Origin of the sequence: Microcystis sp. M_QC_C_20170808_M9Col, from assembly GCF_007095495.1 — a bacterium.
Taxonomy (GTDB): Bacteria; Cyanobacteriota; Cyanobacteriia; order Cyanobacteriales; family Microcystaceae; genus Microcystis; species Microcystis aeruginosa.
This window is the reverse complement of sequence record NZ_SFBZ01000062.1, coordinates 1-57,671: the sequence shown is the minus strand read 5'-3', so window position 1 is coordinate 57,671 and position 57,671 is coordinate 1. Positions and strand designations below refer to the sequence as shown.

Here is a 57,671-nt window from a genome sequence, read left to right as displayed (position 1 = left end):
ATAACAAGTAACGAAGAGCCGCTTTTTCTCCAGATAATCAATGAGATTTTTAGGCATATTTTGGCTTATGTCAGGTGTCAGGTTAATATTGTGATTATACACACTAACCTCTTTTTTACAAGCCCTCTATCGAACTTGAAATAGCCCTACCCTGTTTAACGGGGAATTTAGGGGGAGCAAACTTTTTCAGCCAACCCTATTTAAACCGCTTATCGCTCTTCTGGGACTTTAGGTGAGATAGGATAGAAAAAAAGCCCTGAAATCAAGAGGTGGTATATGGTTAAGCCACGTCGCACCCAACCAACCGTGAAATTTATTGATGACTACTGCGAAGCTTATCGAGACTTATTTCCAGAAGTCAGAACCTTTGAATATTTTAAGTATCTGCATCTGGGGATGATTTCAGATATAAAAAGAAAAACTTTACCAGTGATCGCTAAAGTAGTAGGATTAGAAGATGCCGAAGGCTTAGATCATTTTTTAACTGAGTCGCCCTGGTCAGTAGAAAAATTAAAAGAGCGGAGATTAAAAATAATTTTAAACCTGTTAAATGGAGAAGAAATTATTGTTATTTTCGACGAAACAGGAGACAAAAAGAAAGGGAGGAAACCCGATTATGTCAAAAGACAATACATTGGTAATCTCGGAAAAATAGAGAACGGAATTGTCGCTGTAACAGCCTGGGGATTATTTCGAGGAATGACATTCCCTTTAATAGCTAAGGTCTATAAGCCGCAAGAAAGATTAAAAGAAGGAGATGAATACAAAAGTAAGCCAAAAATTGGAGGAGAAATCATTCAAAAACTGAAAGAGATGGGGTTTAAAATTAAGCTATTATTAGCAGATAGTGAGTCCAGTGAAAGTGAGGAAAATTTTGTTAGTATTTTAAATGAAGAAAAACTAGACTTTGTTCTGGCGATTCGCAGCAATCACGGAGTATGGTTGCCATCAGGGCAAAGGGTAAGATGTAATAAATGGCGAGATTTCGAGAGAGTATTTTCAACAGGCAAGACAGAAGAAAGATACATAAGGGAGATTATTTTCGGAAAGAAAAAAGAAATTAGATATTGGGAAGTGACCGATAACAAAGAAACATTGCCCAAGAACTCAACTTGGTATATTATGACCAAAATACCAAAGATAAATTACAAGGAAGTCGGCAACTTATACGGGTTAAGAAACTGGGTAGAGTACGGATTAAAGCAAAGCAAAAACGAATTAGGCTGGGCAGATTTTCGAGTAACTGACTATAGTCGAATTGAGAAATGGTGGGAAATAGTCATGAGTGCTTACTTAATGGTAAGCCTACAGTCAGAAGAATTAAAGGAATCGAGAGAAGCTAGTTTAGATTTAGCTAAACCCGCTCAAGAAGAAATAAAAAAACATCCTAGTTGGGATAAGGGAAAAGGCTGGAAAAATATTCTAAATAATTTACGATTATTTATTCAACCTTTGTGCTATTTCAATCTCTTAAAGCCTTGATTAGTCGTTGTCTTTAAACCTCAAATAATTAGCTTGTTTTGTCGGTTGTTTTTCCAGCTTAATCAGTTGATAAATTCTCTTTTAGAGAAGATTTTTCCGCACAATTCCTATTTCTCTTCCGCCTAGAGTCCCAGAAGAGCGATATACTAAATCCGTTGAGTATAGGCTACTTATAGAGGAGAGGCACTCATGCAACAGGCAAGAGGCAAAAGGGGGAATAAATAATCAGTTTTTAATAACCAGATTTAGTATCAGTTCCTCTGAACTTAGATGTTCGGCTAAGTAAGCTTTCTTGGGCATTTTATCTCCCTGTCTTTACTCGTTTTATTATAACAGGATTTGGTATTAGAAGACAAAACAGGATAGACTTTTCTCTAGTCCGATCAATTTTGGGGACAATGAAGGATTTATTGGCGATTTTTAGCAAGGAATTAAGCTCTTGGTTTCGGCGCTGTTGGTTAGCGGTACTATTAACCGGCAGGGTTTTTTACTTCCTATTCACGCGCCAACCCGATTGGCGCGTCACCCAAGAACAAATGGTAGCAGCCGGGCCTGCCTCGCTGATTATCGCCATGATCACGGCCGCGGTGATCGGGATGATCTTTACGATCCAAGTGGCCCGGGAGTTCCAAGCCTTGGGCGCTGGCAGTATGGTGGGGGGAATTTTGGCCCTTGCTCTCGGTCGGGAACTCTGTCCGATTATGATGGCGATCGTGGTAGCCGGTCGGGTAGGATCGGCTTTTGCGGCGGAAATCGGTACCATGAAGGTGACAGAGCAGATCGACGCACTCTATATGCTCAAAACCGATCCCGTGGAATATCTGGTGCTGCCCCGTTTAATTGCCTGTTGTCTGATGGTTCCCGCTTTGAGTGTTATGGCGTTGCTGATCGGTTTAGGTAGCGGTTTGCTAGTCGGCCAAAGTTTATACGGAATTGCCAATTCAGTTTTTCTCGACTCGGTTCGCGGTTTTCTGGGTGTGGGAGATGTGCTGAGTGGACCAGTTAAAGGGGTGGTTTTTGGGGCTTTAATTGCGATTATCGGCTGTAATTGGGGTTTAACGACCGATGGCGGTGCTAAAGGAGTCGGCCAAGCTACTACCGCGGCCGTAGTCACTATGCTCTTAGCGATTTTTGTATCTAATCTGCTGATGACCTGGATCTTGTTCCAAGGATCTGGCAATAGTTCGGTTTTATTTGGACAGTAATTTCAGTTCCAAACGCTCATTTTCTCGCCATTGTTCTCAATCCTCTACTGATACCATTTTTCTTTATTCTTGGCAGGTATCTTACCCCCCCTTGCTACGATGTCGGGTTAGGGTTGATTCATGAATCAACCCTAACCCTGTCCCCACGAAAAACTTTTTCAGCAGACCACTAACTATAACTTAAGAGCAAAATAGCCGATTTTTTAGCTAACTTAACAATACCCAGTTCACCAAAACTACCCCTGCACCACCTGTTTAAGGGTGGTAAAGGTTTCTAGGTTGATTAACCCCCGGCGCTGGCCTTTTTGGTTGGAAATGCCCAAAAATACCGATTCTCCCTGTTTGGGATTGCGATCGAATCGGGGTGAAGAATTGATATAAACTAAAGCACTATCGGACTCCATGGCGAATTGACGACTTTCTCGATAGGATTCGGTGACAATACAATCCGCGTGACCGCTACTATACTTATTAATCCAAGCGATCGCATCAGTGAGGGTATCCACTAACCTAAAGGCCACCGTTTTTTCTAAATAGGGTCTTTGCCAATCATTATCGGTGGCAATGGTTAAATGTTCGGGAAAATCCGCCGCTAATCGGGTATCTCCCCGCAATTTAAAGCCTTTTTCCTGCAAACTTTTAAACAAACGACTTAAAGTCGAAGAATTCTGATGGGGACTAATTAAAACTTTTTCGATCGCATTAACCGGATCCGGTATGCTGCCATGACTATCGATAATTACCTGACGAGCTAACTCCAAATCGCCACTAGGAGACCAATACAAATAACAGTTTCCCATGGCCGCGCGCAAAACGGGAACCGTGGCCAATTGACTCACCTGACCGATTAAACTAGGGCGACCGTAGGGAATAATCAAATTAACATAATTTTCCTGCGTCACCAACTCCTCTAGGGAGGGACTAGAATCACAGGGTAAACCACTAACACAATCCACCGGTAAACCCACATCTTCCAATGCTTCTTGGATAATTTCCGTAATCACTCCATCGGAATGACTAGAGGCATTGGAACCGCGAATAATCAAACTATTGCCACTTTTTAGGGAAAATCCCGCCGCTACCATCGCTAATTCGGGAAAACCTTCATAGACTAAGGCAATCACTCCTAAAGGCATCCTTTGGCAATAGGTTTGGGACGGATTAAGTTGATAGGCCGCGTTAATTACCTGTTGCAGCGGATCCGATGCTTCCGCTAGTTGTTGCAATACCTCCACCGTCGTCTCTAAACGTTCGGGAGTTAACCGTAACCAGCGAATCATTTGTTCTGAGACGGCCATCTCTCGACTGACCTCTAAATCGAGGGTATTGGCTTCTAAAATGCGATCAAAGCCAGTTTTAATGCCATTAGCGATCGCGATTACCCCGCGATTTCTTTCGTTGCCATTGAATTGACCTAGATCCAGAAAAGCATTGTATGCTTGCTTAAAGATCGTCGGGGGGGTTTTGGGGGAACTTTCGATCATAGATTCTTGTCTAGCGTCGATAGGCTAACCAAAAGATGAATGCGGGCAAAATAACTAATAGCATAACTAGAATTGCCCCAAAAATCACGCTTACCCCCGGCGGTGATTTCAAGATTAACGGTAGCCAGACGACCGATAATAACAGAATTATCCCCATCATCAGGGGCAAGACTCCTTCCCCAAGGCGCTGATTCGTACTCACCCAACGAAATCCCGTCCAGCGCCAAGTGCGTTTATAGGGATAGTGGGGGGCTAATTGTTCGATAATTTGGCCGTTTTCCTGTAGCACAAATATCTGTTGACAGCGATCGCATCCAAAGGCATCGGTCAATAAAATCGGGCATAATGTCCCTTTCCGACGACAGGGACAAGGATAGTCTTGGTGTTGGTCGATTTTGGTATATTTATGCGGTCGCACAAGCTAAATTTTTGTTTATAAACGGTTGTTTTTAGTCGCTCGTGGTCAATGGCTAAGGTATTCAACGGTTGCCCAAAATCCTCAACCCTATTGGTCACGGGTAATTCCCATCTTAAGGGATATCCCCAAATTATTCATCCTGACCTTAAGGTATATTTCAAGATTTTTTCAAGCGGGCAACGCGATTCGAACGCGCGACATTCACCTTGGCAAGGTGACGCTCTACCACTGAGCTATGCCCGCAAGCTGTTTTTTTACACCTCTATAAGTGTGCCAAATCTCAGAGCATTTGTCAAGTAGTTTGGAGCATTTTTTGACAATGATTCATCTTCTGGCAAATCCCCCAAACCGGTAATAGCTTCGAGAACTACTTCTATCTTAGCCTGTAGTCGGTTGAACTGATGTGCCAAGCGATCAAAACGCTTGTCAATGGCGGCGAATTTTTCATCTATATGCCGTTCCATAGCCTCAAAAGCTGCCGTAATCCGCCCCTCTGGTTCTAAATCTAATTCCAGAGTCTTGATTCTCTCGACAGCGTTGACTAATTGCCGTCTGAGTTGGTCAATACATTTGTTCTGTTCAGCTTCGCTCATCAGTGGAACTCCGGGGGAGTGGGGACACCTAAAACCCTAAATTCTGGGGGAATTTTCTTAGCCTTCCATCAGCGCCTGTTGGGGATTATTTTCCAATAATTCTAGGGGTTTATCTCCATTCCGGGGGCGCAATTGACGCATGAGACTAGCCATTTCTAGGGCAGATAGGGCATAATTCCAGCCCAAATTACTTTTAATACCGGCCCGTTCGAGGGCCTGTTGTAGAGTATCAGTGGTGAGAATACCGAAGACAACGGGAACACCTGTCTGAAAAGCGGCCGCAGCAATGCCCTTAGCAGCCTCGGCAGCAACGTAGTCAAAATGGGGCGTTTGGCCGCGAATAATTGCCCCTAGACAAATAACGGCATCGTAACGGTGGGAAAGGGCGACTTGACGGGCTACCATTGGCACTTCAAAGCTACCCGGTACCCAGATATAATCGACTTGGGTGCCATCGGGATTGACATCAACCCCGTGACGCTTCAGACAGTCTTGACAGCCTGATAACAGTTTATCAGTGACGAGATCGTTAAAACGACCAATCACGATCGCAAAGTGCCAAGAGGATATGTCCTCGGTAAAATTTCCCTCAAAAACAGTCATAGGTAGAAGGGGATAGGAGTAGGGAGTAGGGAGTGGGGAAGTGGGGAAGTGGGGAAGTGGGGAAGTGGGGAAGTGGGGAAGTGGGGAAGTGGGGAGATGGGGAAGTGGGGTAGTGGGGAAGTGGGAAGTGGGAAGTGGGGAAGTGGGGAAGTGGGGAAGTGGGGTAGTGGGGTAGCTGTCTCATCACCCTATCACCCCAAAACCCTATCACCCTATCTCCTCCCGTCTCCCGTCTCCTGATCAAGGCTAAATCACTAAAAAGTTTAAAATAGCGACGGCAACGACTAAAATCGCCCAAATTGCCGAACCCACATAGAGAAGGGGTTTCGATTGATCCCAGTTTTGGGGGGAAGCATAGGCAACGGGGACACCAATCACCATCAGCAAGGAAAATAAAACTAAGGCAATGAGAAAAAATTGAAAAACAATAGACATGATTGGGTTCTCCTAAAGCAGTTGATATTAGATAATTCTCCCAGATTTGATACTTGTATGGAAGATACTCGCTTCCACCCAACTTAACCGGACGATCCTTCCTCTAGCTCCTCCCTGAATCGGGGGTTAAAGGATATATCCCCGTCAGACCGAATCCACGAGCATATTAATTTTACTGCTAGTGACTACCTAGCCGCAGCGGGGCTGAAAACTTTTTTCCATTGTCTATCCTTGCCAACAGCAGCAGGGCAAGGGTTAGGTGGGGAAAGGGACTCTCTGTGATCCCTTACCCAGATTAGCCTATTTTCGCGTTTTCGCCAAACCTAGCCTAGAAAGGTCTCCAGACTGCTGAACTGCTAAAAGCTAATGGTCAAGCCCCCCAAACGGATGCCAGCGCCAAAAATGACGAACAATACTGCTAGAGTGGTGACGGCGACTATGTGCAGGGCGAGGAAATTTAAGTTTTCCTCGCTCAGTTTAGGAATGAGAAAAAAGCGGGAATGAAGGGCCAAGATGAGAGTTAATAGCAGTAAAGCTAACTTAATGCCTATATAAACCGACAAAAAACTATCAAATGACCAAAAATCACGAAAACCGGGCAAATAAATCCAAGTCAGTCCTAGGCCTGTTATTACCTGCAACAATAGCGCAGATAACCCAAAACCTTCAAAATATTGCTCAAATTGACGAATTCGGTCTGGTTCTCGGTTTTTGAGGGCCTGGGGTAGAACGGTGACTGCCAACAATAAATGACCACCGGCCCAGACGGTCGCCCCTAGGGTGTGGAGAATTACTAAAATTTTGAACAACATCGGTTTCTCTCAGTCAAGATTTGCTAACTTATAGTACTTGACCCGGTTATTGCCGAGCATTTAGTAACAATAGATACAGAAAAAATCCCGATAACTTCTCCTTACTAAAAAATATGGATTTAATTTTATGTCATCAAACGGCGGATTTTGACGCTTTGGGGGCAGCGGTGGGTTTATCGTTGCTGAAAGCGGGTAGTCGCATTGTGTTAACGGGGGGAGCGCACCCGACGGTGAGGGAATTTTTGGCCCTGCATCGGGATGAATTCGCTTTAATTGAAATGCGTAGTGTCAATCCGGCCCGTATTCGCTCTTTAATTATCGTTGATAATCAGTGGCGGGAGCGTCTGGGAAAAGCTTCCCAGTGGCTCGATTTAGGGCATTTACAGGCGATCGAATTGTATGATCATCATTTGGATAGTGAAAGCGATATTCATGCCTCTAGCGTCCATTTAGAAGCGGTGGGAGCCACCACGACTTTAATTGTCGAAGCTTTACAAAAAGCCCGCATTAAACCAAACTCGATGGCAGCGACGGTAATGGCACTCGGTATTCACGTTGACACGGGTTCCCTGACTTTTGCCGGTAGTACCCCCAGGGATGCCTATGCTTTGGCTTGGTTAATGACCTGTGCTGCTAACATTAAAACGATCGCCCAATACTGTCAACCGAGTTTTTCCCCGCGCTTACAGGAGTTATTTAGCCTTGCTTGGGAAAATCTAGAGATTAAAAGGATATATGACCGTAAAATCGCTCACGTTCTCCTCCATACTGCCGATTTTATCCCCGGTTTGTCTAGTGTGGCCGAGCGCCTACTGGAATTATCCGATAGTGATGCGCTACTTTTTGCCCATAGTTATAGTAAAGGCGAGGAAGATAATTCCCGACAGCGTTTAACTGTGATTGGTCGCTCTAGAATCGATGGGGTCAATCTATATCAGCTTTTTTGCCCCTATAACGGCGGTGGTCATGCTCAGGCCGCTTCGGTGAGTTTTCGCGATGTTCAGCCAGTTCAACAGTTAAACCAACTGCTGGGGGACTTAATTGCTCAAATTCCTCCTTCTCCCACCGCTAGGGATTTAATGTCTTCCCCGGTGCGGACAATTCGTCCCGATACTTCCATATCTCAAGCCGAGCGCATCCTTTTTCGTTACGGCCATTCGGGGTTATCGGTGGTAGATGAGCAGGATCGCTTAGTTGGGGTGATTTCTCGTCGTGACCTCGATTTAGCTCTCCATCACGGCTTTTCTCGCTCTCCCGTGAAGGGATACATGACTTGTAATCCGAAAACTATTACCCCGGACACTTCCCTTCAGGAAATCGAGTCGCTGATGGTAACGTACGATTTGGGGCGTTTACCTGTACTAGAAAACGGGCAGTTAGTCGGTATCGTCACTCGTACAGATGTATTAAGACAGATTCATCAAAATGAGCGGGTGCGTTTTGAAGGGATTGCTTTGGTTTCCTGTCTTTTACCGACGATTAAAGAGCGTTTAGAGCCGATTTTATGGTCATTCCTGCAAGCTGCCGCCGCTGCCGCTCAAAAACGCGGTTGGCATCTCTATCTGGTTGGGGGTGCAGTGCGCGATTTATTGTTAGCCACAGAAAGGGATACTTTATTGTTACAGGATATCGATTTAGTGGTGGATGGCTGCCATCGTGCCGCCGGTGTGGGTGCGGGGGTAGAATTGGCTAATTGTTTACGCGAAATTTATCCGGGGGCCCGGTTATCGATTCACGGGGAATTTCAGACGGCGGCTTTGTTATGGCACAAAGATGAGCGTTTTGGCTCGTTATGGGTGGATATCGCCACGGCACGCACGGAATTCTATCCCTATCCTGCCAGTAATCCCCAAGTGGAGGCTAGTTCGATTCGACAGGATTTGTATAGAAGGGATTTTACAATTAATGCTCTGGCAATTCGCCTAACTTCGCCGAAAGAGGGGGAATTACTCGACTTTTTTGGCGGTATGTTGGATTTACGCGCTCAAGAAATCCGGGTTCTCCACGCTAATAGTTTTATTGAGGATCCGACGCGCATCTATCGAGCGGTGCGTTTTGCCACTCGGTTAGGATTTGTTATTGAACCCTTGACAGAAAGCTATATTAGGTATGCGATCGAAAGTGGAGTTTATGATCGCTCACGGCAACAAAATCAGAATGCACCCGCTTTACAGTCCCGTTTAAAAGCGGAGTTGAATTATATTTTAGAGGCGGATTACTGGGAAAGTGCCTTGGAAAAGTTGGCCGATTTGGGGGCTTTGCACTGTTTACACGGGGATTTAAGTTTAAATCGGGCTTTATGGCGACAATTGCGCTGTCTCAGTCGTTGGTTAGATTGTTTAAGTCTGGAATTGCCGGTGAATGCTTGGTTAATGCGGTTGGAATTATTAATCGCTTCTCTGGCTATGGGGGAAAGAATAGCGATCGCTAATAATTTACAATTGCCCAAAGATACTGTGGAGCGTTTACAAAAACTAGAAGTTATGGAAAGAGAGATTAGCAATAATTTTGCTTATGATCGACCCGTTAGTCAAATTGTCAGCTTTTTCAACGGTTATAAGGTTCCTAGTTTGTTACTGGTGGCGGTGAGGAGTGAGACTAGGATTCGGGCTTTAATCTGGCAATATTTAACTAAATGGTCGCAGATCGAGGCTCCTATCGACGGCAATGACCTAAAAGATTTGGGTTATCAACCGGGTCCCCAGTTTAAATCGTTACTTGCGGCAGTCTTGGGGGCAACTTTAGATGGAATAGTCAGCAATAAAAGCGAAGCTATGGCTTTTATTGCTAGATTAACTAAGTCAGCAGATTAGGTATCGGCTGCCCCTTCATTTTCCGAAGATTGTCTTTGATCGCTGGAATAACCGCCTCTACCTCCTCTGGTGGTGGTACGATTAGAGGCAGCCCGGAATTGACGAGCGTAGGCGCGGTTGCGTTCAGCTTTTTCTTTTTTCAAATTACGACGTTTAGCCACAAGAATCTCCTTGGGATATTAGATAGACAAGCGGGGAAACGAGCGATCGCTCCCCCTATTGACATTGACACTCTCCGCCCTAAAAGTGCGGAGATTCTTGGGCTGAATCCTGCCTCCACTAGCAACGCTAATTTTGGTCTTACGGTTTCATGTCTAGTCCGACTACACCGATAAGGCAAGCACTCTTATGGACTACTCCCCAAGCGTAAATTTCTGTGTGTCCCACAGTATTTAATTGTTTTGCGTTCTTACAGTTTGGACTTAATTGAACACCATTGACTGTTAGAAATTTTGAGATCACGGAGTAGGACGTTTAACCTGTTTCCTCACGTTCTCACGCTCGGAACCACCGACAAACATTCTCGCACAAAGCCGTGCTAAAAGGACGGGGTTTTCAACCCAAATTTCCGATAACCTAGAATGGTTACGATCGGGGATTAGTAGCGACGCTCCCGATTGCGATCGCCGCCAGCACCGAAGGAAGATCTGGGTTCTTTTTCGCGAGCTTGATTGACTTTTAATTCTCGTCCCATCCATTGAGCGCCGTCAAGAGCGGCAATAGCGGCCGATTCTTGCTCTGGGGTTTCCATTTCCACGAAAGCGAACCCGCGTTTTCTTTTCGTTTCCCGATCCATGGGGAGGTGAACGCGCTTAATTGCACCATATTCCTTAAAAACCTCAACTACGTCGTCTTGGTTAACCTCGAAGGGGAGATTACCAACATAAATTGACATAAAACCTATCCTTGCACAGATAAAAACAACAGATTTGTAGAGAACCAAGATTTCGGGAACTAGCTGAACCAATACTAAACAGAAACGCTTTGACCATTAATACTGACAACGAGCCGCAGTGCCGACTTTTATTCTCAATTTCCATCCTAGCACATAGCTATTAGCTTTTATCGATGCTGCCTGTCTCGCCACCCGAGCAGATAAACTAGACTAGAATGCTGCCCTATAAAATGCCCTAATTATGAGTTTATCCCCCCATCCGATCGAAACTGCCCTAAAAACCCTGGAAACTAAGGCCGAGGATTCGATTTCTGGGGTGCTTTCCCCACCTGTTGCCGAGAAACGGCAACAAGAGCCGGACTTCCTCCGGCAGTGCGTAGGATGCTCCCAAGAGGGTATCCTCGCCATACCCTCACATCTGGGTACAGTAATATATAGAACTCTATTCTTAAGGCCAGATGAGTGCTTCCTCCTTCGACTATAGAATGATCGATCCCATTTCTGGGCCGATCGATCCCAAAAAACAAGGGACGTTACGCCATTGGGGAAGTCATCCCTATTTTACCCGGCGCGCTTGGAATGTGGTACAGGAATATATTAAGCGTTTTAGTCAGGTGGGAGATGTGGTTTTAGATCCCTTTGGGGGATCGGGAGTGACTGCGGTAGAGGCTCTAGTTTTAAAGCGAAAGGCGATTTACTCGGATATTAACCCGATGGCTGGTTTTATCTGCCGCAATATCGCTGTTAGTCCCGTTAACATCGATGATTTTCGGTCTGCTTTCGATGACATCGCCAGAAATTGTCAGGAAAAGATTGAGGAAGTTTATCGAATGTCTCCAGAAGAAGCGGCGGATTTAGAGATTCCCTATTGGTATCCGCAAGGGGTTCGTTTACCGAAAAATGCGGACGCAGAATCTGTAGAAAATTTGTTTACCAAACGTCAATTATTTTCCCTTTCTCTAATTCTCAACCAGATTGAATTAATCACCGATCCGATCATTAAAGATTTAATGAGGTTTACTTTCTCGGCAACTCTCAATAAAACCAATTTAACCTTTAGTTCCACGAGAGGAAGAATAGAAAGCCGGGGAAATAGCGGAATTATGCACCGTTATCGCTATTGGATTCCTCCTCAAACTATCGATCTTAATGTCTGGGAACAATTTGAGCAGAAATTTAAGGGGACGGCAAAATTCAAGATCGAAACTAATACAGTAATCGGTGATTTTTATCAAGAAAATTTTTCAATTTTTGATTTCTCAGCGACGGACTTAACTGGCATATCGTCCGAATCCGTGGATTATATCTATACCGATCCTCCCTACGGACAACATATTGCCTATTTAGATCTCTCGACTATGTGGAATGCTTGGCTAGGATTTGAAGTGAGCGATAACGCAAGAGAATTGGAAGCGATCGAAGGAGGAGATTTAAAGAAATCGAAAGAAACTTACATCAATTTGTTATCGAATTCCATTCGAGAAATGTTTCGAGTTTTGAAATTTGATCGCTGGATGAGTATTGTTTTTGCTCACAAAGATCCCGCCTATTGGGATGCGATCGTTAAATCTGCTCAAGAAGCTGGTTTTGAGTATGTAAATTCCTCTGTACAACATTCTACTACGCCCTCATTACACAAAAAGAAAAATCCTCTGACTGTCCTATCGGGAGAGTTAGTTTTAAACTTTAGAAAAGTGAATAATCCCAAAACAATCGCCATCAGTAAAGTCGGGATCGATATCCTGCAAATTATTAAAGAAGTGGCCGAGATGACAATCGTTAAAAGTTCGGGTGCTTCCACAGAAGATATTTATAATGCGCTCATTCCTAAATTATTGGAAAATGGCTTACTAACCCAAGTCAAGAAACAAATAGATGATATTACTCCTTTGTTAAAAGAGGAATTCAACTTTTCGGAATTAGATCATCTCTGGAGAATTCGTACAAATACGAAAATCGGTTGCTTTATTCCGCTAGAAGATCGAATAAGATTTTATCTCTTGGATTTTCTAACTGCCAAAAAACGACAGGGAAAAGTAGCAACTTTTGATGAAATTATTTTTGCGGTCATGCCTAACCTGATCAACGGGACAACACCAAGCGATCAATCGATTTTAAAGGTTTTAGAAAAGTTAGCTTATTCTCCCGATGGTCGGCACTGGCAACTAGGGCAAGAAGAAGGTCTTCAGCTAACTCTCGATTTAAATATAGAGCCAATTTCTTCCGTTTTAACTGGTTTAGATTTTCCCAAACAAGCAGATAAAATTCCTCACGATCAAATTATCTACGCTCTGGCAAAAATTGCTATTGCTGTCGGATTAAAGCCTTATATTGGCAAAAAAGAACAATCTACAGGTTATTGGAATGGAGAAGCTTTTAAAGATATTTCTCTAGAAAAATTACCGATCGATAAATTAGGAAAGTGGGACAGAGATAAAATACAACAGATCGATCTCATCTGGTTTAATAACTTAGGCGATGCAGTGTTCGCTTTTGAAGTAGAAACCAGTACACCGATCACCACAGGAATCGATCGCTTTATGGAATTACTAAAAATTTATCCAGAACTGGCAGGAAAACTTGTGTTAATTGTTCCACCGAAGCGAGTCAACAAACTGAAAAAAATTCTTAAAGATTCCCACTATATTGGACATCCTCTCTATATGGAGAATAAATTAGTCTATAGTTTTTCTAATCAAATTGCCGAAGTTTACCAGAAACTCTCCTCGTCAACTAAACTAGAATTATCTGCGGTTTTTGCCTTGATCGAGTTCATTTTAAAAAAACCAGAAATCTGATGCAATCAAGAGAAGCTGGTTCCCATTGAAAGTTCTAGGTTCGACGAGGTACTCATGCAATAAGCTCTCATTTGATCAGAGGGGACAGGGAGCGATGAACATGATACAGCAAACCATCTCAGGGAATCGTCACCCCGGAAAGCAAATCGCCCCTGCAACTGTCTCCCCAAATTCCCTCTCTTGATAAACTAGACTAGAATGCTGCCCTATAAAATGCCCTAATTATGAGTTTATCCCCCCATCCGATCGAAACTGCCCTAAAAACCCTGGCAGCGAAAGCGGAAAATTCCATCGAACAAACAACAACCCTAGAAGACTTAGAACAGCTAAGGGTGAATTATCTCGGTAAGAAAGGAGAATTATCGCAGATTTTACGGGAAATGGGCAAATTAACCCCCGAAGAGAGACCGCGCCTCGGTGCGATCGCTAATGAGGTCAAAGAATTAGTACAATCGCTGCTGGAATCCCGGCGAGAAAGTCTCCAGAATGCCCAAATTAAGGCGAAATTAGCGGCGGAAACCCTCGATGTCACCCTACCTGCTCTTAGCCGTCCTTTAGGGCGAATTCACCCCTTAAATAGCACAGTTGATCGCATGATCGATATTTTCGTCGGTCTGGGTTACAGCATCGCCACCGGGCCGCAGGTAGAAACCGATTATTATAATTTTGAGGCTTTAAATATCCCTGCTGACCATCCTGCCCGGGATATGCAGGATACTTTTTTCTTGAGGGATGGTCGTTTATTGCGGACCCATACCTCCCCGGTGCAGATTCGCTACATGGAAAGTCACGAACCCCCGATTCGGATTGTGGCCCCGGGCCGGGTTTATCGTCGCGATACTGTGGATGCAACCCATTCCGCGGTTTTCCATCAAGTGGAATTATTAGCGGTGGACCGGGGATTAACCTTTACGGATTTGAAAGGAACAATTAAAGAATTTCTTAAGCAAATGTTCGGGGCCGATTTACCGGTTAAATTCCGCGCTTCCTACTTCCCTTTTACTGAACCCTCGGCCGAGGTAGATGTACAGTGGAAAGGCAAATGGTTGGAGGTGATGGGCTGTGGTATGGTGGATCCCAATGTCTTAAAAGCAGTCGGTTATGACCCCCAAATCTATACGGGTTTTGCTGCTGGTTTTGGCGTGGAAAGATTTGCTATGGTATTACATGAGATAGACGATATTCGCCGTTGTTATAATAGCGATATCCGCTTTCTCCGCCAATTTTAGGGGGATAAACCCGATGGTCATGAGTGAAGATTTAACCAAAAAAAGACTCCTATCTGTGGCTTGTCATGCTTCGATCTTTTTGAGTGCTACGCTGGTATCGGTGGGGATTCCCTTAGCTATTTATTTCATTTCTGATGATGGAACGGTGAAGGAAAACGCCAAAGAAGCTTTAAACTTTCACCTGAATATGTGGTTATACTACCTAATTGCCGGGATTCTAATTTGGGTTTTAATCGGTTATTTGCTCTTACCGATTCTTGCTGTGGTGAATATTGTTCTTCCCATTCTTGCTATCCTGCAAGTCTGGAAAGATGCCTACAAGGTTTTCCGTTATCCTTTTATTTTCAGGGTTCTGTAATTAATTATCGGGGTTGAAACCTGTTCAACCCTTTTTTAGTCCTATTCCCACTAGAAAAATAGCCTCTGGAGTTTATGACTAAAATTGTCATCATCGGTGCGGGGATAGTGGGGGCTACCATTGCCTACGAATTAAGTGCCATCAAAGGATTAGAAATTACCCTCATCGATGAAAAAAAACCAGGACAAGGAGCAACCGGGGCAGCCCTAGGGATTTTAATGGGGATTATCAGCCATAAAACTAAAGGTAGAGCCTGGAAACTGCGGCAAGAAAGTTTAAAACGTTACGAAACCCTCCTTCCTGAGCTAGAATCCCTCACCGGACTGACTATTCCCTGTAACCGTGATGGTATTGTCCTACTGCGATCGAGTGCCGAAGACGAAGAAAATTGGCGCAAGTTAGCCCAAATACGCCAAGAACAGGGATACTGTCTAGAAATCTGGGATAAAGAGACTTTAAAGCAAAAATGTCCCCAAGTGGCCAGCGATCATCTCCAGGGTGCTATCTATTCTTCCAGTGATCGTCAAATTAATCCGGCCCTGCTCACGGAGTCTCTCGTCGATGCTGCGGCAAGAAGGGGGGTAAAATGTCAATTTGGTGTAAAAGTTGAAAATTTCGGGAAGACAGAGCTTCAAGGCTCTAATTTGAGGCAATGCACCCACGTTTATAGTTCTAATGGTATAGAGGAAAGCGACTTTTTGATTCTTTGTGCGGGAATCGGTGCCACTGCTTTAACCGAAACTCTTACCCATCCAGTGGAAATCCGACCGGTTTTAGGGCAAGCTTTACAGATAAAATTGACGCAACCCTTAGAAAGTTCCGATTTTAAGCCGATTTTAACGGGAAATGACCTGCATATTCTGCCTTTGGCCGGAGCAGAATACTGGATTGGAGCAACGGTGGAATTTATGGACGAAAAGGGCGAAATTATCGCCGATACTGCCCTATTAGAACAAGTGTATCAAAAAGCGATCGCTTTTTGTCCCTCTTTGGCCGCGGGTGCGATCGTGCGTACTTGGTCCGGTAAGCGACCGCGACCGGAGAAAAAATCCGCTCCCATCATCGAATATTTGCCCGGATACGATAACGTTATTCTGGCCACGGGACACTACCGCAACGGGGTTTTATTGGCCCCTGCTACCGCTAAAATCGTCAGGGAAATGTTAAGTGATAAGTTAGCTATCGATCGCTAAATTAGTGGCTTGCCGATGTAGTCCCCTTAATCTCTCGGATTTGAGGAGCGGGTGTTTACTCATCTTGCGCTGATAGGAAATGCGATCGAGATACTGTTCGATAAGCTTGTTGAGGATGGTTCCTTAGTTGGGGGTGTTTAAGCTCCAGCAATCCCTCATCTATCATCGGGTTGACATAGTGATTACGAATAGTATCAGGTTCTCTTCCGAGCAGTTGAGCTAATGTTCCGAGGGGTAGATATTGTTGGGAGCATAGTTCAAGAATCACTTTTCGTACCGAGTCTTTACTAATGCGGCCTTTTCTGCGTATGGGTTCAGCAATTGCCTCTAACTGTTGGTAATGTTCGGAGCTTGGTGGGTAATGTTCGGAGCTTGGTGGGTAATGTTCGGAGCTTGGTGGGTAATGTTCGGAGCTTGGTGGGTAATGTTCGGAGCTTGGTAATAGAGAAAGTTGCGCTGAAGAATTCTGGTTCGGTAGGGTGTAGCGTGTTCCCCGACACTTACCTGACTGGTGTAACCAGCCATTTTGAACTAAATTACGAAGGCGTTCGCTAATATCTCTGGGATGTTCTGATCGATAACGCTGAATGTCAGTATTACTAATTTCCTCAAACTGATGCGCTAATACTAATATTATCCTATCAAGATCACCTAACTGACGGTAAGCATCCCCGATAATCCTTTTTAATTCCACTTCAACTGCTTCGGGAATAAAACTTGTCATCGGTAAATTAACAGATGTAACTTCTAGGTCAAGTTTTTCCGAAACTAGGGGACTCAACCATTGTTGTTCTTTCCAAGCACGAAGAATTTTCCCAAATCCAGAGCCAGCTTTTTCACCTAATCCGAGCATTTGAAACATTTTTTGTAGATGAGGATTACGAGGATCGCTAGTACCGCCTTCATAGAGACGCTGTAGGGGAATTCTCAGACGACCAGGATTAGAAAACAGATAGTTATCGATAGATTTTACCACCTTTATAGGCCGTGACGACTGGTGATCGGCGTGGATTAAAGTATTAACTAAAGCCTCTCTTAAAGCTTCATGAACATGGGTTTCATCTTTACGAACGGCATCTTTGTCTAATTGAAAAGGAACATCTAAATTATTAATTAATCTGCCATAAACACGATAATAAGAGTTAAGTAAATTAGCTTCCCATTTACCATCAAGAGTTAAGCGATATGTCCATCTTTTTTCAGGATCGTCAGATAATTTTTCCTGATAGTCGAGACTATAATGGGGGAAAGCATCTAAAATACTGCGTTCTCGTCCAAACATGAGTAAACCCGCTACAGTTAATCCTTCTTTGCTAGAATTTCTATCTCGTCGCCATCCTCCTAACTGATGGAGTAATTGTTGATCATTGTATGCTAACCAAGGATGATCGGGTTCGCGATTGCTGAACCGTTGGCGAAATACTTTCAGAGTATCAGGATCAATATCGTTGAGATTAAAATTATCTAAAACTTGAAAATCTTGAGGTTCATTGCTGGCATCGCGAAACATTTGCTCTATTTCCTCCTTATGACAGCGATAATCTCCCTCATAATTTCGCTTATATGTACCAGTCATTGGGTTATTGTTAATATATACAGGACGCTGAGTTCGGGTAGCTCTAGGAATATGAATAATGAGAAGCTGATATTCATTAATCTTTTTTACTTCTACGTCTGAATTAGAACAGATAGATATATTCAGTTTTTGTCGGTTGTTGTGGTTATCCCAAAACTCTTGTTGAAGATTTTTAGGGTTACGCACTCCTGTAATTTCTAATCTAGGTTTCTTTTCGCTAACACCCAAAATAATGTAACCGCCATCGGTATTAGCGAAAGCTGAAAGAGTTTCCCAAATGTCTTTTGGCAAGCCTCCCTCGGCTGATTTAAACTCATATTCTTGGTCTTCTCCAATATCAATTTGCTGCAGTATTGTGTCAATTTCCATGCTAAAATTCGGCGATAAATTTATGGATGCAGTTTTTGCGGTGAAAATGAGCAACTAGCCTGAGTTCGAGGTCGGCTAAAACTCTGAGACTATCGTCGGCTGAAAGTTCGATGTAGAAGTCATGGTAAAAGATACTTAAACAAAACTGATCTTAAATCGCCAATTCAAAAATGAAACGCACGACTCCTTAAGAGTTGACAGAGAAAGGCTCATGAGGTATTGTCCGATCAATGCAACAACAAATCCCAAAAACTAAGCCACCAACATCTTAACATAGAACAAAGAAACTTGCTCTACCAACCTAGTCAAGAGGGAAATTTATCTCAACGGCAAATGGCCGTCTTGCTCGGATGTCATCAAAGCACGACCAAAGGGATAATTAAGAAGTAATCAAAGTTGCCTCGGATGCTATCTAGCCGATGACCCTATCTGACCAAGAAAGACAACAACTCTGTGACACTGCTCGGGAAGTGGCGAAACTTTCCTATTCTCCCTATTCCCGTTTTCGGGTGGGGGCAGCGGTCTTGACAGATAAAAAGATTTATGCTGGTACTAATGTAGAGAACGCTAGTTATGGCTTGAGTTTATGCGCGGAAAGGGCAACTTTAGCGCAAATAATCGCAGCGGGCGATCGAGAAGTACGGGCGATCGCTATAGCCTGTATCGATGGGAAGGATGATATTAGTCAGTTAACTCCCTGCGGAGCCTGTCGTCAATGGATAGCCGAATTAGCGCCGCAAGCGGAGATTATTATCTGTGGAACTCAGCAAAATTATTGTTTTAATCTCTCGGATTTACTGCCTTTTTCCTTTCGTTTTTAACTGTGGGTATAAAAAGGCGACTCGGCAGCTTGATTAGTCATATTTTCTTGTACTTGTTGCCATTCCAGGGTGATTTCTTGGTCAATTTCTTCTTGATGGTCAAAATAGTAACCCATGGCTGCATGAGCTTCGGCTAGGGTTAAATAAAGGTGTTGACGACAGATTTCTTCTACCGACCAACCATAGGCGATGTAGTCCATGACAATTTGAGCAACGCGGATACGCGGTAATCTTTGTAAATGTGCGGGTTGGTCGTCACTTTTTTCTATGTGTGGATAGGTTAGAGCTAACATAGGGCCTCTAGTTAATTGACTTGACCCATTCTAACAGTTTTAGGCGTTGCTGAATCAAGATATGAATGCTAATTGTGCATCCTATCCACAACCAACGCTTAGGACTAGGTTTGAAAAATTGTCTAGGGGACAATTCATACTTAAAATCAGCAAAGCCGTTTCCCGTTCAAGAGACGCATTACACTTAGTTAATATACTACAAGCTCGGCACAGTATTAGGCATCGCCTTCGGTATTGTACTGAAAACGTCTAACTGATAACTGTTATTAGTCGGTTCACCCTCGGACACTGGACGAATCTATATCTACATACCACAAATTCTTAAGATAAGTAGGTAGGCGTTAAAAGTTGTCAGATCCCCCCGCCTATCGGCACCCCCCTTATCAAGGGGGGCAGGGGGGATCGAACCTAAAATCCATTTTTAATTTAATTATAACCAGCTACTTATTTTCCCATCGCTCTAGAGTGTATCAGATTTATCTGAAATGACTATATTCTTTGAATACCGATCAATTATCTCCTCCCGTAGCGACATTTTTAAATCTTTCTTGGGCAGCAGAAAAAGCCTCTTTCATCACCCTTTGAATCCTCTTAGGATCGGGTTTTTTACCCCCCATTAAATCGCCAAAATAGACACAAGCGCCCTCTCCTAGGGCCCAGGTATAGGCAGCGGACCAAGAAGCGGCGATCACACTGCCAAAACCGGGGATAAATTTCACCAATTCCCGACCGATGGCCTGGGCCAAAAAGCCGCCAGCGATCGCACTGACGACTCCGCCGGCTTGGGATGGGGTTAAGACTTGACCGTATAATTTGCCTAAAACCCCCACCATTGACACTTGTAGGGCGGTTAACACGGGCATAGTCGCTAAGGGTAAGGGAATCGCCGCCAAGGTCGCCGCTATGACGGAAAAGGCTAACATATAGCGTCGGGCCACGTCCCGATAGAGATGGCCTAATTTATTGCTGGTTTCCCGATCTAAAAGTTGGTGGATGGTGTTAGCCTCGGCTTTTGGCAATAAATCGGCTAAATTGTCTCTAAATGCCTCTAAACCGTAAAAAACGGGGTTGTAACCGTCTTCCTCTAGGGTGAAATCTATTAGCACAGAATTGTCGTATAAATCCTTAAAAGTTTCTTTAATTTCTTGATAGGCGCGATTGATATCCTCGCAATCGGGAGGATAAGGGGGATGATCGGCGGTATTAGGAGGATAAAGCTGATGAAGGCAGGTGACAGCCAGTAAACAGGGGATTTTAGGGTATTTTTGCCGCAGTTGCTTGGTAATTTCCAGAAGGCTATCGGTGGCAAAATCATCAATTTTTACCGTCACGATAAAAACCTGGGCGCGTCCCGTATTTTCGGCTAAATCTGCTAATAATTCCGCGATTACCTTGTCTGTGTGTTGATAGGCATCCCCTAACCCCACCGTATCGGTAAAAATCAACAGGGGTAAGTCTTCTGCGGGGTAGGTGTAGCGCTGGGTGTTTTGGGTATGGGGACGGAAACCTTGCCCGACGATTTCCGCCGAAACTCCCGTTATTCCCCGAATAATCGAACTTTTTCCCGTTTGCGGTTTGCCGATTAACAGCGCCTCGGTGGTGGGTAATTCTTGACGGACTTTTTCTAAAATTTCCGCCACTTGACTGTCACTAACACTAAACCATTGCAGGACAGTATTAGTCAACTGGTCGATGGGGAGTCTTTTCATCACTTCCCCCGTGAGACTATTCCAAGTATTGACCAAAGAATCAATGGGCAGTTTATCAGTCATGGGGATTAGAAAGGTTTATGATAACTAAAATAGAGATTTTCAGCAATAGAATCAGACGATGACAAAAGCCGCAATAACTCCGCAAGATTTATCATGGCCTTTCTGGCCAATTGTACCACTTTATCCCTACGGTCAAAGACGGACAATTCGCCAAGAAGTGGTGAAAGATACGCTCTGGACATTTGAGCAATTGCAGGGTATTTTTTATGTGGTCGTGCCGATTCGCATGACGGTAATTAAGTTAGCATCTGGGGGTTTATTTGTTTATGCACCAGTGGCCCCGACTCCTGAATGTATTCGCTTAATGCGTGAGTTGGAAAGTGAACATGGGGAAGTTAAATATATTATTTTGCCGACGATTTCTGGGATCGAACATAAGGTTTTTGTGGGTCCTTTTGCCCGTTATTTTCCTAAGGCTATAGTTTATGTTGCTCCTAATCAATGGAGTTTTCCTCTTAATTTACCTTTGAGTTGGTTGGGTTTACCGGCAAAACGAACGGAAATTTTACCTGCTGACTCGGCAACCACTCCTTTAGGAAAAGATTTTAGTTATGAAATTTTACCCGCAATTGATCTGAATGTGGGATACTTCTCGGAGGTGGCTTTTTTTCATCACTACTCTCAAACTCTGCTGCTGACTGATGGAATTATTTCTATCCCAGAAAATCCTCCCGCTATTTTAGAATTAGACCCCTATCCTCTCCTGTTTCACGCTAAAAATAGTGCTAAGGATTTGGTGGAGGATACCCCAGAAAATCGCCGTCGGGGTTGGCAGAGAATTTGTCTTTTTGCTCTTTATTTTCAACCTCCTGTTTTAGCTGTCCCCAATTGGATTAAGGTCTTTCGAGATGCTTTTACTGCTAAGGAAAAGAGTAAAAAAGCCTATTTTGGTTTATTCCCTTTTCAATGGGGGGATGATTGGCAAAGGACTTTTTTAAATTTGCGTCGAGAGGGGAGGTTAATAGTCGCGCCAATTTTGCAAACTTTGATTCTTAATCGCACTACTGACGAGGTTAGTCAATGGGTTGATAGAATTGCCCAATGGCCGATTAAACAGGTTATTCCTTGTCATTTTGCTAGTCCGATTCAAGCTGATAGTCAAGAGTTTCAGCAGGCTTTTTCTTTCTTGTCAAAAGATTCTTATTTACCTAAAGATGACTTGGAATGTTTAGAAAGTATTGATAGTTTTTTAGTGCGCTGGCGATTGACTCCTCCTCCTGATAAAAAATTGTAATTTATGGCTAAGAACTGCTATAATATAGGCGGTTGTTAGTTGATTGCTAATCAAGGTCATGCAAATTCCCGAAAATCCCAGTAATGATGACATCAGAGCGGCGTTGATTCAATTAAGTGATGAAGTTAGTGATTTGCAAGAAAAATTCAGCCAATCACAAGACGCATTCAGTAAGTGGCGAGATGAAATAGGACAAAAAATTGATCGCATAGACTATAAATTTGATGCCTATCAAAAAGGTACAGATGGTATGGTGAGAATGGCTACTACTATCATCATTGCCACCGCTTCTGTGGTAGTTTTATCTAGTCTTAGTCCTGCGGTGACAGCAATTATCACCGCTTTATATTCTGCTAATGCTCATTAATTAATTTATCACTAAATTCTGGTGCGTTACACTACCTTTTGGTGCGATTCGGTGCGTTACGCACTCGCTAACACACCCTAACTTTCCTCAATTTTTACCCGTTTGTTTAATTGATTCATAGCCAGAGAAATCACCAGATTAAAGAATAAATAGGTTGCCATAACTACTATTAACATTTCTACAGCTTTTCCTGTCTGATTAGCGATGGTACTAGAGATAGCATAAATATCATTATAACCAATAGCGATCGCTAAACTAGAGTTTTTAACCAGATTTAAACATTCATTAGTTAAAGGAGGAATAATCACTGGCAAAGCTTGGGGAAAAATTACTAATCTCATCACTAATAAAGGTTTTAATCCCAAGGCTTTAGCTGCTTCCCATTGTCCCCGATTAACCGATTGAATCCCCCCCCGTACCGTTTCCGCAATAAAGGCAGCTGTATAAACAGTTAAACCGATTAAGAGGGTGGCAAACTCGGAAGAAAGATGTAAACCAAAGTCAATATTTTGATTAAGAGGATTAACTTGGGGATTTTGCCATTGTAAACCCCAGATTAGGGGAATTATAACTAGGATTACTAGGCTAGTTAGGCATAAACTAAGTTTACTTTTTAGGTATAAAAATACTGAGATAATTATTCCTAAAGCAATGATAAATAAGGTTAACCATGTCCTGAAACTATTAGCGGGGAAAGGCAAATAGACTCCTGAGTTATTTAAAAATACCCTGCCAAAAAACTCTAAAGATTCCTCAATTTTCGGCAGTTTCAAAAATACAGCAAAATACCAGAAAAATAATTGTAATAATAAAGGAGTATTGCGAATAGTTTCTACATAAATTGTTGCTAACTGACGAATTAACCAATTATCCGACAAGCGACCTAACCCGATGACTATTCCCAGACTAATCGCCAAAAATATGCCAGTAATCATAATGCGGAGGGAATTAACTAATCCCACCAAAAGAGCGCGAAAATAGGTATCGGTGGGACTGTAGGCAATAGGAGAGTCACCAATCGCAAAAGAAGCTGGTCGGTCAGTATCAAAGAGAAAGCCAAAGCCAAAACTTAGGCGCAAACGTTGGAAATTAATCACTAAATTGCGTCCAAAAAACCAGAAAATTAGGCAGACAATTAGCAGGATAATTACCTGTAGAAAAATCTTCTGAAATCGCTCATCGTACCAAAAAGAATTTTTTTGAGGTAAAGTCATATTTATTATAAGTAAGTGGTTCTAATTAAATAGAAGATAGATTTTGCCTCTGATCCCCCCTGCCCCCCTTGATAAGGGGGGTGCCGATCCCCCCTTAGTCCCCCCTTTAATCCCCCCTTAATAAGGGGGCATCTGATAATTTTTAACACCTACCTACTTATATAGTCCAGAATTTTTAACAAAAGAAATCGGTGACTTTTGGCCACCGATTGAGAAAATCAAAACATATTTAGATAACTCCGAGACGGGAGAGACCGAGGATGACACCGGCACCGAGGACATGACCAAAACTGGTAGTACCTAGTAAAGCGCCTAATCCCATACCACCGAATAAAGCGGGGGAAGGTAAAGCAGGACCGACATTTTGTTGTTTAATAGTCGCTTTACCGAAAGCAATAGCGAGAATATTGCAGATAATCATGACAATCGCCACTTTGGGACTCCATTCGCTGGAACCTTGCACGGCGGTGGCGGCCATTAATAGGGTTGAATACATTGAAATTCTCCTGAACAGGTCGTTTTAAGTTTTTAATCTTAAAGGTAGTTTTCACCCCACATCACGCCCTGTTGCAATACTTAATAATCAAAAGCACAGGAGTCAACGATACGGCCGATTCGTCTCCACTTTTGAACTACTCGCTTAGTACAAATTCAAGTTTAAGCCTACTTCTTTAGCGAAGACGGCTAATCCTTTCTTTTCAATGGTTTTGATAGCTTTGGTGGAGATGCGTAGTTTTACCCAACGGTTGCCTTCCGACCACCAGACTCTTTTCCATTGTAGGTTAGCTTCTTGTAATTTTTTGGTGCGACGGTGGGAGTGGGACACCGCATAGGCGTTATTGGCCTTTTTCCCCGTCATAGTACAGACTCTAGACATAATTTACTCCTGTGCGATCGATGTTTGTCAATAGTCAACCTTTCTAGTTTAACTCAAATCTCGCCAGAAGTCCCCCCTTCCCCTGGGTGAAGTGAACGGAAATCAATTTAACAGCAAGTGGGGGGATTAAGAAGTTGATTGAACCGGTTCACTGCTCAGACAATTTCGACAATTGCCTCAAAGGTAATGGTGAGAAGATTGTCAACAAATTTAGCTGTAATTTTTTACTGAATAAAAAATATTTTAATAAGTTTTACATAGTTTCTATTATTCTGGTTAATTCATTTTTATTTTTCCACAATTTTACTTGAAAATCTTGGTATATTTTGGCGATAAAAGGGGCTTGATTACCTTGAGTTATTTTTTCGATTTTATCGATTGTTTCGACAAAAATATTAACCATGGTTTGACGAGGTAAGTTACCAGAAACTAGAACAAATACTTGAGCCTGATAACGGGCTATCTGTTGAACTTCTAAAATATTTCTACCAATGTTTACATCTTTAGTTAATACTATCCATCCTCTTTGACTAACAATAGGTAGCCACTCCGTATCCGGTGCATCTGGGGCAAAATGGGCATGATGAAATTCAATTTTAACCCCTATTTCTTGCAAAGCTTCACCGATAGATTTTCCTAAAGCGCGGTCGATAAAATAGGTGTATTGATAGGTCATGCCGCTTGCCAATTGCACTCGAATAAAATCGCTTTTTCAATTTGCCAAGGTTGACAATTATAATCATTGGCAATATCTTCTATAGAGTCCCCCGCATCATAAAGTTCTGTGACAACTTTAGTGGGAATTCCTGTTCCTGTGATCACGGGTTGTCCGAAGGAAATATTAGGGTCTATCTTTAGGACTTTATTGCTGAAGTCTTCCCCATTTATGTCGATAGTGGGAAAAAGCCGTGTGGCGATATCTTGTTCATCCCATTCAATACGAGTTAAGAGATTATTTAAGAATTGTTTCATCGTCAATTGTCCCGAACGGGAGGCATTAATTAAATGTTCAAATTGTTCAATAAAAAGGTCAGTTCCATCGGTACTAAATTGTTTTTGAACCAGAGGATGATCGGTGTTAAATTGTTCACTAATATAGTCTAGGGCCAGTCTAACTTTATCGAGAGGGATGTTATGAACTTTGCGAATAACTCTTAAAACGTGCGCTTCCACTAAGTTAGTAAAGGAAAGTTGCGGAATATTCGGATTAGGTCGTTGAATGAGGGGTAAAAACTCTTTTTGTCCTTTTTTAGTGGGGTAGGTGCGTCCTCGTACCCACGTTCTCAGAGTGGGCAAAGGAATATGGAGATAGCGCGCAGTATCGGCTATAGTGTAGGTGGGAACATGATAGAGATGCTCTAGAGATAAGGGAGATGATGCTTTGACCATCGTTAATATTTTGGTGAAGTTGTTGAGATGAGATTATCGCCTATCATTTCATTTTAGCTAATTTTGGTATCCTTGAGGATAGGGATAAAGCAGGATGAGGGCATCTCAGTGGACATTGGGGCTAAATGAGGTTATATTTTATCTATAGAAGAACGTTTGTATGTCGCAACGATAATGAGTAATTCACTGCCAAAATATCTAGAGGAAATCACGGGCATTTATCAACAGGGTAACGCCACAGAACACAGTTATCGTCCTGCTTTAAAAAAATTAATTGAATCCCTAAATAATAACCTACAAGCTCTCAATGAACCGAAAAGGATTGCTTGTGGCGCTCCGGATTTTGTGATTAATCAGGGTATGGTAGAAATTGGCCATCTGGAAGCAAAAGATATCGGAACTTCTCTCAAAAAGGTTGAAAATACTCCCCAAATAAAACGTTATTTACAGGCTTTAGGTAATTTAATTATCACTGATCATTTAGAATTTCGTTGGTATGTATCGGGAGAATTGCGTCTATCAGCTGCCGTGGCAACTCTTAATCAAAAAAAGCAAATTAAACCTGATTCCCAGGGTATTTTACAAGTAGAACAATTGTTCTGTCAATTTTTCCTCTCAAAAGTTATTCAGATCACAACACCGCGAGAATTGGCGAAAAAAATGGCCGCTTTAGCGCAGTTAATTCGAGATGCAATCGGCCAAGCTTTAAAAGATCAAGATTGCGGGGGAATGTTGCGGCAACAATTGCAATCTTTTCAACGAGTTTTAATTAGTGATCTCAATGAAGCGCAGTTTGCCGATATGTATGCACAAACAATCTGTTATGGTTTATTCGCAGCACGCTGTAATACGGATCAAATAAGTTCTTTTTCCAGGGAAACGGCAGCATTTCGCCTCCCAAAAACTAACCCTTTTTTGCGGGGAATTTTTCATCAAATTGCTGGTACAGAATTAGATGAGCGGATTACTTGGGCCGTGGATACTCTAGCGACTATTTTACAACAAACGGACATGGAGGGGATTCTTAGCAGCTTTGGAAAACGCACGCGCAAGCAGGATCCTGTGGTTCACTTTTATGAGACTTTTTTAGCAGAATACGATAGTAAAATGCGTGAGTCTAGGGGGGTTTATTATACCCCTGAACCCGTGGTTTCTTACATGGTTCGCAGTGTGGACTATATTCTAAAAAATAAGTTTCAGATTCCTAAAGGTTTGGCCGATGCCAAAAAAATTACGATTAAAAATCCTAATAATAGCCAAGAAACTCAGGAAGTTCACCAAGTTTTAATCCTCGATCCCGCTGTGGGAACTGGCACTTTTTTACACTCGGTTATCGACCATATCTATGATAGTTTTCGTCAACAGAAAGGGATGTGGTCTAGTTATGTCAGTAAACATTTATTACCCCGTCTCTTTGGGTTTGAATTACTGATGGCTCCCTACACCGTAGCACACATGAAGTTAGGTTTACAACTTCAGGAATTAGGCTATGATTTTAGTGCCGATGAACGCTTGGGAATCTATCTCACTAACACCCTACAGGAAGCTTTTCAAATTCCCCCTGCTGATGGTTTTTTAAATCGCATTCGCGATGAAGCAGAGTCAGCGCAAGGTGTTAAGCAAGAACATCCTGTTATGGTGATTATTGGTAATCCACCCTACTCTGGACATTCCGTAAATACAGGAGACTGGATTAAGGAATTATTGAAGGGAAAAGATATTATTTCTGGAGAAAAAACTGCTAGTTATTTTGAAGTAGATGAGCAACCTTTAGGCGAAAAAAATCCTAAATGGTTAAATGATGATTATGTCAAATTTATTCGCTTTGGTCAATGGCGCATCGAGAAAACTGGTTATGGAATTTTAGCTTTTGTTACTAATCATGGTTATCTGGATAACCCAACTTTTCGGGGAATGCGTCAAAGTTTATTAAAAACTTTTGATGACATTTATATCCTCGATTTACACGGCAACAGTAAGAAAAAAGAAATCTGTCCCGACGGTTCACCCGATCAAAATGTGTTTGATATTCAGCAAGGTGTAGCTATTGGTATTTTTATTAAATATCACAATATTTCTTCAAATTTAGCTAAAGTTTATCATGCTGATTTATGGGGCAAAAGAGAGATGATTGAGAATCAAGTTATTGTCGGTGGTAAGTATCATTGGTTAGATGAAAATGATCTTTATTCTACTTCTTGGCAAGAATTACAACCTGATTCTCCTTTTTATCTATTTAAACCTCAGAATATTAATCTGCGCTCGGAATATGATCAATTTTGGAAGATTACTGAAATTATGCCAGTTAATAGTGTTGGTATCGTCACAGCTAGAGATAGTTTAACAATTCAATGGAGTGAAAAAGAAATTTGGGATATAATCAATGATTTTGTCAATCTCAGTCCAGAAGAAGCTAGAATTAAGTATAATTTAGGTAAAGATTCTCAAGATTGGAAGATAGATTTAGCACAGAAAGATGTTAAGCAATCAAATTTATCCAAGGATAAATTAACTCCTATTTTATACAGACCTTTTGACAAAAGATATACATATTATACTGGTAATTCAAGAGGCTTTCACTGTAGAGCAAGAAGTAATGTTATGTATAATCTAAAATATCAACAAAATTATGCACTAATTACCTCTAGGATGACTAAAGGAGAAAGCTTTAATCACGTTCAAATATCAGGAAATATTGTTGAAGTGATTTGTCTCTCTCCCAAAACATCAAATAATGGCTTTGTTTTCCCCCTTTATCTTTATCCAACCAATACCCCAACCCTATTTGACACAGAAGCAACCAACTCGCCAAATGGTCGCCGTCCCAATCTAGCGCCTGAATTTATTAACAAACTTTCGGCAAAACTTGAATTAGAATTTATCAGTGATGGCAAAGGAGACAAAAAGAAAACCTTTGGACCGGAAGACATTTTTAACTATATCTATGCTGTCTTTCACTCTCCCCAATATCGCCAACGTTACGCCGAATTTTTAAAGATAGACTTTCCTCGTGTTCCTCTCACCAGTAATCAAGAATTATTCTGGGAATTAGTCAAAAAAGGTGACAGATTAGTACATTTACACCTGATGAAAGCAACGGGAAAAGAAATTAGTAGCTATCCCGTGGCGGGTTCTAATCTAGTCGAACAGGTGAAATATGACGAAAATAAACAACAAATTTCGATTAATTCTGACCAGTATTTTGCGGGGATTCCGCCTCAAATTTGGAACTTTTATATCGGCGGTTATCAAGTGTGTCAGAAGTGGCTAAAAGACCGCAAAGGTCGCCACCTTAGCTACGATGACCTAGAACATTATCAACAAATTATCTCCATTTTGGGCGAATCGATCGCAATTATGGAAACTATAGATATAATTATCAATAAATATGGTGGTTTCCCCTTTAGTTAAGCCACCGGTGAGAGAAGATTAATACTAAATCCGTTGACTATAGGCTACATATTGGGAGAGGCAAAAGGCAAAAGGCAAAAGGCAAAAGGCAAAAGGCAAAAGGCAAAAGGCAAAAGGCAAAAGGCAAAAGGCAAAAGGCAAAATATAGCTTTTTTCAGTCTGCTGAGGTACAAAAGTTATGGGTTTTAGGCAAAAGGCAAGAGGCTTCGGCCGTGAGCTTAACGTCGAACGGTAAAAGGGAAGAAAAATAGGTGTACCTCACTAGCTTAGGAAACGCTATATTTTAAGAATTTAGTTTTTTAAGAAGAGAAGAAATCATTCGGGTCTCTTCTAGGAGTAGAGAAATGATTGATTTAATATGTTTTTCCTCGCAAAGCCCTACTCTTTGACAGAGGATTAAATGTGTTTGAAGCTCATTAATTGAGCCTTGAGAGATGTTGAGAAATCTCGCATAGTCTCCTGAACTTCGCCTCCCATAACCTTCAGAAATGTTGGCGGGAATAGATGCAGATGCTTTTCTAATCTGTTGCACCATACCATAGAGTTCTTCCTTGGGAAAAGATTTAGTCAAATAATAGCATTTTTCGGCAATATCCATTCCTTTTTGCCAGATTATTAATTCTTTAAAATCTTTAATTTCAGACATTTAAAACTCCTTTGTTTTCTTAAGTAACTAAGCAAAATTAATTACACATATCTAACCACCCCTTGCCTCTTGCCTCTTGCCCCTTGCCTCTTGCCTCTTGCCTCTTGCCTTAAATCAATTACGAATTTAGCATAACAAGTTCGGAAGGTTAATTTTTGCCCACTGGCAAGAGTCCCTGTTCACCGATAAATGATTCTCCACTCCCAACGAGAGTGATACAATTGTTAACACCACAGACCAAGAGCCAATCGAAGCGAGAGAATAAAAACTGCTATGTTAAAAGCCCTACTCGGAGATCCCAACGCCCGCAAAATTAAAAAATTTCAGCCCCTCGTCACCGAAATCAACCTGCTGGAAGAAGACATTAAAAACCTGTCCGATGAGGAATTAAGGGGCAAAACTGGCGAATTTAAGGAAAGATTAGACAAAGCGAGAAATTATGAGCAAAGAGAGGATATTCTCGAGGAAATCCTCCCCGAAGCTTTCGCCATTGTCCGGGAAGCGGGAATCCGAGTCTTAGGGATGCGTCACTTTGACGTGCAGTTATTGGGGGGAATGGTACTGCACAAAGGACAAATCGCCGAGATGAAAACCGGGGAAGGAAAAACCCTAGTTGCCACTCTCCCCGCTTATTTGAATGGATTGACCGGAAAAGGGGTTCACGTCGTCACCGTTAACGATTATCTCGCCCGTCGTGATGCGGAATGGATGGGGCAGGTACACCGCTTTTTAGGGTTAAGTGTGGGACTAATTCAAGCCGGCATGAGTCCGGAAGAAAGAAAGAAAAATTATGCCTGTGACATCACCTACACCACTAACAGCGAACTCGGCTTTGATTATCTGCGCGATAACATGGCTACAGTGATGGGGGAAGTTGTCCAAAGACCCTTTAACTACTGCGTTATCGACGAAGTGGACTCCATTCTTATCGATGAGGCCAGAACCCCATTAATTATATCAGGACCGATCGATCGACCCACAGAAAAATATATTCTCGCCGCCGAAATCGCCAAGCAATTAGTGCGCCAAAAAGTAGAAGACGGACCGGGAGACTACGAAGTTAACGAAAAAGACCGTAACGTTTTAATGACCGATGAAGGCTTTAAAAGAGCGGAAGAACTATTAGAAGTTACCGATTTATACGACCAAGAAAATCCCTGGGCGCACTATATTTCTAACGCTATTCGTGCCAAAGAACTCCAGAAAAAAGACGTTAACTATATCGTCCGCAGTGGTGAAATTGTTATCGTTGATGAGTTCACGGGACGGGTATTACCGGGGCGACGTTGGGGTGATGGTTTACATCAGGCAGTGGAAGCTAAGGAAGGGGTAGAAATTCAACAGGAAACCCAAACCTTAGCCACGATTACCTATCAAAACTTTTTCCTACTCTATCCGAAATTATCTGGCATGACCGGGACGGCCAAAACCGAAGAAACGGAACTAGAAAAAGTCTATAACCTGCAAGTAACAATTATTCCCACTAACCGCGTTTCTCGTCGGCAAGATTTAGCCGATGTGGTCTATAAAAATGAACAGGCAAAATGGAACGCCGTCGCTGAAGAATGTCAACAAATGCACGAACAGGGTCGCCCGGTTTTAGTCGGTACCACCAGTGTGGAAAAATCGGAAGTGCTTTCGCTTTTATTACAGGGAAGGAATATTCCCCATAACTTACTTAATGCTCGTCCGGAAAACGTGGAAAGGGAATCGGAAATCGTCGCCCAAGCAGGCCGGGCCGGGGCCGTAACCATTGCCACGAACATGGCGGGACGGGGAACCGATATCATCCTCGGTGGTAACTCCGACTATATGGCCCGATTGAAAATTCGCGAGTATTTAATGCCGAAATTAGTTATGCCCGAAGATGACAATTTGGCCTTTAGTTTACCCAGTTTAGGAGAACGCAATCGCCCGCAAGGATTCGCCCCAGGTAAGAAGAAAAAAAACTGGCGCGCCTCGGCGGAAATTTTTCCCACCGAGTTACCGAAAGAGGTAGAAAATGCCCTGAAAGAAGCGGTTAAATTTGCCGTTGATACCCACGGAACTCAAAGTTTACCCGAATTAGAAGTAGAAGAAAAAATCGCTATCGCAGCCGAAAAAGCCCCCACGGATGACCCGGTTATTCAAAAGTTACGGGAAGTCTATAAATTAATTCGCAAAACCTATGAAGATTACACAGGCAAAGAACATGATGAGGTAGTAGAAAGAGGCGGACTGCACGTTATCGGGACGGAACGCCACGAATCCCGCCGTATTGACAACCAATTGCGAGGCAGGGCGGGCAGACAGGGCGACCCCGGTTCCACACGCTTCTTTTTAAGCCTAGAAGACAATTTATTGCGGATTTTTGGGGGCGACCGCGTGGCGGGTTTAATGGATGCCTTCCGGGTGGAAGAAGATATGCCCATTGAATCGGGAATGTTAACTCGTTCCTTGGAAGGCGCGCAAAGAAAAGTGGAAACCTTCTATTATGATGCCCGGAAACAGGTGTTTGAATACGACGAGGTGATGAATAATCAACGGCGCGCTATTTATGCCGAACGTCGTCGGGTTTTGGAGGGGATGGACTTAAAAGAACAGGTGCTGCAATACGCCGAAAAAACCATGGATGAAATCGTCATGGCTTATGTTAATCCCGAACTGCCGGCGGAAGAATGGGATTTGGAAAAACTGATTAGTAAATCTCAAGAATTCGTCTATCTGTTGGCAGATATTACCGCTAAAGATGTCGAGGAGATGAGTGTTAATGATATCAAGATGTTCCTACACGAAGAAGTTCGCAAAGCCTACGAAATTAAAGAACGTCAAGTGGATAATATTCGCGCCGGTTTAATGCGCGATGCCGAACGTTATTTTATCCTGCAACAAATCGATATGTTATGGCGCGAACACCTGCAAGCTATGGAAGCTTTACGCGAGTCGATTGGTTTACGCGGTTACGGTCAAAAAGACCCCCTAATTGAGTATAAACAGGAAGGCTACGAGATGTTTTTAGAAATGATGATTGATATCCGTCGTAACGTGGTTTATTCCCTGTTCCAATTCCAACCGCAAGGACAACCCCAAGCAGTGGCTAGTGAACAGTAAAAACTAAAAGTTGGCTTAAATTGGGGAGAATTGGCTAAGGCTGATTCTCTCATTTTTTTCTACCGAGAAATCAGTCCCCCACAATCCACACTAGGACAAAAATTATCAGTCCGATTACTCCATAGGACAACAACGACCCCAAAAAATTGATGATTTGTATGGGAAAATGAATCAAAACTTGGTAAGTAAAATCCGTAACTGCCAGCAAGGCAGTGAAAAATATAATCACAAGTGTTATCATAATTAATATCTTCTCAATCTGATAGAATAAATGGCTATCCTTTGCGGTAATCGGCAGTAGATGGTCAGAAGTTAGGAGATTATCCCCAAGAAAAAACTCGGAGTGCGGTAGAATCGGGAGAGCGTTGGGTTTCATGCTTCAACCGTTCGGCAAAAGCTCACGGCCGAAGCCCAACCTACGTTCTTGTTAAATAAGATTTAGTATAACTCGATCGCTGTTAAGATTGCGGTAGAATCAGGAGAGCTAATTTGCTATAACCAGTCCAGAAGAGCCAGATTACTAAAAATTGACCAGTTTTTTGCGGGAACTGGGAAAATTAACAGCTAATCTGGGACAAGACGAGCTAAAAGCAGCAGAGAGCAACAATCAATGTCTAAAAACTCTATACCTCGAATCGAAAATCTGCGCGTGCAAAATTACCGAGCTTTACAGGACTTAGAATTAAAAAGCATTACTCCTTTAACCGTTTTTCTCGGTCCTAATGGGAGCGGAAAATCTACCATATTTGATGTCTTTGCTTTCCTCTCTGAATGTTTTACTGTTGGTTTAAAAAAAGCTTGGGACAGACGGGGAAGATTTAAAGAATTAAGAACCAGAGGACAAGAAGGTTACATCATTATCGAATTAAAATATCGAGAAAAATTGGCATCACCTTTAATTACCTATCATTTGGCTATTAATGAAGCTAACAATCGCCCTTATGTTGCCGAAGAATGGTTACAGTGGAGACAAGGAGCGAAGGGCAAACCTTATCGCTTTTTAGACTTTAAAGAAGGGGGAGGAATAGTGATTAGTGGAGAAAATCCCAAACCAAAAGATAAACGAATCTCTGAACGATTAGACTCCCCAGAATTTTTAGCTGTTAGTACCCTCGGACAATTGGCCAAACATCCCCGGGTTAGTGCTTTGCGTCGTTTTATCACAAGTTGGTATCTTTCCTACTTAACCGCAGATAATACTCGCACTCAACCAGAAGCAGGAGCGCAAGAAAGATTATCCCCAACTGGTGACAATTTACCTAATGTTATTCAATATTTAAAAGAAGATCATCCTCAACGATTAGAATCTATTTTACAAACCCTTTCTCGTCGAATTCCTAGATTAGAAAAAGTAGAAGCATCTATTATGCCGAATGGACAGCTTTTACTTCAAATTAAAGACGCACCTTTTCAAGATCCAATTCTTGCCAAATTTGCCTCCGATGGCACTTTAAAAATGTTGGCTTATTTAACTATATTATATGATCCAAGCCCTCCGCAATTACTGGGAATAGAAGAACCAGAAAATCATCTTCATCCCCGTTTATTACCTGAATTAGCAGAAGAATGTCGGGCAGCGACCGCAAGTACACAATTAATGGTAACAACTCATTCTCCCTTTTTTGTAGATGGTTTGAAACCAGAGGAGGTTTGGGTACTTTATCGAGATGAAAATGGTTTTACTCAAGCTAAACGTACTTCAGCAATGCAAGGAGTTAAGGAATTTATTCAAAATGGTGCTTTGTTGGGTCAATTATGGATGGAGGACTATTTTGATGTGGGGAATCCTAGCATTTAAATTTAATGGCAAAGGAGGAAAAAAGTGCATCTTGAATTTTTAGTTGAAGAATTTTCTACCCAAGAATGTTTAAATCAAATTTTACCTAAAATATTATTTGAGAATGTCACCTATAAAATTCATGCCTTTCGAGGTAAATCCGATTTAATCAAAAAACTACCGGAGCGATTAAAAGGCTATCAATGCTGGATACCCGATGATTATCGAATCATTATTCTTGTAGATAGAGACAATGAAGATTGTCAAATGCTCAAAGAAAAGTTAGAAAATATTGCCCAACAAACAGGACTGATCACCAAAACGATTAGTGAAGATAAAAAAACATTTCAGGTGTTAAATAGAATTGCTATAGAAGAACTAGAAGCTTGGTTTTTTGGTGATATTCAGGCTATAGTCTCAGCCTATCCCAAAGTTTCTACTAATGTGGGACAGCAAGCAAAATACAGAAAACCCGATGAAATTACGGGCGGAACTTGGGAAAACTTAGAAAAGATACTTCAAAAAGCTGGGTATCATCGAGGAGGTTTAGAAAAAGTGAAAGCAGCCCGATAAATTTCTCAATTTATGACTCCTGCTCATAATTGTTCTCCTAGTTTTCAGATTTTTTATCAAGGTTTATTGGCGATGATTAGCTAAGGATATTTAGGAAAGTAAATGATGAAACTGCTAGATCACTGTCAAGGATAAATCGATTTTTAACTGTTGAATAAATTGTTGCATAATTGTTCAAAATTCGGTGTTTAACTATAGCGTTTCCTAAGCTAGTAAGGTACACCTATTTTTCTTCCCTTTTGCATGAGTGCCTAAAACCCATAACTTTTGTACCTCAGCAGACTGAAAAACGCTATAAATCTTATTGAAAAAGAACGTAGGTTGGTTTGAAGCATGAAACCCAACCCTCTCCTGATTCTACCGCAATTTTAACAGCGATCGAGTTATACTAAATCTTATTTAACAAGTATAGAGTGGGAAGTGGCAAGTGGCAAGTGGGTTTTTAAAGTTGGATTGGCAGTTAATGATACTATCAAAAATCAATTTAGTATAAGCTTTCATTGCACTGCAAAAAACTTCAGCAGAATAGTTCATCCTTCCTAGCTAATTAGCTAATAAGGACAAGTGAGGAAAAATATTTCCCCGTTTCCTGTTCCCTTTTGCGATAAGATAATTAATATAACTTCAAGGAGACTGCTCTATGAATATTCGTATTGGTAACGGCTACGATATCCACCGATTGGTAACAGGAAGACCTTTAATTTTGGGAGGAGTAGAAATTGCCCATACTGTCGGTTTATTGGGTCACAGTGATGCCGATGTCTTAACCCACGCTATTATGGATGCCATGCTGGGGGCGCTTAGTTTAGGCGATATCGGTCATTATTTTCCCCCCACAGACCCACAATGGCAAGGGGCGAATAGTTTAAAATTATTAGAGCAAGTTAATCAATTAATTATCGATAAAGGTTGGCAGATTAATAATATTGATTCGGTAATTATCGCCGAAAAACCGAAAATGAAACCCCACCTTAATGCGATGCGAGCCAAGTTAGCAGAAACCCTCAAGATTAATCCAGAACAGGTGGGAATCAAAGCCACTACTAACGAACAATTAGGACCGGTGGGACGAGAAGAAGGTATCGCAGTTTATGCCGTGGTTTTATTGGTTAAGGAATAAGTAATTAGTAAGAATTAGCTCAAATTAAGTATCCCAAACCTATGAATATAGACACAAAAATCTTAGAAACTGTCGAAGCAATGCCAGAGTTTTTAAAAATAGAGTTGCTTCACTATGCTGAATATTTGATGGCCAATTATCAATCAGATGTTATTATAGAGAAACCTTCTCTTAGGAAACGTCGTTCAGGAATTTTACAAGGTACATTTACCTTACCTTTGTCCGATGATTTTGATGAGTCTTTGGAAGATTTTCAGGAATATATGTGATGACATCTTTTCTTCTGGACACCCATACTTTCATCTGGTTAACTGAAAACGATTCTAACTTGCCTAATAATCTTCGGGAGGAAATAGATTTTGCTCCTGAAGTTTATGTCAGTATTGTTAGTCTCTGGGAAATTGCGATTAAGTTAAATTTAGGTAAGTTAGCCCTACAAAAAAGTTATGAAACCATTGAAACTAAACTAGAAGCATCAGATATAACCTTACTGTCTATATCATTTTCTGATACTCTAAAAATTTGTACTTTACCCTTGCATCACCGTGATCCATTTGATATAATGCTAATTGCTCAATCTCTAAACAGATCGCTAATTCTAATTAGTAAAGATACTAAATTTGATGCTTATAATGTACCAAGAAAATGGACATAATACCCCGTCCGGCTCAATTCTATTCAAGATGAGAGCAAGATAAATTTCCTAATTCCCCATAGACTTCTAACATTCATTGCTAAATTCTCTCTATGACTGCCATTATCCAACAAATAAAAGAGCGTTTTTCCCAATCCCTAGTTAAATCCTTTGGGGAAAACTTCGCCGCTACCGATCCCCTAATTGTCGCCGCTAGTAACCCCCGTTTTGGCGATTATCAATGTAATATTTCCCTCTCTTTAGCCAAAGAATTAAAACAAAAACCCCGGGAAGTGGCGACAACTTTACTAAAAAATCTAGAGATAGATGATCTCTGTCAACCCCCCGAAATTGCTGGACCCGGTTTTATCAATCTTACCCTTAAACCCAGTTATCTAGAAACCCAATTAAAAGACCTAATTACTGACAACCGTTTAGGAGTTGCCGCTGCTAACCCCAGTCAAAAAATTATTGTCGATTTTTCCAGTCCCAATATTGCCAAAGAAATGCACGTCGGTCACTTGCGATCGACTATAATTGGTGATTGTATTGCTCGGATTTTGGAATTTCGTCATCATCAAGTAATTCGTCTTAATCACGTCGGGGATTGGGGGACTCAATTCGGGATGTTAATCACCTATTTGCAAGAAGCTTATCCTAGTGCTTTAACCCAAGCAGATGCCCTAGATTTAGGGGATTTAGTTAGCTTTTATAAAAAGGCCAAAATTCGTTTTGATGAAGACGAAAACTTTAAAGAAACTGCCCGTCAAGCTGTAGTAAAATTACAGTCGGGTGATCCTCAAAGTCGTCAAGCATGGCAGTTACTTTGTCAACAATCACGACGGGAATTTCAGAAAATCTATGATATTCTCGATATAAAACTGACCGAAAGGGGGGAATCTTTTTATAATCCCTACCTGGAAGCAGTAATCAGAGAATTAGATCAACAGGAATTGCTAACAGAAGACAACGGTGCTTTATGCGTCTTTCTCGATGGTTTTACCAACAAAGAGGGGTATCCTCTGCCCCTAATTGTCAAGAAATCCGACGGCGGTTATAATTACGCTACCACCGATTTAGCGGCAATTTGTTATCGAGTGCGTGAAGATAAGGCCGAAAGAATAATTTATGTTACTGATGCTGGACAAGCTAACCATTTTGCCCAAGTATTTCAGGTGGCTAAAAAAGCGGGATTTTTACCCGATAATGTGGCAGTGGTTCACGTCGCTTTTGGATTAGTTTTAGGGGAAGATGGTAAAAAATTAAAAACTCGTTCCGGGGAGACGGTAAAATTACAAGAATTACTCGATCAAGCGATCGCCTGTTCCCTGGCTGACTTAGAAAAAAGACTGGCAAGCGAGGAAAGAGAAGAAACCGGCGATTTTATCGCTAAGACTGCCGAAACTGTCGGATTAAGTGCCGTTAAATACGCCGATCTCAGCCAAAATCGCCATAGTAACTACGTTTTCAGTTACGACAAAATGCTCAATCTGCAAGGCAACACCGCCCCCTATATGCTGTACGCTTACGCTAGAGTCCAGAGTATCAGTCGCGAAGGTGGTATTAATTTTCAGGATTTAAGTGCCAATTCATCGCTAATTCTCAAGGATGAAAGCGAATTAATTCTGGCTAAACAATTACTGCAACTTCCGGAAGTAATTAGTGCCGTGGAAGAGGATTTATTACCCAATCGTTTATGTGATTATCTTTACGAACTCAGTAAAAAGTATAATCGTTTCTATGAGAATTGTCCCGTTCTGAAAGCGGCAGAACCGATTAAAACCTCTCGTTTAGTTTTGTGTGATTTGACGGCAAGAACCCTAAAATTAGGCTTATCTCTCCTGGGAATCCCCGTTTTGGAAAGAATGTAAATCAGTTATCAGTTATCAGTTATCAGTTATCAGTTCACTGTTTACTGTTCACTGAAAAATTCATAATTCCCACACCCCACACCCTACACCCCTTCGATTGCGTATCTTTGACAAAAACTGGGTGATATTTTATACCCAGAAAAAGTGTACTATGCTGACGTGAAAAAACCTGACTTTTTGCTAACCTAGTAATAGCTCTAATCAGAGCCAATATCTTTGGGTGAAGCTTAGAGATTAATCTAGTTAAACTCACTGGTGACGTTATCTTATTGTCGTCTGTTGCCTATTAGCTTTCAGGTGATAACTCGAAGATAGAAAGTTAGTACAAATGTTCAAATTTCCTCTCCCTGCTCCCTGCTCGCTCATAGACAGTCTTAACGAGTAATTTTATCCCAGGGATGTTATCGTTAAAGCGGTCAAATGTCCGAACGTCCCAGAGGATTTTCGGGAAAGATTGTTCGCCCTGTCGTAATCTCAGATAGAACCTTATGAGTCAATCAATAGAAGGTAAGACTATGGTCGATGCTGATGTATCGGATTATACCACAAATAAAATAATTTTGTCTAATTGGATCGCCCCTTGGTCGAAAGGCAATCGGAAAAACCCGTCACCGCAACCAAAATGGGATTTATGGCAACCCCTGCGGCAACGAATTGATCGCCTAGAGATTAATACACCTGCACTGGCTCATCGGATTTGTCGTCTAATTCCGGCTCAATGTCCCTTTGCTAGGAAAATTACCCTATTTAGCCGGACAATTCTAGAGATTCCGCCCCTTTGCAAGCTAAATCCCCTCTACGAAAACCTGATGATGTTAAGATTTCGCGCTCTTTCTTACCTAGCCGATGAATGTGGAGAGGATATCGGTGCTTACTGCTAAAATGGGAGAGTGTCTTTAATCGCCACACCTATGGCCATCATTGCCCTGAAAGCTTGGTATCTGGACAAATACGAACCTATCCGTGAGGTTGTCAAACGTCCCCACGACTTGCGCTTAAGTCGCAATAGTCTCTTAAAATCGGGTTTAAGAGCCGATTTTCTCGATGATAGTCTGACGATACAGGGTTCTGTCTGGTTCCAACGCTATCTAGAAGGGGAAAGGGTGGAATTTTACCTCGAAGGTAGTGGCGGTTACGTCATCTCGAATATTGACCTGATTTCCCAAGAAATTTACTTTACTAAACAGGACCTCAGCGCTTGGTTGGATCCCGTCATTTATTTTAGCTCCCAAAGCCAATTTAAGGACTCTAGCACCGCTTTAAAAACAGTTTTGACCGAAACCGTCGAAAATCTCAATAAACGCTCCCGTTTGCCCTTAACCATCGAAGAAACGCCCCGAACTGAGGGCAATGTCACCAGATTGAGCGATAGTCAACTACGCAAAATTCGCAAAAGTTTATTATTTATTGCCGATGCTACGGCGATTAGCCAAAAGGAAACGGAATTACTGCCTAGTCCCCTAGTGGGTGTAGAATTAGGTTATGCGATCGCTTGTAAACAGGGCGGACAAATTCTGCTGACCTATCAAAATCGAGCGGAATTAAAGGGTAAACTAGCTTTTGACCTGCCAAGCTACCAAAAATTAATTTTCTCGGATCCTAGCGAATTGCGTCTCACTTTTCCGCCTTTAATGGCAACTTTATTACAAAAATTCAATCTGATTAGTTAAAAAAAATGAGTAGAAAAGCTGACGAGTACGCCGTACATTTGTTCTTAAGCAGTGGACATCGCGAGGAAGTCCGTTTTTTGACTATCCAAGAATTTCAAAAGTGGTACAGTAACGAATTAGTTCCGAAAGCCGATTCCCAGGATTTTATCAATGTTCCGATCAGAAATATCCAAGGGGAATATATGGTTTTACGTCCGGCTAGTGTCATTGCTATTCGCGTGGAACCCGTCTTTTTTGGCAGTGTGGAAAGAATCTAATTTGTCGTTATCGCTAAAAAAGATAGTTAGATAGGGAGAATTTTAGAGATTATTGATAATTCTCTCAATGTCAGCTTGGATTTGATTGCTGACTTTGCCTTGCCAGCGTTCTTTTAATTCCCTTAATCCCACTTCTGCGTATTGACAGATCTTATCTAAAACTTCTTTGCCATCGCTAGGTTGAGGATAGGAATTCTTTTTACAGATAATATAAATTCCTGCGGTTAAAGCTAAAATAACTTCTGGCTCGATTTGGCTAATAGTAATTAAATCCTGTCGATTGCTCAGAGTGGTTCCGTAGATACTGAAGTCTTGTTTAATGGCAAAAGCAGCGGCGAATAAATAAGCATCTACCATGCGCTCAAAGGTTTTATTATCTTTTAGTACCTGTAGATAATTTCTGGAAGTTTCCGAGGCATAAATCTTCAAACTGGGATCGATTCTCTGCATTAGTAACTCTCCATCACTTCAATCACGGAAGCATCTTCATCGGCAGCCAAACGGTGTATTTTTAAAATATCAGTACTGTGGGGAAGCAAGAGATTTAAAAGTGGATCGGGAAGATCGCGATCCGTGGCTAAAATAATTACTTGGGAGTTTAAATTAGGGAGAGAGTTAATAATATTTTTTTGATGTTCTTCGTCTAAATGTCCAAAAGGTGTATCCATAATTAGGGGAACACAAGTATCAGTTATTTGATTTAAACCGGTGATAAAAGCAAAAGCTAAAGCTTCCTTTTCTCCCGCACTTAAAACATCGGGATTTAATAATTTTCCCGTGATGGTACGGATTCCTAAAGTGTATTCGGGAGTGATTTCTACTCCTCTATATTCCTCTGGTTTGTTGGTTACTTGTAAATAGCGATCACTGGTTACTTGATTAATCATTTTTTGGGAATTATCGATATGCCATTCGATTAATTCGTTAGTGGCATTTTTTAAACCTCTGGCCATTTTAACCTGATTAGATAACATCAATGTGGTTTGATTTTCCCTAGCTAAAATTTCCACTTCTTTGCGTAAATTTTCTAATTGCTTTTCTTTGATTTCAATGTCCTTTTGCAAGCGTTCGATCTTTTCTTGTATCGTCTCAACATTTTTACCAGATTCGCCAACTTTTCGCCAAATATCATTAGCTGATTCTTGATTTATTCCCGTGGTTTCCTGTTTTAGCTGTTTAATATGTTGATTAATTTCTTCGATTTCTTCTTCTAAAAGATCTCTTTGTAAAAGCAATTGACTATAATTGCTAAATTTGGCATTATCTCGGATAATTCCCTGTAAATCAATTCTAATTTGCTCTTTTTCTATTCTGGTGACGTTGTCCACTTCTAAGGACTCTAGTTCGGCAATTTGTTGAAGGATAAAGTCACGAGAATTTTGATCTAAACAACGACCACATAGACAGCTTTTATCGTCAAGTATTGCTTGTAAAATTGCTGTAGAATTAGTTTTATAAGTGCTTTTTAAGCTAGTAACTTGCAAATCATCAACCATTTCCTGCACAAAGTTAATCAGCAAAGGTATCGAAGCTTTTTTTAACCAAGAATCGATAGACTTTTGCAGGTTATCTAACTGAGTTTGTAAACCGATACGCTTTTTCTCTAAGTTATGAATTTCCTCTAATTTTTCTCGTAAACTTTCAATCTGAGCGGCTTTTTCTTGAGCGTCTTGGTAGATAATTATAGCATCTTTTTCGCTATCTTTGGCATTTTTAAGCTGACCTTTTTTAAGATCAATTTCTTCTTCTAATTCTCGTAATTGTTGCAGCTTATCTTTAAAAGTTTGACTGGTTCCCTTTGCTTTATTTAAACGGTTTTCTAATTCTTGCAAGGCTTTTTCTGTATCATCACGCAGATTTCTTAATTCCGGGATACCCAAAACTTTTTCAATTGCTTCTTTTGCTTCTTTAGTTTGAGTTATCTGGGTATATTGTTCGATTTTTGAGCCATCAAAACAGAAAAAATCTCGAATAGATTTAGGAAGCAATGCTTCGATATATTCCCTAGAGTTACTTCTCATGGTTCCATCTTCATAAAATAATGCTTCCTCTACGCTGGGATAGGAACTGCTACCATTAACTTTTAATTTCGCTGTGCGACTGATAAAGTAATTTTTCTCGTTTCTAGTAAAATTTAATTCTACCCGCATTTCTTTTTCTTCTGCTGATGAAGAATCCCCCTCACCTCGATAAAAATAGGTTTTCAGAGTCTCTTTAGATACAATATCTCCCCCATAGAGACCCCATAAAATCCCTGTCATCAAAGAAGTTTTACCGTGGCCATTATTACCGAATATAATCTGAATTTTTCTGTCGGGATGCAGGTTAAAAGTAATATTTTGACTAGGGTAACATTTCCAATTAGTTAAGCGAATTTGTTTCAGTCTCAAAGTCATAATAATTCTTGTAAAAATCAAAAATTTTGTGGTTGGTTAGGAGTCAGTAGCCAGTGGTCAGTAATCAGGAGAATTAAGAATGAATAATAATCAATTAAATGGTTTATTTAGAGATTTTATGCAACTTAATATTTATTTTTGTCGTTTTTAAACTAAGTGGGTGGGTGGAATTAAATATAAGATGAACGTAGAACGTAGGTTGGGTTGAAGCATGAAACCCAACGTCCGCTCATGTTACGCTACCGCTAACCCATCCTACAAATAATTGTGCCTCCCTACTTACAAAAAATAAATCATGCAAGAGAGCCATAAAATTTATGATTGTGAGGAGTCGGTATATTTTTCGATAAGTTTGACAATTTTAGGTGATAGCTGCCGATTTTTTAGAGTAATTTTTTCTACTTCTAAAGCCATGGCTTCCTTGAGCAGTTGGGGAGGTATCTCATATTTTTGTGCCAGTTCTTTAATTTTAGCAGTTATGTCCATGGATTTTCTGGGGGTTAGGGGTTAGGGAGTGGAGATTGTCAAGTCTTAATTCTTATTTGCCAAGAGATACCTTGATGAGGATAAATTTTATAACATATCTGAGTAGGTAAGGCCATAGTAAGTTATAGCCTTTGTCATAAACATAAAGTATAACCTAATTTGGTATTGACGACTGACTACCCAAAAGGAAAACTTCGTACTTCACCATTAAGATAACTGCTAAGCTGTTAAGCATTTAAATTGCTTGTTGAGACGAGGCAAGAGGCAAGAGGCAAGAGGCAACAGTAAAGGGATTGGGGGAGATTCGGCTAATCTTAAGAATAAGCGCTTTAAATGCTTCTTAGCTTATAAGCTGATCTACTCTCAACCTTATACAAAAACACCATAAAAGCTAAAATAGATAGCTGACAGTGATTCTGAACACAATAGTAATATAGACTAAACCGCCTTGTATTATCGTCTTCTTCTTGATTTTAATACCCTAGAAAACGGGTTAATTGCCTTAACACCCGAACAAAGTCATTATCTTAAAAAAGTTGTTCGTTTAAAATCCCATGACCATTTTATTGCCCTAAATGGACAAGGACAAGCGTGGTTAGCAGAAATAATTGATAATTCGGCCCATCTTTTAGAAGCGATAAACGAAACCACCGAACTACCAGTACAAGTGAATTTAATGGTAGCAATTCCCAAAAATGGCTTTGATGATATCGTTCGCGCTGCCACCGAATTAGGAGTTTATCGGATTATCCCGCTGCTGACAGAACGGGGTTTAGTTAATCCTAGTCCTCAAAAAATTGACCGTTGGCGAAAAATTGCCCGGGAAGCTGTAGAACAATCAGAAAGACAGATTATTCCTATTATCGAAGAACCACAACCATTTTTAGCCATCCTTAACCGGGGAGTTAGCCCAGGGACAACTTGTTATATTGGTGTTACCCGTAGAACAGTGGACCCGCTACTTTCTCAATTGCAAACATCAACCGAGATAACCATTGCCATCGGACCGGAAGGGGGATGGACGGAGGCAGAAATAGAACAAGCGCTCGCTGCTGATTTTCTGCCTGTATCATTGGGAAAACGCATTTTGAGAACAATTACCGCTCCCTTAGTGGCTCTCGCTATCATTAACGCCTATTTAGACAGCTAATTGACTACAGTTTTTATGACCAAGACTAGCAATCGAGATAACTGGAATCATTTCGCTTCTTAACTAGGGTTTGCTGAAAAAGTTTTTCGTGGGGGCAGGGTGTGGGGTGTAGGGTGTAGGGTGTAGGGTTTTACCGGTTTTCAGGTGGTCAATTACCCAATTTTCAGGGAAAAAGTCCCGGAATTTTCCCCCTGCTCACTCCCATGCCCGGCACTTTTGGATTTCAAAAAAGTCTAGAAGTCTTATCCAACAAGGTTTTTAGATTTATTCAGCAAACCTTACCTAAAGCAACAACTGGCAGTAGTTCTCCTATGGTCAGATTTTCCCTTTTTTGCCAAAATCACCATGGTCAGTCCCCATTAAAGACACCTACTGGGACACCGCCTTGCAACTCTATAGCACCCTCATATTCCTCAAAAAAACTCTCCCTACTGCAACTTTATGACCTCTAGTAGCCCTTCTAACCCCTCTTTTGACTGGTTTAACCCCTCGCCCCAGCAAGACAGCGATTTACTGGCACAAATCGGCTTTATCCCCGGTTTCAAAGAATTTCTCACCCTGCGACAGGTTCACGCCTTGGAACACGCTACCGTCTGGGTATTAAGCGAAATGGCTGCCCGTCGTCAATCGCCTTTTGACCATTCCCCAGCGGATAACGAGGCCCTGGGGGGACTCTCCACCGATAGGGGTTTTTATCTCTACGGACAGGTTAATACAAATGAACTGAAAATTGCGGCCAAACAGGCGCTCCATCGTCTCAAAAATGGCGAGGGGCAATTGGCATTACATCCGCGTTGTGGCACCAATTTATCGGTAACTTTAGCCTTAACCGCCGGCTTAGTCTTAGGAACTCATCTTCTCTTACCCAGAGGTCTGATTTCTCAGTTATTAGGCTTAGGTTTAGCCACCGCCGCCGCTTTTCAAATCGGACCAGATGTGGGAATGTCGGCCCAAAAATACCTGACTACGGCCATTCCTTTTAACTTAACAATCGTTAACATTGCACCAAAGGCAGACCTATGGGGACGTTCGGGGCATTTTGTCCAAACAGAGTGGCAAGATTTGCAATAAAACTTAAAGTAAAAACCCTTTCGGCAAACTCGCTCTGATTGTAACCTGTTAACTAAACCCTAAAAAAAAAACAACAGCTATGCCTGGAATCGAACGCGGAGCCGAAGTTAGAATCAAACGTAAAGAGTCTTACTGGTACAACGATGTAGGAACCGTAGCCAGTGTTGACAAAAGTGGTATCCTCTATCCCGTTATCGTCCGTTTTAACACTGTTAACTACCACGGTTTTAGTGGTAGCGCCGGTGGACTGAATACCAATAACTTCGCTGAAAGTGAATTGGAACTCGTTAAGGCTGCCCCCGCTAAGAAATAAAGCTGACTAAAATTCGGCCTATCATCACCGACTGACTGACAGGAATTCTCTCTTGTTGGTCGGTTTTTTTATAGCTGTCAGTTATCAGTTATCAGTTCACTTTTTACTGTTTACTGATATTACATTTTGGGCGCACGCGATGCGCCTCTACCATATAAAAACTGACTAATAAATTATCTAAAAGTCGCTTTAACCTTTAGCCCACAAGAGCTAATTAGTTTAATTATCCTAGATAAGTTCTTAAATACTTGACAAAATATATTGAATAATTTATAATATTAAATAACCAAAAAAATAATGATAATGTGCTATGGACATAATCGGTTTTGAGGTGTTTGAAAAATAGTTTTTCAGTAATCAAATCTGGAATTTATGAGCATTTTAGAACTGATAGAAAAAAGACTAGAAGAAAACTTTGCCCTCCACGAACAATACCTAAACCCCCAGATGGTCAGGGTACTAAAAACGATCGGCTACGATCGCCACTACGTTAAAGCCCAAGGTGCATACCTATTCGACAATCAGGGGGAAAAGTATCTGGACTTACTGAGTGGTTTTGGTGTTTTTGCCCTCGGACGCAATCACCCCAAGATCGTGCAAGCTTTACAAGAGGTATTGACGGCAGCATTGCCCAATTTAGTCCAATTGGATGCTTCCATCCTAGCGGGATTGCTGGCGGAACGGTTAGTAGCGATCGCACCTCCCGGATTAGAACGAGTTTTCTTTGCTAATTCCGGCACGGAAACCGTCGAGGCCGCCATTAAATTCAGCCGCTACGCCACTGGACGCAGCCAAATTGTTTACTGTCAGGGGGGCTACCACGGGTTAACCATGGGTTCCCTTTCCGCCACCGGCGATCCCCATTATCGCCAGGGATTTGGGCCGTTTGTGGCCGATTTTAAGGAAATACCCTTCGGCGATCTGGCTGCGCTCGAAAAAGCTCTGATTAACAAAGAAGTAGCGGCTTTTATTACCGAACCGATCCAAGGTCACGGGGTGAGAATTCCCGAACCGAACTATATCCCCGCGGCGGCTGCCCTTTGTCGTCGTTACGGCACTCTTTTTGTGGCCGATGAAGTGCAGACTGGTTTGGGCCGGACTGGCAAAATTTGGGCAGTGGAACATTGGGGGGTAGAACCGGACATTTTATGTGTTGCCAAGGCTCTTTCGGGCGGTTTTGTGCCAGTGGGAGCGGTTCTCTGTCGTCGCTGGATCTTCGATCGAGTATTTGATCGCATGGATCGTTCTGTGGTGCACGGTAGCACTTTTGGTAAAAATAATCTGGCCATGGCCGCCGGTATTGCCACTTTACAGGTGATTGAAGAGGAAAAATTAGTCGAGCGATCGGCCGTAATCGGTCAACAAATTATCGCAGAACTACAGCCGCTCGTAGATCAGTACGAATGTTTGCAGGAAGTGCGGGGATTGGGTATGATGATCGCCTTGGAATTTGCCGAGCCGAGCAGTTGGTCCCTAAAAGCCGCCTGGAAAATGCTAGAAACCGCCAATAAAGGGCTATTTTCCCAGTTAATCGTCGTTCCCCTCTTTACCCGCCATCAAATTCTCTCGCAGGTTTCCGGCCACGGCATGAATATCATCAAGTTTATCCCCCCCCTCACCCTCTCCGATGAGGATTGCCGTTGGCTTGTCACCGCCGTTAAAGATGTGGTGGCCGATGCTCACCGCTTCCCCGGAGCCGCTTGGGAATTCGGCAAAACCTTGGCCAGCCAAGCTATCCGCCAAAAAACCGCCCAAAAATAGTTAATATGTCCAGTTTGTTTCATCCCCTCTGCGGTAGTAACCTTAGCACTCTCCTTCGTTTATTTTTGACCAATGGCGGCATCGATCGCCCCAATTTGGCCCCAGCAACCCTGGCGCTGGCAGTTACCCTAGCGCGACTGCCTTTTTCTACCCTAGAACGAATTTTGATGACAGGGTTTTATGAGCGCGGCGTACAGGTAAAAGCACCCATTTTTATTGTCGGCTATTGGCGCAGCGGCACGACCCATCTGCACAATTTACTCGGTCAATCGGAGCATTTTGGCTATATTTCGCCCCTAGCGGTGGGATTACCCTGGGATATCCTCGGTATCGTCCGCTTATTTCAACCGCTGCTAGAATTAGCCCTACCGAGCGATCGCCATGTGGATAACGTCGCCGTTACTCCCGATTCACCCCAGGAAGATTCGATCGCCCTGGCCAGCATGATCCCCCTTTCCTACTACCATGGTTTATACTTTCCCCAACGTTTTCAGTATCATTTCCAGCGAGGGGTTTTTTTTCAGGGCTGCAGCGAGAAAGAAATCGCCAATTGGCAGCGTTGGCATACTCATCTATTAAAAAAAGTTTCCATACATCAAAAAGGCAAACAATTACTAATCAAAAACCCCGTTTATACGGCACACATTGCCAAATTGCGAGCTATCTGGCCCGATGCTAAATTTATTCATATCTACCGCAATCCCTATCTAGTTTTTCCCTCAACCCGTCACTTTTTTACCCGCATCCTACCGGAACTAGCACTACAATCCTACGATAATTTATCCACGGATGAAATCGAGCAGGTAATTCTGAAAAGTTATCCCCCAATGCTTAATTCTCTCCTGCGAGATAGTGCCGATTTACCCGCCGATAGTTTTGTAGAAATTCGTTTTGAAGATTTAGAAAAAACCCCCCTAGAACAAATCGAAAAAATCTACGATCAACTGCAACTTCCTGACTTAAAAATAGCTATGCCTCGCTTTGAGAAATATATCAGCAGTCTGCAAGGATATAAAAAAAATAATTATCCCCCAGATGCAAAAGCGATCGAGTTAGTCGAATCCCATTGGCTACCATTTATTCAACGTTGGAACTATTTTTAGTTATCAGTTATCAGTTATCAGTTATAATTCATAATTCCCCATCTCCCCACTTCTCCACTACCCCACTTCCCGCTCTCCTAGACCTTTTAAACAGGATTTAGTAAGTACCTAAGCAAAATTAATTACACCTATCTAACTACTTCTTGCCTATTGCCTATTGCCTATTGCCTATCCTAACCAAGAAATTAATTTGGCACGACTACTTATGAAATATCTTAAATTTATCTTTCTGGGTTTAGGTTTTGTTTTACTAGGGATAATTTTACGTCAAACAAATCTGCAAGAAGTGTGGCAACAAATCACCCTAGTCGGTTGGTGGGGAATGACATTAGTAATTATTTTTTATTTCCTAGAATTTCTCACCGATGTTTTTACTTGGCAACTAACTTTTAAAAGCATTCCTATCCAACCTCGATGGACAATTCGCCTATTATTAATTTACATGGTAGGGGCCGCCTTTAATCGCGTGACTCCCTTCGCTTCTTTGGGAGGAGAAGGTTTTAAAGCAGTGATGTTGAAAACTCACTATCAGATTAGCTATAAAGAAACCAGTGCCTCGATTATTCTGACCAAGACATTAAATACTGCTTCCCTTGTCTTCTTTGCAATTATCGGTTTTTTTCTGCTCCTAGCTTCCCCAAAATTTTCTAATTCTTTTAAAACTTTTACCGGATTAAGTCTTGCTATATTCTCCAGTTGTATCCTGATATTTTTCTTGATTCAGCGATTCCGTTTATCCTCCCGAATAGTTAATCGATTAGGTCATTCTTTTTTAGGCGATCGCCTAGCTAAACCTTTAGAAAATCTTCGCAGTGTCGATGATCGTTTAGGGGAATTTTACCGGAATCTGCCACTATTTAGAAATGGCTTGATCGTCGGTTTTCTCAATTGGCCCCTCGGAGTTTTAGAAATCTATGTTTTAATGCAACTTCTCCAACATCCGATCACTTTTGCCGATGCTTGGTTATTTGATTCCGTTGCCCAATTGGTGCGCGCTGGAACCTTTTTTATTCCCGCTAATATCGGTACTTTAGAAGGTTCTTTAGTGCTGCTGGGTGCTTCTTTAACCGGTAGTCTAGAATTAGGTTTAGCGATTTCTGTAATTCGCCGGGTTAAAGATATTCTCTGGATTTTATTAGGTTTGTTGATCTGGTGGTTATTTTCCCTAAGACCAACTTTACCCGATCGCCCTTCAAAATAATCTCCATCAGTCAACCCCCGATTATTCATCCTGTAATTTTTCGCGCACATTGCGAACAATCCGCGATAATTCACTCTTTTCATCGACGCTAATTTTAGTCGGGGAACCACTAATAATCCGCTCGTAATTGCGGAAAGAATCCTTGATATCCGCCCCATCCTGACTGATAGTATATTCACGAATCCCTTTATCGTGCCAAGAACCGCGCATCTTAAAGACGTTAATCGCTCGCGACATTTCGCCGCGAATTTCCACATACTGCAACATTAAAATCGTGTCGGTAATCGTAGAAATATGGGATTCGGTAATCGAGTGCGCTCCCATGAATTGGTCGGTGGTATTGGTGAAAAATCCCGTAATTTCCTCCTGTTTGGCGTATCCTGTCACCCCGATCACAAATTGCCGAAAAGCATTATTTGTCACCCCCCGCGCGAGTGCCGATAGAGAATCAATAGCAATACGAGAGGGTTTAAATTCCGAGATTTCCGACTTAATCATCTGTAAATGGTCTTCTAATCCCGCCGATTCGGGGTAAGAACACAATAATTTTAATAATCCCTTGCGTTCCATCTCCTCAAAATCGATCCCCCAAGAAGAAGCATTTCGGGACAATTGGGCGCGAGATTCTTCATAAGCGAACAAAATCGCCCGCTCACCGCGCCTACAGCCTTCTTCCAGAAATTTACTGACTAAGAGAGTTTTACCCGTACCGGTTGCTCCTGTAGCCAAAATAATCGAATCCTTGAAAAAACCGCCTCCACACATATCATCGAGGGTTTTTACTCCCGAAGAAATGCGGACATTAGAGGAGCGCTGAGTTAAACGCATGGCACCGAGGGGGAAGATATTAATGCCATCATTGGTGATAGTAAAGGGATATTCCCCCTTCATGTGGGTTGTTCCCCGTAATTTGAGGATTTCTGCGGTTCTGCGTCGTCTTTCTCCCTCTAGCACGTTCCGCATAATTACCACATTATCAGAGACAAATTCCTCTACACCAAAACGCGCCACCGCTCCGTATTCTTCGATACGTTCCGTGGTCATAATTGAAGTCACTCCTAATAATTTTAACCGGGCCACGAGCCGAAAAATTTCTCGCCGCACCACTGACACCGCTTCGTACTGCTGAAAAACAGCAGTTACAGAGTCAATTGATACCAGTTTGGCTTTATATTTGGTAATTGCGTATTGAATGCGCTCGATCAGGGCCGAAAGATCAAAACTACCCACCACCTCTTGACCTTCCGGATCTGGAGAAGCATCGAGAATAAATAACTTACCCTGGTCAATTAATTCTTCTAAATCCCAACCAAAACTATAGGCATTTTGGATAATATCGGTGGGAGATTCTTCAAAAGTAACAAACAGGCCCGGATAGTCAAAATACTTGATACCGTGGTAGAGAAATTGAACGGCAAGCAGGGTTTTTCCCGTGCCAGAAGTGCCACTCACTAAGGTGGTTCGCCCCATGGGTAAACCACCGTGAGTGATCTCATCAAAACCTTCAATCAGGGTTCTAATTTTGCGAACACCTTTCGGTTTAATCGGTGGATTTGGTTGGCTATTAGAGTTAGATTGAGTCATTATTTATCCAGCGAATATTTAAAGAGTAGGATTTTTATCTAATTTTTCCACAGAAACATATCAGGCCTGACTAGATACTTTATACCATCTTGATGTCCCTTGACTCTTGACTTTCCCAGAGACGTACTAGATTACGCCCCGATCATTTCTCCTTCAATAAATATAACCCGTCTAATCACCTATTGCCGAAGGCCTAGCTATCATTTTCTCGTTCACGAATTTCCTCGTACAGTAAGTCTAAACCGATCAGAACCTTCTCTCGATCGGACAAATCACCGATAATTTTCCGCACCGGGGGAGGGAGGACTTTCGCGAGGGTAGGAGTGGCGAGAATCTTGTCTTCCTCCGCTAGTTGCGGGTTTTTCAGCACGTCAATCACCTTGAGCGCATACACTCCCTGAAATTCCTCTTCTAGGATATTTTTCAGGGTTTTCAAGGCTCGCACGGAGTTGGGGGTATTCCCGGCGACGTACAGTTTTAAAACATAGGTTTTTTTAAAGACGCTCATAGGTTAGAATCAAAAGGGCTTGGGATACGAGTTCATCGCTATTTTTCTGGGATATTTTAATCTATTCCCAATATTGACACTCCCATCGCACTCAAGCGAGGGATTCTTAGTTCAACGAGTCCACTTAAATTAGATGCCTTGCGTTATCCAACCCAGAGGTGGTTCTCTCCCTAAGCGTTACTTTTCGTATGCCCTACGATAGTTGTATTTCTACAAAGTTTGCTTGAATTGAAACGTTAGCTTCAAATACTGCTTTGTCTAGTTCCTGCAAAGATTTTACCTACTCACAGGTGAGAAACTAGAACTATTGAGTAGAACCCTATATCTTTGATTGTCAAGGTGCAGATAGCGTAGTGGTTAGACTACAGGGGTTTTTAGAGCGGTTGATTACCCTATCCGCTATACTCATATAGTAGCTATTTGGCCTGAGTAGGTCAAGACCCTTAAAAGAAGAAGTTATTCGAGATTTTTTCAGGATACTGGACACTTATTTTTAATCGTGCTTCGTGTCACTGAGCCTGTGGAAGTGCTGTTTTATATTGGCGCTTGGTTTCATCCCGTCGCACTAAGTGCTTCGGGTCTTCACCCCGACATTTGAGATAAATCATCAGGGATATCCTCGCGAGGTATGGAACGACGATACATTTCCCCCAAGTGAGCAAGGATATCAATGAGAGCGAGACGATAATCTAGGAGAATTTCCTCACTTCTGCCTTCTAATTTTAACTGTTGGGAAAATTCATCCATTAACTCCATGTGAATTTCCAGAATTTGCGACACTGAGAGATCGGTAAAAAAGACATTATTAACCAACTCATCGATCGCTTGATTAATCGGATAATCCTGTTGGAAGTAATTTAAAATAATCTCCCGATAATCTCTTCTTAATTCCCGCAGTAATTCGTTTTTTTCCTCTGGGGCAAGATTGCGATAGAATAGCTGCGGGTTGCGTTTGTAGTAAACACCTAAATAGCCGAGTCTTTCTTTTAATTTTTCTGCTAAACGGCGCTGTTGTAGGAGGAGAAAACTGTGATTATTGGCCACGGGATTCGGTTGGTTAACAATCGTAGTACGCTCGGAAAAAGAGCAATTAGGAGCTAAATGGAGAAATCGAGCGATCGCTTGGTCGATGACCGAGGTGATGCTGTCTAATTCCTTGACGGTGATTTGTAATTCGGCACTATGATAGAGATAGGTGGGAGAGTCATTCATCTCAGGAGCGATGTTCTTGTCAGCGACAATGATCACTACTGGCAGTAAAATACCCCCTTCGTAGAGTTGATTAAAAGTCGGCTGTAGGGAAGGATGAAAGACCACCAGCAAACAATCGATTTTTTCCTTTTGTGCCTCGATATTAGCCAGTAATTCGCTAGAAGACGACCCTAGGGTTAGATGATAGCGTTCATTAGCCAATAAAGCCGTCAAAGAATTAACCAGCCCCGGAGGTGAACTCACTCCCGTCAAGGGTGGGTCCGTTGGGACAAAAGCATAAATAGTCAGTCTCGGAGGCAACGTTTTCTCACCCGCAAGGTAGATAGAAAATAACAAACTATAGGTTAGGCTTTCTCTGTTGAGAAGACAACCCCCTCGCCATCAGCTCGGGGAAGTTAAAGTTAACTTTGCTTTTTGGCAGTGGGTATTGTAGTTAATTGTAATCAATGGAGCGGTCCTCTAGATGAGCAAGCGTCATAATCAAGGTAGATTCAAGTTCTAGGACTACTAATAGTTTGGCCATCAGTTTGTTAATTAGGGCTGGCTGAATAAATCTAAAAACCTTGTTGGATAAGACTTTTAGACCTTTTTGAAATCCCAAAGTGCCGGGGATGGGAGTGATCAGGGGGAAAATTCAGGGACTTTTGCCCTGAAAATTAGGTAATTGACCACCTGAAAATCGGTAAAACCCTACACCCTACACCCTACACCCTGCCCCCACCGAAAAACTTTTTGCCGCAAACCCTAATTATGCCCTAAAGTTACCGCCACCGCCCACCCAATTATCCCCATGCCTAGCGTTACCCTCAGCCTCCATCACTTTCATCAATCCGTCACTGCCTGTGAATTAATTATTGACCGGGCAAGTCTTTGCGATTTAATTAATACGGGCAATCCAGAAGCGATCGTGGTGGTGGATGAGCGGTATTGTCCCCTAGGACTGATTGAGAGTCAAACCCTGATTGCTTACCTCCTCTATCAACAACAGCACCCCGAAACCAGAAACCCCTCCTCCAGCTGCCTGGATCTGAGCGGTTGGCTGCGTCCGATTATCCCTCTTAACGCTCGCATGGCCGTAAGTGAGTTTCTGGCAACCCTGACGGGAGAAGCGCTCGCCTTCGTCCCCATTTTAGTGGATGCTCAGGGCAAACTGTTAGGACGCTTAGACACGGGCAAACTTCTCCAATTTTGTCTCGGGTACTCGATTCTCGATGATCCTCCCCCGCAGCCCCGCATCAGCGATCGCAATTCCCTCCCCCGCAGCGATCGTCCTCTGGAATTTCTGGAACAATTACCGCTGCCGCTGCTGCTCTACAGTCCAGAAGCGGGAATTTTATACCAAAATCAGGCTTGGTGTCAACAAATCGGGGCGGCTTTCCCCGCTAATATCGATAACTTTCCCTTTGCTTTGGTTAATGACCCCTTAACCCTCCCATCCCCCACCCCCCCCCTGTTTCCCCAGCGTCTAGAAACGGTGACATCGGGTTTAGCCAAGACTTGGCGACTGTTGTCCGTGCCGTTAAATTGGGCGGATAATTATCCCTTGCTCGAGAAAACTTCGGGACTGTGGTTACTGTTGGCCACCGATATCACGGAACAACAGCAATATTGTCAGGAATTAGCGGTTAAAAATGCCGATTTAGTCCATTTAAATCGTCTTAAGGATGAATTTCTCGCCTGTGTCAGCCATGAGTTTAAATCGCCCCTCACCGCCGTGATCGGTCTCTCCAATCTGCTGCGGGAAGAAAAAATCGGTGAACTTAACCCCCGACAGTCCAAATATGCCGATTTAATCTATCGCAGCGGTCGCCAGTTGATGGCTCTGGTCAATGATCTCCTCGATTTAACCCGCCTGGAGACAGGACAACTAAAATTAACTTTCACTAGAGTCAAAATCGATCGCCTCTGTCAACGGGTGTACGATATCATCGTCGATAAGTATCCCCAACGTCTCGATCTCCCCGGCAGCTATCGTCTTGACATTGAATCAGGGTTAGATTATGCCCTGGCCGATGAAGCCCGTTTACAACAGATGTTAGTGAATTTGTTAGATAATGCGGTTAAATTCACCATTGATGGCGGTAATTTCGGCATTAAAGTCAATCGTTGGGAAAATTGGCTGGCTTTTACCGTCTGGGATACGGGGATCGGTATTCCGGAAGAATCCCAGCATCTGATTTTTCAGAAATTCCAACAGCTAGAAAGTCCTTTCACCCGTCAATTTGAGGGTGCTGGTTTAGGTTTAGTCCTCAGCCAAAAATTAGCGCGCTGTCACGGTGGCGATCTATCCTTTGTCTCCAAGGACCGGGAAGGCAGTCAATTCACTTTACTGCTGCCGGTTGATCCCCAAGCTGCCGAGCAGGAGTCCGCCACTCCCCAGCGTCTGGTGTTAGTGGTGGAAGCTAATCCCCAAGTGATCGAACAGTTTGTCGATCGCTTGAGTGAATTGGGATTAAAAGCGATTATCGCTCGTAGCGGCACTGAGGCGATCGAAAAAGCCAGGCAGTTAAAACCCCGTTGTGTTTTTCTCAATCCCAATCTACCCCTGTTGTCCGGTTGGGATGTGTTAACGCTGCTCAAATCCCATCCCCAAACCAAAGATATAAAAGTTATTGTCACCGCCGCCGATTCCGAGCGCAACCGCAGTCAACAGCAAGGGGCCGATAGTTTTCTGGTTCCGCCGATCACCTCGGCAGCTCTGCAAGCTTGCCTGAATCTGACCGTTTCCCCCATTCCTAGCCGCAAACGGCGCACTGCTCCGACTCTGCTGCGTTTACACGGCCATTATGCCCCCAATTTCTCCGATTTATCTTCCTTTAGCTGGATTTGGAATAATCAATTAGTTCGGGAGAATTATCGTTTTATTGAGGCCGATAGTTGCGAACAGGCGGAACTTTTAGCTGGTGTCTGGGAGGTGGACGCTATCTTAATCGATAGTTCGATCGCAGAAGATTTATACTCTTATCTGCAAACCTTGAGCGAGTCGCAAACCCTCGCTAATTTACCCCTAGTCACTCTTGATGTGGCTGTCACCGAGGTGGCCAATCAAATCCCCGGTTTAGCCGTTTTTCCCTGTTTGGCCCCCCCAACGGAAAACCGCATCGAACAGCTATTAAAGGTAATCGAGACTGCTGATCTGGCTTTTTCTCGCCACTTGAGCGGCGATCGCGTCCTGTAGGGGCGAAGCATTCGGGCATAACCTATCGGTGAAACCGGAGATTTTCTATCCGAATGCTTCGCCCCTACTTTTTGCCGCAAACCCTAAATAGCTGAAAATTTGTCAAAACGTCGTGCTTTGCTTACCTCATAAGCGATTAAAGGTAACAAAACAAAGAATTAGATTCGGAGAATGAATCAGATCTAGGGAAGTGGGGAAGTGGGGAGAAACTCTTTTCAGTGATCTGTTGACAATTTTTCAGTGATCTGTTGACAAATAGGGAATTCTGTGTTGACAAAGGAAAAATTTGCTGTTAGCATTGCGATAATCATTTATCCCACATTCCGCACCCTGGTCGTTGAAATCAAAAGTTGCTCTAGCCCTTGTATAGTAAGACTTTTAGCGATTACTAAGAATTATGAAGTGTCACACTCTAGTCAGCGATCGCCA

The 57,671-nt window shown here is 42.3% G+C and carries 49 protein-coding genes, 1 tRNA gene and 3 pseudogenes; 29 read left to right on the top strand and 24 right to left on the bottom strand.

The window, feature by feature from the left end; all coding sequences use genetic code 11:
• Positions 1–276 precede the first annotated feature (276 nt).
• Both EWV68_RS04250 and EWV68_RS04245 read left to right on the top strand, forming a co-directional pair.
• Positions 277–1,608 (top strand): annotated as a pseudogene (locus EWV68_RS04250) (IS701 family transposase).
• Between the two features lie 272 nt (positions 1,609–1,880).
• Entirely contained in the window at positions 1,881–2,687 is an 807-nt protein-coding gene (locus tag EWV68_RS04245) for an MlaE family lipid ABC transporter permease subunit (protein ID WP_002798033.1), read from the top strand.
• Between the two features lie 236 nt (positions 2,688–2,923).
• Here EWV68_RS04245 and EWV68_RS04240 read toward each other — a convergent pair whose 3' ends face one another.
• The 7 genes and pseudogenes from EWV68_RS04240 to EWV68_RS04210 all read right to left on the bottom strand — a co-directional run bounded on the left by EWV68_RS04240 (position 2,924) and on the right by EWV68_RS04210 (position 7,032).
• Positions 2,924–4,171, bottom strand: a complete 1,248-nt coding sequence (locus tag EWV68_RS04240; RefSeq protein WP_061432145.1) for a glutamate-5-semialdehyde dehydrogenase — start codon at positions 4,169–4,171, stop codon at positions 2,924–2,926.
• Between the two features lie 10 nt (positions 4,172–4,181).
• The gene (locus EWV68_RS04235; RefSeq protein ID WP_079208769.1) at positions 4,182–4,589 is read right to left on the bottom strand and encodes a hypothetical protein; all 408 of its coding nucleotides are present in this window, start codon (positions 4,587–4,589) and stop codon (positions 4,182–4,184) included.
• A gap of 171 nt (positions 4,590–4,760) precedes the next feature.
• Positions 4,761–4,832 (bottom strand) — tRNA-Gly (locus EWV68_RS04230).
• Between the two features lie 74 nt (positions 4,833–4,906).
• Positions 4,907–5,182, bottom strand: a pseudogene (locus EWV68_RS04225) (hypothetical protein); the annotation flags it as partial.
• 57 nt (positions 5,183–5,239) lie between these two features.
• Positions 5,240–5,785, bottom strand: coding sequence for a 6,7-dimethyl-8-ribityllumazine synthase (gene ribH, locus EWV68_RS04220; RefSeq protein ID WP_061432143.1), 546 nt, complete (start codon positions 5,783–5,785; stop codon positions 5,240–5,242).
• A gap of 246 nt (positions 5,786–6,031) precedes the next feature.
• On the bottom strand, positions 6,032–6,220 hold the full coding sequence (psbZ, locus tag EWV68_RS04215; RefSeq protein ID WP_002732865.1) for a photosystem II reaction center protein PsbZ: 189 nt from the start codon (positions 6,218–6,220) through the stop codon (positions 6,032–6,034).
• Positions 6,221–6,576: 356 nt separating this feature from the next.
• Positions 6,577–7,032: a CopD family protein gene (locus tag EWV68_RS04210; RefSeq protein WP_061432142.1), complete on the bottom strand. Its 456-nt coding sequence runs from the start codon at positions 7,030–7,032 to the stop codon at positions 6,577–6,579.
• 113 nt (positions 7,033–7,145) lie between these two features.
• Here EWV68_RS04210 and EWV68_RS04205 point away from each other — a divergent pair, with 113 nt between their 5' ends.
• A complete protein-coding gene (locus EWV68_RS04205; RefSeq protein ID WP_287168926.1) occupies positions 7,146–9,845 on the top strand; it encodes a CBS domain-containing protein in 2,700 nt (899 codons plus the stop codon).
• Here EWV68_RS04205 and EWV68_RS04200 read toward each other — a convergent pair.
• A complete protein-coding gene (locus EWV68_RS04200) occupies positions 9,842–10,006 on the bottom strand; it encodes an Asl3888 family RNA-binding protein (RefSeq protein WP_002733784.1) in 165 nt (54 codons plus the stop codon). The genes EWV68_RS04205 and EWV68_RS04200 overlap by 4 nt on opposite strands.
• A 437-nt stretch (positions 10,007–10,443) precedes the next feature.
• On the bottom strand, positions 10,444–10,740 hold the full coding sequence (rbp, locus tag EWV68_RS04195; protein ID WP_061432140.1) for an RNA-binding regulator: 297 nt from the start codon (positions 10,738–10,740) through the stop codon (positions 10,444–10,446).
• Positions 10,741–11,198: 458 nt separating this feature from the next.
• On the opposite strand from rbp, the gene EWV68_RS04190 reads away from it, so the two are divergent.
• The 4 genes from EWV68_RS04190 to EWV68_RS04175 all read left to right on the top strand — a co-directional run bounded on the left by EWV68_RS04190 (position 11,199) and on the right by EWV68_RS04175 (position 16,318).
• Entirely contained in the window at positions 11,199–13,538 is a 2,340-nt protein-coding gene (locus EWV68_RS04190; protein ID WP_287168925.1) for a DNA methyltransferase, read from the top strand.
• Between the two features lie 224 nt (positions 13,539–13,762).
• A complete protein-coding gene (gene pheS / locus EWV68_RS04185; RefSeq protein WP_002762428.1) occupies positions 13,763–14,767 on the top strand; it encodes a phenylalanine--tRNA ligase subunit alpha in 1,005 nt (334 codons plus the stop codon).
• A gap of 13 nt (positions 14,768–14,780) precedes the next feature.
• Complete coding sequence (locus EWV68_RS04180) at positions 14,781–15,125, top strand: DUF4870 domain-containing protein (RefSeq protein WP_008200911.1); 345 nt, start codon at positions 14,781–14,783, stop codon at positions 15,123–15,125.
• 74 nt (positions 15,126–15,199) lie between these two features.
• Positions 15,200–16,318, top strand: a complete 1,119-nt coding sequence (locus EWV68_RS04175; protein ID WP_287168924.1) for an NAD(P)/FAD-dependent oxidoreductase — start codon at positions 15,200–15,202, stop codon at positions 16,316–16,318.
• A gap of 55 nt (positions 16,319–16,373) precedes the next feature.
• Here EWV68_RS04175 and EWV68_RS04170 read toward each other — a convergent pair whose 3' ends face one another.
• A complete protein-coding gene (locus EWV68_RS04170; protein WP_287168923.1) occupies positions 16,374–18,263 on the bottom strand; it encodes an RNA/DNA-binding domain-containing protein in 1,890 nt (629 codons plus the stop codon).
• A gap of 219 nt (positions 18,264–18,482) precedes the next feature.
• On the opposite strand from EWV68_RS04170, the pseudogene EWV68_RS04165 reads away from it, so the two are divergent.
• Positions 18,483–18,684: pseudogene (locus EWV68_RS04165) on the top strand (helix-turn-helix domain-containing protein); the annotation flags it as partial.
• Entirely contained in the window at positions 18,683–19,084 is a 402-nt protein-coding gene (gene cdd / locus EWV68_RS04160; protein ID WP_287168922.1) for a cytidine deaminase, read from the top strand. The pseudogene EWV68_RS04165 and the gene cdd, both read left to right, overlap by 2 nt.
• On the opposite strand, the gene EWV68_RS04155 is transcribed toward cdd, so the two are convergent.
• Both EWV68_RS04155 and EWV68_RS04150 read right to left on the bottom strand, forming a co-directional pair.
• Positions 19,081–19,377, bottom strand: a complete 297-nt coding sequence (locus EWV68_RS04155) for a DUF433 domain-containing protein (RefSeq protein ID WP_287168921.1) — start codon at positions 19,375–19,377, stop codon at positions 19,081–19,083. The two genes, cdd and EWV68_RS04155, sit on opposite strands and share 4 nt — an antisense overlap.
• 509 nt (positions 19,378–19,886) lie before the next feature.
• Positions 19,887–21,149, bottom strand: coding sequence for a YcjF family protein (locus EWV68_RS04150; protein ID WP_287168920.1), 1,263 nt, complete (start codon positions 21,147–21,149; stop codon positions 19,887–19,889).
• A gap of 58 nt (positions 21,150–21,207) precedes the next feature.
• Here EWV68_RS04150 and EWV68_RS04145 point away from each other — a divergent pair, with 58 nt between their 5' ends.
• Both EWV68_RS04145 and EWV68_RS04140 read left to right on the top strand, forming a co-directional pair.
• Positions 21,208–22,383, top strand: a complete 1,176-nt coding sequence (locus tag EWV68_RS04145) for a DUF4336 domain-containing protein (RefSeq protein ID WP_061432131.1) — start codon at positions 21,208–21,210, stop codon at positions 22,381–22,383.
• Between the two features lie 58 nt (positions 22,384–22,441).
• On the top strand, positions 22,442–22,750 hold the full coding sequence (locus EWV68_RS04140; RefSeq protein ID WP_002798015.1) for a ssr2422 family thylakoid membrane protein: 309 nt from the start codon (positions 22,442–22,444) through the stop codon (positions 22,748–22,750).
• Between the two features lie 77 nt (positions 22,751–22,827).
• Here the strand turns inward: EWV68_RS04140 and EWV68_RS04135 are convergent, their stop codons facing one another.
• From EWV68_RS04135 to EWV68_RS04115, 5 genes are all read right to left on the bottom strand, one after another.
• Entirely contained in the window at positions 22,828–23,964 is a 1,137-nt protein-coding gene (locus EWV68_RS04135; protein WP_287168919.1) for an amino acid ABC transporter permease, read from the bottom strand.
• 229 nt (positions 23,965–24,193) lie between these two features.
• On the bottom strand, positions 24,194–24,460 hold the full coding sequence (psaK, locus tag EWV68_RS04130; RefSeq protein ID WP_002734065.1) for a photosystem I reaction center subunit PsaK: 267 nt from the start codon (positions 24,458–24,460) through the stop codon (positions 24,194–24,196).
• A 144-nt stretch (positions 24,461–24,604) separates the two neighbouring features.
• Positions 24,605–24,841: a 50S ribosomal protein L28 gene (gene rpmB / locus EWV68_RS04125; RefSeq protein WP_002775299.1), complete on the bottom strand. Its 237-nt coding sequence runs from the start codon at positions 24,839–24,841 to the stop codon at positions 24,605–24,607.
• A gap of 253 nt (positions 24,842–25,094) precedes the next feature.
• Entirely contained in the window at positions 25,095–25,517 is a 423-nt protein-coding gene (locus EWV68_RS04120) for a PIN-like domain-containing protein (RefSeq protein WP_052276060.1), read from the bottom strand.
• Positions 25,514–26,230, bottom strand: coding sequence for a DUF433 domain-containing protein (locus EWV68_RS04115; protein ID WP_287168918.1), 717 nt, complete (start codon positions 26,228–26,230; stop codon positions 25,514–25,516). Before EWV68_RS04115 ends, EWV68_RS04120 begins: the two co-directional genes overlap by 4 nt.
• 174 nt (positions 26,231–26,404) lie before the next feature.
• Between EWV68_RS04115 and EWV68_RS04110 the strand changes: the two genes are divergently transcribed.
• Positions 26,405–29,641, top strand: coding sequence for a type ISP restriction/modification enzyme (locus EWV68_RS04110; protein WP_287168915.1), 3,237 nt, complete (start codon positions 26,405–26,407; stop codon positions 29,639–29,641).
• Positions 29,642–29,924: 283 nt separating this feature from the next.
• On the opposite strand, the gene EWV68_RS04105 is transcribed toward EWV68_RS04110, so the two are convergent.
• On the bottom strand, positions 29,925–30,287 hold the full coding sequence (locus tag EWV68_RS04105; RefSeq protein ID WP_159293885.1) for a four helix bundle protein: 363 nt from the start codon (positions 30,285–30,287) through the stop codon (positions 29,925–29,927).
• Positions 30,288–30,560: 273 nt separating this feature from the next.
• On the opposite strand from EWV68_RS04105, the gene secA reads away from it, so the two are divergent.
• The 10 genes from secA (at position 30,561) to EWV68_RS04055 (ending at position 41,279) form a co-directional block, all read left to right on the top strand.
• Positions 30,561–33,377: a preprotein translocase subunit SecA gene (secA, locus tag EWV68_RS04100; protein WP_287168914.1), complete on the top strand. Its 2,817-nt coding sequence runs from the start codon at positions 30,561–30,563 to the stop codon at positions 33,375–33,377.
• A gap of 610 nt (positions 33,378–33,987) precedes the next feature.
• Positions 33,988–35,175 (top strand): AAA family ATPase, encoded by a 1,188-nt coding sequence (locus EWV68_RS04095; RefSeq protein ID WP_079208723.1) that lies wholly within the window; start codon positions 33,988–33,990, stop codon positions 35,173–35,175.
• Positions 35,176–35,199: 24 nt separating this feature from the next.
• Positions 35,200–35,727, top strand: coding sequence for a DUF4276 family protein (locus EWV68_RS04090; RefSeq protein WP_002760738.1), 528 nt, complete (start codon positions 35,200–35,202; stop codon positions 35,725–35,727).
• A gap of 640 nt (positions 35,728–36,367) precedes the next feature.
• The gene (ispF, locus tag EWV68_RS04085; protein ID WP_287168913.1) at positions 36,368–36,847 is read left to right on the top strand and encodes a 2-C-methyl-D-erythritol 2,4-cyclodiphosphate synthase; all 480 of its coding nucleotides are present in this window, start codon (positions 36,368–36,370) and stop codon (positions 36,845–36,847) included.
• Between the two features lie 41 nt (positions 36,848–36,888).
• Complete coding sequence (gene vapB, locus EWV68_RS04080; RefSeq protein ID WP_287168912.1) at positions 36,889–37,116, top strand: type II toxin-antitoxin system VapB family antitoxin; 228 nt, start codon at positions 36,889–36,891, stop codon at positions 37,114–37,116.
• Positions 37,116–37,502, top strand: a complete 387-nt coding sequence (locus EWV68_RS04075; protein ID WP_287168927.1) for a type II toxin-antitoxin system VapC family toxin — start codon at positions 37,116–37,118, stop codon at positions 37,500–37,502. Before vapB ends, EWV68_RS04075 begins: the two co-directional genes overlap by 1 nt.
• A 92-nt stretch (positions 37,503–37,594) precedes the next feature.
• Entirely contained in the window at positions 37,595–39,352 is a 1,758-nt protein-coding gene (gene argS, locus EWV68_RS04070) for an arginine--tRNA ligase (protein ID WP_287168911.1), read from the top strand.
• Positions 39,353–39,840: 488 nt separating this feature from the next.
• Positions 39,841–40,233 (top strand): Mo-dependent nitrogenase C-terminal domain-containing protein, encoded by a 393-nt coding sequence (locus EWV68_RS04065; protein WP_287168910.1) that lies wholly within the window; start codon positions 39,841–39,843, stop codon positions 40,231–40,233.
• 30 nt (positions 40,234–40,263) lie between these two features.
• The gene (locus EWV68_RS04060) at positions 40,264–41,022 is read left to right on the top strand and encodes a hypothetical protein (RefSeq protein WP_045361266.1); all 759 of its coding nucleotides are present in this window, start codon (positions 40,264–40,266) and stop codon (positions 41,020–41,022) included.
• Between the two features lie 5 nt (positions 41,023–41,027).
• A complete protein-coding gene (locus EWV68_RS04055; protein ID WP_002760725.1) occupies positions 41,028–41,279 on the top strand; it encodes a hypothetical protein in 252 nt (83 codons plus the stop codon).
• A 42-nt stretch (positions 41,280–41,321) separates the two neighbouring features.
• On the opposite strand, the gene EWV68_RS04050 is transcribed toward EWV68_RS04055, so the two are convergent.
• The 3 genes from EWV68_RS04050 to EWV68_RS04040 form a co-directional block, all read right to left on the bottom strand.
• Positions 41,322–41,729: a hypothetical protein gene (locus EWV68_RS04050; RefSeq protein WP_008200854.1), complete on the bottom strand. Its 408-nt coding sequence runs from the start codon at positions 41,727–41,729 to the stop codon at positions 41,322–41,324.
• Positions 41,729–43,675 (bottom strand): AAA family ATPase, encoded by a 1,947-nt coding sequence (locus EWV68_RS04045; protein ID WP_287168909.1) that lies wholly within the window; start codon positions 43,673–43,675, stop codon positions 41,729–41,731. Before EWV68_RS04045 ends, EWV68_RS04050 begins: the two co-directional genes overlap by 1 nt.
• 315 nt (positions 43,676–43,990) lie before the next feature.
• Positions 43,991–44,161 carry a hypothetical protein gene (locus tag EWV68_RS04040; protein ID WP_287168908.1) on the bottom strand — a complete coding sequence of 57 codons (171 nt, stop codon included), beginning with the start codon at positions 44,159–44,161 and terminating at the stop codon, positions 43,991–43,993.
• Positions 44,162–44,609: 448 nt separating this feature from the next.
• Between EWV68_RS04040 and EWV68_RS04035 the strand changes: the two genes are divergently transcribed.
• From EWV68_RS04035 to EWV68_RS04010, 6 genes are all read left to right on the top strand, one after another.
• On the top strand, positions 44,610–45,311 hold the full coding sequence (locus tag EWV68_RS04035; protein ID WP_125730373.1) for a 16S rRNA (uracil(1498)-N(3))-methyltransferase: 702 nt from the start codon (positions 44,610–44,612) through the stop codon (positions 45,309–45,311).
• Between the two features lie 441 nt (positions 45,312–45,752).
• The gene (locus tag EWV68_RS04030) at positions 45,753–46,382 is read left to right on the top strand and encodes a DUF6391 domain-containing protein (RefSeq protein WP_287168907.1); all 630 of its coding nucleotides are present in this window, start codon (positions 45,753–45,755) and stop codon (positions 46,380–46,382) included.
• A 79-nt stretch (positions 46,383–46,461) separates the two neighbouring features.
• Positions 46,462–46,695 (top strand): photosystem I reaction center subunit IV, encoded by a 234-nt coding sequence (locus EWV68_RS04025; protein WP_287168906.1) that lies wholly within the window; start codon positions 46,462–46,464, stop codon positions 46,693–46,695.
• A 372-nt stretch (positions 46,696–47,067) separates the two neighbouring features.
• Positions 47,068–48,456 carry an aspartate aminotransferase family protein gene (locus EWV68_RS04020; RefSeq protein WP_287168905.1) on the top strand — a complete coding sequence of 463 codons (1,389 nt, stop codon included), beginning with the start codon at positions 47,068–47,070 and terminating at the stop codon, positions 48,454–48,456.
• Positions 48,457–48,461: 5 nt separating this feature from the next.
• Positions 48,462–49,559: a sulfotransferase family protein gene (locus EWV68_RS04015; protein WP_287168903.1), complete on the top strand. Its 1,098-nt coding sequence runs from the start codon at positions 48,462–48,464 to the stop codon at positions 49,557–49,559.
• A 205-nt stretch (positions 49,560–49,764) separates the two neighbouring features.
• Positions 49,765–50,760 carry a lysylphosphatidylglycerol synthase transmembrane domain-containing protein gene (locus EWV68_RS04010; protein WP_287168902.1) on the top strand — a complete coding sequence of 332 codons (996 nt, stop codon included), beginning with the start codon at positions 49,765–49,767 and terminating at the stop codon, positions 50,758–50,760.
• A 21-nt stretch (positions 50,761–50,781) separates the two neighbouring features.
• Here EWV68_RS04010 and kaiC read toward each other — a convergent pair whose 3' ends face one another.
• The 3 genes from kaiC to EWV68_RS03995 all read right to left on the bottom strand — a co-directional run bounded on the left by kaiC (position 50,782) and on the right by EWV68_RS03995 (position 54,364).
• Positions 50,782–52,344, bottom strand: coding sequence for a circadian clock protein KaiC (gene kaiC, locus EWV68_RS04005; RefSeq protein WP_287168901.1), 1,563 nt, complete (start codon positions 52,342–52,344; stop codon positions 50,782–50,784).
• A 193-nt stretch (positions 52,345–52,537) separates the two neighbouring features.
• A complete protein-coding gene (kaiB, locus tag EWV68_RS04000; protein WP_002733742.1) occupies positions 52,538–52,852 on the bottom strand; it encodes a circadian clock protein KaiB in 315 nt (104 codons plus the stop codon).
• Between the two features lie 582 nt (positions 52,853–53,434).
• The gene (locus EWV68_RS03995) at positions 53,435–54,364 is read right to left on the bottom strand and encodes a circadian clock protein KaiA (protein WP_287168900.1); all 930 of its coding nucleotides are present in this window, start codon (positions 54,362–54,364) and stop codon (positions 53,435–53,437) included.
• A gap of 490 nt (positions 54,365–54,854) precedes the next feature.
• Here EWV68_RS03995 and EWV68_RS03985 point away from each other — a divergent pair, with 490 nt between their 5' ends.
• Positions 54,855–57,242, top strand: a complete 2,388-nt coding sequence (locus EWV68_RS03985; protein WP_287168899.1) for an ATP-binding response regulator — start codon at positions 54,855–54,857, stop codon at positions 57,240–57,242.
• Positions 57,243–57,671: the final 429 nt, after the last annotated feature.

Excerpts from the sequence above, each read along its gene's own strand:
- EWV68_RS04245 (WP_002798033.1), top strand. The coding sequence starts at position 1,881 with ATGAAGGATTTATTGGCGATTTTTAGCAAGGAATTAAGCTCTTGGTTT.
- EWV68_RS04240 (WP_061432145.1), bottom strand. The coding sequence starts at position 4,171 with ATGATCGAAAGTTCCCCCAAAACCCCCCCGACGATCTTTAAGCAAGCA.
- ribH (WP_061432143.1), bottom strand. The coding sequence starts at position 5,785 with ATGACTGTTTTTGAGGGAAATTTTACCGAGGACATATCCTCTTGGCAC.
- psbZ (WP_002732865.1), bottom strand. The coding sequence starts at position 6,220 with ATGTCTATTGTTTTTCAATTTTTTCTCATTGCCTTAGTTTTATTTTCC.
- EWV68_RS04210 (WP_061432142.1), bottom strand. The coding sequence starts at position 7,032 with ATGTTGTTCAAAATTTTAGTAATTCTCCACACCCTAGGGGCGACCGTC.
- EWV68_RS04205 (WP_287168926.1), top strand. The coding sequence starts at position 7,146 with ATGGATTTAATTTTATGTCATCAAACGGCGGATTTTGACGCTTTGGGG.
- rbp (WP_061432140.1), bottom strand. The coding sequence starts at position 10,740 with ATGTCAATTTATGTTGGTAATCTCCCCTTCGAGGTTAACCAAGACGAC.
- EWV68_RS04190 (WP_287168925.1), top strand. The coding sequence starts at position 11,199 with ATGAGTGCTTCCTCCTTCGACTATAGAATGATCGATCCCATTTCTGGG.
- pheS (WP_002762428.1), top strand. The coding sequence starts at position 13,763 with ATGAGTTTATCCCCCCATCCGATCGAAACTGCCCTAAAAACCCTGGCA.
- EWV68_RS04180 (WP_008200911.1), top strand. The coding sequence starts at position 14,781 with ATGGTCATGAGTGAAGATTTAACCAAAAAAAGACTCCTATCTGTGGCT.
- EWV68_RS04175 (WP_287168924.1), top strand. The coding sequence starts at position 15,200 with ATGACTAAAATTGTCATCATCGGTGCGGGGATAGTGGGGGCTACCATT.
- EWV68_RS04170 (WP_287168923.1), bottom strand. The coding sequence starts at position 18,263 with ATGGAAATTGACACAATACTGCAGCAAATTGATATTGGAGAAGACCAA.
- cdd (WP_287168922.1), top strand. The coding sequence starts at position 18,683 with ATGACCCTATCTGACCAAGAAAGACAACAACTCTGTGACACTGCTCGG.
- EWV68_RS04155 (WP_287168921.1), bottom strand. The coding sequence starts at position 19,377 with ATGTTAGCTCTAACCTATCCACACATAGAAAAAAGTGACGACCAACCC.
- EWV68_RS04150 (WP_287168920.1), bottom strand. The coding sequence starts at position 21,149 with ATGACTGATAAACTGCCCATTGATTCTTTGGTCAATACTTGGAATAGT.
- EWV68_RS04145 (WP_061432131.1), top strand. The coding sequence starts at position 21,208 with ATGACAAAAGCCGCAATAACTCCGCAAGATTTATCATGGCCTTTCTGG.
- EWV68_RS04140 (WP_002798015.1), top strand. The coding sequence starts at position 22,442 with ATGCAAATTCCCGAAAATCCCAGTAATGATGACATCAGAGCGGCGTTG.
- EWV68_RS04135 (WP_287168919.1), bottom strand. The coding sequence starts at position 23,964 with ATGACTTTACCTCAAAAAAATTCTTTTTGGTACGATGAGCGATTTCAG.
- psaK (WP_002734065.1), bottom strand. The coding sequence starts at position 24,460 with ATGTATTCAACCCTATTAATGGCCGCCACCGCCGTGCAAGGTTCCAGC.
- rpmB (WP_002775299.1), bottom strand. The coding sequence starts at position 24,841 with ATGTCTAGAGTCTGTACTATGACGGGGAAAAAGGCCAATAACGCCTAT.
- EWV68_RS04120 (WP_052276060.1), bottom strand. The coding sequence starts at position 25,517 with ATGACCTATCAATACACCTATTTTATCGACCGCGCTTTAGGAAAATCT.
- EWV68_RS04115 (WP_287168918.1), bottom strand. The coding sequence starts at position 26,230 with ATGGTCAAAGCATCATCTCCCTTATCTCTAGAGCATCTCTATCATGTT.
- EWV68_RS04110 (WP_287168915.1), top strand. The coding sequence starts at position 26,405 with ATGAGTAATTCACTGCCAAAATATCTAGAGGAAATCACGGGCATTTAT.
- EWV68_RS04105 (WP_159293885.1), bottom strand. The coding sequence starts at position 30,287 with ATGTCTGAAATTAAAGATTTTAAAGAATTAATAATCTGGCAAAAAGGA.
- secA (WP_287168914.1), top strand. The coding sequence starts at position 30,561 with ATGTTAAAAGCCCTACTCGGAGATCCCAACGCCCGCAAAATTAAAAAA.
- EWV68_RS04095 (WP_079208723.1), top strand. The coding sequence starts at position 33,988 with ATGTCTAAAAACTCTATACCTCGAATCGAAAATCTGCGCGTGCAAAAT.
- ispF (WP_287168913.1), top strand. The coding sequence starts at position 36,368 with ATGAATATTCGTATTGGTAACGGCTACGATATCCACCGATTGGTAACA.
- vapB (WP_287168912.1), top strand. The coding sequence starts at position 36,889 with ATGAATATAGACACAAAAATCTTAGAAACTGTCGAAGCAATGCCAGAG.
- EWV68_RS04075 (WP_287168927.1), top strand. The coding sequence starts at position 37,116 with ATGACATCTTTTCTTCTGGACACCCATACTTTCATCTGGTTAACTGAA.
- argS (WP_287168911.1), top strand. The coding sequence starts at position 37,595 with ATGACTGCCATTATCCAACAAATAAAAGAGCGTTTTTCCCAATCCCTA.
- EWV68_RS04065 (WP_287168910.1), top strand. The coding sequence starts at position 39,841 with ATGAGTCAATCAATAGAAGGTAAGACTATGGTCGATGCTGATGTATCG.
- EWV68_RS04060 (WP_045361266.1), top strand. The coding sequence starts at position 40,264 with ATGGCCATCATTGCCCTGAAAGCTTGGTATCTGGACAAATACGAACCT.
- EWV68_RS04055 (WP_002760725.1), top strand. The coding sequence starts at position 41,028 with ATGAGTAGAAAAGCTGACGAGTACGCCGTACATTTGTTCTTAAGCAGT.
- EWV68_RS04050 (WP_008200854.1), bottom strand. The coding sequence starts at position 41,729 with ATGCAGAGAATCGATCCCAGTTTGAAGATTTATGCCTCGGAAACTTCC.
- EWV68_RS04045 (WP_287168909.1), bottom strand. The coding sequence starts at position 43,675 with ATGACTTTGAGACTGAAACAAATTCGCTTAACTAATTGGAAATGTTAC.
- EWV68_RS04040 (WP_287168908.1), bottom strand. The coding sequence starts at position 44,161 with ATGGACATAACTGCTAAAATTAAAGAACTGGCACAAAAATATGAGATA.
- EWV68_RS04030 (WP_287168907.1), top strand. The coding sequence starts at position 45,753 with ATGACCTCTAGTAGCCCTTCTAACCCCTCTTTTGACTGGTTTAACCCC.
- EWV68_RS04025 (WP_287168906.1), top strand. The coding sequence starts at position 46,462 with ATGCCTGGAATCGAACGCGGAGCCGAAGTTAGAATCAAACGTAAAGAG.
- EWV68_RS04020 (WP_287168905.1), top strand. The coding sequence starts at position 47,068 with ATGAGCATTTTAGAACTGATAGAAAAAAGACTAGAAGAAAACTTTGCC.
- EWV68_RS04015 (WP_287168903.1), top strand. The coding sequence starts at position 48,462 with ATGTCCAGTTTGTTTCATCCCCTCTGCGGTAGTAACCTTAGCACTCTC.
- EWV68_RS04010 (WP_287168902.1), top strand. The coding sequence starts at position 49,765 with ATGAAATATCTTAAATTTATCTTTCTGGGTTTAGGTTTTGTTTTACTA.
- kaiC (WP_287168901.1), bottom strand. The coding sequence starts at position 52,344 with ATGACTCAATCTAACTCTAATAGCCAACCAAATCCACCGATTAAACCG.
- kaiB (WP_002733742.1), bottom strand. The coding sequence starts at position 52,852 with ATGAGCGTCTTTAAAAAAACCTATGTTTTAAAACTGTACGTCGCCGGG.
- EWV68_RS03985 (WP_287168899.1), top strand. The coding sequence starts at position 54,855 with ATGCCTAGCGTTACCCTCAGCCTCCATCACTTTCATCAATCCGTCACT.